Origin of the sequence: Leptothermofonsia sp. ETS-13 (assembly GCF_049200465.1) — a bacterium.
Taxonomy (GTDB): domain Bacteria; phylum Cyanobacteriota; class Cyanobacteriia; order Leptolyngbyales; family Leptolyngbyaceae; genus Leptothermofonsia.
This window is the reverse complement of sequence record NZ_CP120836.1, coordinates 2,820,437-2,878,107: the sequence shown is the minus strand read 5'-3', so window position 1 is coordinate 2,878,107 and position 57,671 is coordinate 2,820,437. Positions and strand designations below refer to the sequence as shown.

The following is a 57,671-nucleotide window of genomic DNA, read 5'->3' as shown; positions in this document are numbered from 1 at the left end:
ACTTATTGGGCTCGTTACGGTACGAAGCAGGGAGCAGGGAAAGATAAAATGCAATCTCGCTTAGCTTTGAAAAAGGGATGGTAAACTTAAAACTAGTTAGGCAGTGATGAGAAGCGACTCGACTTGAGTTATTGAGTAGTTATTAATTTCCCTTTTTGCAAAAGTAATCAACTTTCAAAAATCCTGTGATTCTGGGAACAACATTTAGTCAGCTTCAATGTCATTATATTGGGCTGGACTACCGAAAAGTTTTTGAGAAAATCTGTTCACTGGGTTTCAAATATATTCGGTTATGTAGCTACTGGAATGAAATTGAGCCAGTGGCAAATCAGTTTGATTTTTCAGTGCTGGATTGGTTGCTGAATGAAAGCCACAAACATGGAATTGATGTTGTAGTGACAGTGGGAATGAAGACTCCACGCTGGCCTGAGTTTCATTTTCCTGATTGGCTGAGTAGTCGCAATGATACCTCTGGTAGTTCTCAGCCGATTGATCGACACCCGGAAATTGGCGATCGCACACTCCACTTTGTTGAAGCAGTCCTCAACCACACCCGTGATGCTCCTGCAATCAAATACTGGCAGGTAGAAAACGAACCCTTTACCCGTCTGGAAATTACAGGCGGACGCTTTCTCAGCTATCAATTTGTCCAGCAAGAAGTGGAACGGGTGCGGGCGATCGCTCTCCCGCACCAAAAAATTCTACTGACCAATGCAATCACGCTCCCTGCGGCTCAATTTCCCGAAGACGATCGCGCCTTCCGTGAAAGTCTGGCTCTGGCAGATGCGGTTGGCATCAACGTTTATGCAAAAGTCCCGATTGACAATTCCCCGTTCTACATCGAACCTTTGCCACCCTTCTGGAACAGGCTAAAGGTATGGCAACAATCTTTAGTTGCAGCAGGCAAGGAAACCTGGATCGCCGAAGCTCAGGCAGAACCCTGGGAGCCAGACGAACTGGTAGCGATGAAGAAAGTGGAGTATCCCAGTTCAACCCCAACTAGAGTAAAAAATTTAATTGCCAGGTTGAATGATATCGGCTACGGCACTATTCTGCTGTGGGGATGTGAGTACTGGTACTGGCACTGGAAGAATGGACGGGATGAATGGTGGCGGATGGTGGAAGGGTTGGTGAGGGATGAGGACGAACGGGTGATGGAGTGATGGAGTAAAGAAACCTTACCCTATCACCCCATCACTTCTCACTTCTCACTTCTCTCTAATAACTAACAACTAACAGCTAACCACTAAAACGACCTCCCAACCGCCGCCAGAACATAGCAACCCGTTCTTGCCATTCCTGCCAGTAGTGAGAAATGGTTTCTGGGTCAAGCCAGAAGACTTCGGCGGGCATGTCAGGAATAGCGATCGCCAGCATCGCATGTTCCAAATTTACATGGTGGTCACGGTAGCAGTGGTTAACGGCTCCCCAGTAGGCAACTAATTGCAACGGATAATCGTTGAGGTGGTCAATGGATTGTTTGGGGCGATCGCTGGTCTTCCATTCGCAAAGGCAGGGAGTCCCCTGATAACTGGCAACACAGTCTACTTTTCCGGCATAGCCAAGGTCATAGTGAAATACGGTGCCTTCCACTAAGCGCACATCTTCCACCGCTTGCAGAACGGGTTTAATACTTTCCCAGTAAGGGCGGACGTTGTCTGGACAAACCACCCCTTCTCCCTGTAGATAGCGCTCAACTTGCTTGTGGGTACCAGTTCCCCGGCGACTGGCAGCGGTTGTAATTCGGGTGGCTTCTTCCATCCCGACCCGTTGCTGCCAGCGTGCCAAGGCTTCCCGCTGCTCTGGAGAGCGAGTGGCATTAAGAATGGTGCTAACACTGGGTAGACGATAGCCGCGATCGTCTACATAATACTGTCGCCCGTTTTGCCGAACTGATTTGGCACGGTAGACAGGGAGTCGAGGCAGAGCAGATGACATAAATAGTTGACCAAGTAACGAGTTGACCAGGTAACGGAACCTTCCCTCACGAGTCAGAAGCGGAAGGGAGTGGATGAGTGGGAGGGTAGATGAGGGGATGAGCATAAGAGTGGATGAGTGGGAGCGTGGACGAGCCACCCATCCACCCATTCATCTGTAGAGTGTTTGCCGAATAATGCTTGCAAGCCCCTCGGTGTCTTTCAGGTCAGCCGCTTGCAGCAGTCCTGAAGCGACAATTTCCTGAGCACGGTGGTCCAGATCTTCACCTTGAAGCGCCATTGCCAGGGTGTCGGCGGCCCGTCCACTGCCCGCGATCGCCACAATGGTTCGATTGGCTCGGACACTCTCAAGAGCATCCTTCCAGGTAATTTCGCCTCCGTTGACCAGCACGGTCATGGAGGGTGCCCCCTGACATAGTACACTAGCAATTTTAGACAGCCAGATACATTCATCGCCCCAGCATGAACCTGGAACCAGCATGAAATGAGTGTGATTGGGTTCCAGGGGAGCAGCGTCGGGGAAGGGGGGGAGTTCACCGGGTAAAGTGGCTAACCCTGCGGGCAAAACCCCAATCAAGGGGAAGGTTGACTTTATTTGCCTGTGGGCATTACCCATCATTCGCATCACTCCCGTGTCTGTGCCTCCATCCAGCACAACCGCACCCAGGGACTCAGCCAGGGGAGCCAGTACATGAACGAATAGGGTATGGAGTCGGGCAATATGATAGTGCCGTAGACCATTGGCACCCCCCACTAAAACAATGACTGGGCAGGGGCCTTTCAAACCTAACTCGCAAAGAAGTAAATCAAGGTGTTCAGTGGTTTCGTGAAGGCGGGCGATCGCAGTGGTGCCTTCGGGAAAGCAAATTGTGCGAGAGGCTTGCATGAGCATGGAAAAAAACGATGAATGAGAACCCCTACTGGCAGACCTGTTGCCTTACACCCTTGTCTGCTCAGGATACCCATTTTGCAGAAGAATTCAGCAGCCCTGCATAGTATAGCTCTACGCGGGTGCGTTAGGACATTGGAATTAGAGAGGGAGTGGGGCTTCGCCCCCAGCCAGGGGTTCCACCCCTGCACCCTGTCCTAACCATAATGACTACCGCTATATTTCTTCATTCAACTGTGCAATCGGGAAGACAAAGAGAAAACCCACTGTAGAATGTCTAGTGCAGAGAATGTCTAGTGCAGGCCGGGTTTTAGGAGCAATTGGCATGGTAGAAGCGGCGATCGGCATCATTGGCGGCAGCGGGCTTTACAAGATGGAAGCGTTGAAGGAAGTGGAAGAAGTACAGATTGACACACCGTTCGGTCAGCCTTCTGATGCGTTGATTGTGGGAACTTTAGACGGAACACGGGTTGCCTTTCTGGCACGTCATGGACGCAATCACCACCTGCTGCCAACCGAACTACCCTTTCGTGCCAACATCTACGCGATGAAGAGCTTGGGAGTCAAGTATTTAATTTCTGCCTCCGCCGTTGGCTCCCTTAAAGCAGAAGCCAAGCCCCTGGACATGGTGATTCCCGACCAATTCATCGATCGCACCAAAAACCGAATCTCTACTTTCTTTGGGGACGGTATCGTCGCCCACATCGCTTTTGGTGATCCAGTCTGTCCCAAACTGGCGAATATTCTGGCAGAAGCGGTGGCCAGTCTGAACCTGACGGATGTGACCCTCCATCGAGGAGGCACCTACGTTTGTATGGAAGGTCCAGCCTTTTCCACCAAGGCCGAATCCAATCTCTACCGCAGTTGGGGGGCAACAGTGATTGGCATGACCAACCTGCCCGAAGCCAAGCTGGCACGGGAAGCCGAAATTGCCTACGCGACCCTGGCACTGGTGACTGATTACGACTGCTGGCACCCCGACCATGACAGTGTCACCGTGGATATGGTGATTGCCAACCTGCAACGCAATGCTGTGAATGCTCAAAAAGTGATTCAAGAAACCGTTCATCGCCTGGCCGAAAATCCTCCTGAATCCGACGCCCACTTTGCCCTGAAGTACGCTATTTTAACCCCCCTTGACAAAATTCCCCCGACCACAAAGGAGAAGCTAGGGTTGCTGTTGCAGAAGTATCTTTAGAGAGCAACCATCACTAATATTTTCTATGAACGCCTGTAGCCCATTGCCCGCAGCCTCGATGAATACTGCCAGTTGTATAGCTCTACGCGGATGCGTTAGGACATTTGAATTAGAGAGGGAGTGGGGCTTCGCCCCCAGCCAGGGGTTCCACCCCTGCACCCCGTCCTAACCATAATGACTACTGCTATATAAGCTCAGAGAACGACTCAAACAGGGAGATGAATACCAGAGCAAGCCGCAAATTGCCGCCAGGATGATCCGGCAATTGCAGACGATGGGATTTCAATTTGAATTGGTGGTGGCAGACAGTTTACCTACAACTCACCTTTTCATCCCTCTAGAGTGGCCAAAGAGGGGTATACGCAGTGCATAGGAGTGATTTATTCAGTAACTCCTTCTAGTTCCTGGTCGGTTAGCTCGTACAGTTGTTGGAGGGTTTTCAAAGTTTCGTCATCAGGATTCCAGAAACCACGGCCATGGGCTTCCAGCATTCTGCCAACTACATTGCGGAAGGCTTCGGGGTTGGCTTGACGCAGTTTTTTTGCCATTTCTGGATCGAGGGCGTAGGTGGCGGCGGCCTGATCGTAGACCCAGGACTCTTGAAATCCGGTTGTGCCACTCCAGCCAATTAGGGCCGTCATCCGCTGGGAAATTTCGTAAGCCCCACCGGAACCTTGAGATGCCATGGCTTCTGCCCATTTGGGATTGAGTAATTTGGTGCGGTATTCCATCCGCAACAGTTCTTCGAGTTTGCGGGGGGTGGTGTCTTTTGAGAAGCTTTCGACAAAGTTGGCGGTAATTTTTTTGCCCTGACGTTGTTCGGCAGCTCGCTTCAGGCCACCTGTGTTGGCGTAGTATTCCTGGATATCGGTCAGTCCGTATTCGATGGAATCAATTTCCTGGACGATGCGATCGCAACTTCCCAGCAAGGTGTTTAACACCTCTGGCCGCGCCTGTCCCTTATCCTGTCTGCCATAACTGAAAACGTTTCGCTCCTGCCAGGTCTGTCCCAATTCATCACCCGATTCCCAGTTGGAAGCCACTACCTGATCATTCACCAGGGAACCAAAGTCACCGGCTGGATTTGAGAATAAACGGGCAGAACTGTTTTCAACCCCGTGAGTTTTCAATGCCAGAGCATGTTTGCGAATAAAGTTTTGCTCCTCTGGTTCATCGATTTCAGCCGCGCGGCGAAATAGATCATCCAACAGTTCGATAATGTTCACAAAGCTATCCCGAAAGATGCCAGAGAGGCTAGCCAGCACATCAATGCGGGGATGATCCAGATCTGCCAGAGGCTTCAGTTCATAACGCACGATGCGTCCAGTCCCTTCTTTGATGGGTTCGGCACCAACCAGTTCCAGCAAAATGCCGATGGACTCCCCTTTGGTTTTAATGGCGTCCAATCCCCACAGCATTACGGCTACGGTTTCGGGATAGGCCCCTCCGTGGTCTGCCTGGTGTTGGGCCAGGATCTTTCTGGCAATTTCTCGCCCTCGTTCGTAGGCCGCTGGAGAAGGCATGCGGTAGGGGTCGAGGGCATGGATGTTGCGTCCGGTTGGTAAGACACCAGGGCCATCGCGCAGCAAATCCCCACCGGGGGCAGGAGGAACGTATTCCCCGTTGAGCCCGCGCAGCAGGTTGGTCAGTTCATCGGTGTTCTGAAGCAGCAAATCTCGAATGGTAAGGGCTTGCTGAAGTGTTTCCAGTGGGATTTGGTAGGACGTATCAGGTCCATAGGTTTGCTGCAAGTGCTCAAGTGTCTCTGCTTGCGGTTGGTGGTTAGTTTGGGCGATCGCCGTCACCACTTCCTGGGGTAAATCCTCTCCAAAATAGGCTTGCAGGTAACGTTCCAGTTCTTCTGGGGACGGTGGATTACCCAGCGTATGCAATCCAGAGGAAAAGAGGCGATTTTCCAGAACTTGCAGATATTCGTATAGCTTCACCAGATAGCGGTTGAATGCCTCTGTACTAAACAGGCGGGCATTTTCGGGAATGAGGGCAATTCCCAATTTACGGGCATCTTCAAAGGGACAGTCTGCCTCTAATCCAGTGTCTACCAGTTTTTTGCAGATTGCTTCCTTAAGAGCACTATTCTTCTCCGGGTCTTCCCGATACTCGGAGATCAGGTCTCTAAGGGCAACCATTTCCTTGTAAAGCCCAGCCCGACCGTAGGGTGGCACATTATGGGAAATCAATACACCGTAGCCCCTCCGTTTTGCCAGAATGGACTCTGACGGGTTGTTGGCCGCATAGATGTAGAGATTGGGCAGATCTCCCAGCAGAATATCGGACCAGGAATAGCCGGTATTACCCAGGGGAGAGCCAGGGAGCCATTCCACCGTCCCATGCATCCCAAAGTGGATGACAGCATGGGCACAAAATTCCTTCTGGAGCCATTGATAAAATGCGGCGTACTGAGGGTGAGGGGTGAGGTCGCGTTCAAACATGAGCCGCATGGGATCACCGGAGATTCCCAGGGGCGGTTGCACTCCAATCCAGACATTGCCCAATTTAACTCCCCCCAGCAGAAACTCATCCCCCAGAGTTTTAATGCCCGTATCCGTCAGGGATTTCCAGTTTTTCTCAATCCAGGAGGTGCGCAGGTAGCCGAGCCAGGTTTCCAGGGTGCGAGCCGGGACTGTGGTAGTTTTGAGTTCTGAATTGTCTCCAAACACCTGATCCCTAACTCCTAGCCCCCAGTCCCTGGCTCCTAACTCCTGACTTCTGACTCCTGACTTCCGGCTCCTCTCCCCAGCTTTCCAATTTTCCATCAATTCATCCGCTTCTTTCACCCACTGAATCAGGGTCTCGCCATCTTCGGGCAGGTCGCCGACGGTATAGCCCTGGGCTTTGAGGGCGTGGAGGAGGTTGAGGAGCGATCGCGGTACATTCAGCAATGCTGCCGTTCCCACTGCCCCGTAGCCGGGAGGAAAGCCGTAGAGAATAATCGCGATGCGACGTTCGGCGGGGGGGGTGCGGTGTAACTCGATCCAGTGTTTCAGGCGATTGGTCAGGCGCTTGACGCGATCGGGCACCAGATAAATGTCCTCTCCCACCAATCCACCCAGGGGAATGGGGTCGATCGCCCCATCCAGTTCTGGCAGGGCATACAGTACAACGCTCTGCAAGCCACCAACCCCCTGCCGTGTCCAGGAATAGATATCCTGAATTAACAGGGGAGCCGCTACGATATAGGGCACATTCTTGGCGCTCAAAATACGTCGGGCCACTTCCACCTGTCGTCCCGCTTCCATGGAACCGGCTGGCCCTCCTACCAGCGGAAAGCCGATGGTGGAAACAATGGCATCCACTGGAACCGCTTCACTTGACAGGGAAGGAGTTTCGATGATTCCCTGTTGCCGCCGCTCTTGTTCATAGCGCGTTGTCATCCAATCTCGCACGGCAACGTGTCCCTCAACCCCGTTGATAAAAACAGGCAATGGAATCAAACCTGCTGCTTCAAATGCCCGAATGAGTTTGGGAATATAGGGCTGTTTGGTGATGACGTGCTTGCGGTAAAGGAGAAGACCGACAATCGGTGAGGGGTGAGGGGTGAGGGGTGAAGGGTGAAATGCAGGGTTTGATTCAGAATTCGGATTTCGCGATGCAAAACTTTTCTGGTACCAGTCCAGGTACTTTTTGGGGGACTCAAAGTAGCCAGGGTAGTCCGGGTGCAGAAGCCCCATATTGGGGGTTTCAATGGGGGGCGGAATCTCACCAACTTTTAGCCCCAGGTATTTCTCTGCCAGAGTCCAGAAGAGGGCCGCTACATTGTCGCTCCCACCTGCGTTCCAATAACCGTAAATAATCAGCCAGTTACGCAAATCCTGAACTTTTTGAACCGGGACGAACTTGAGCAGTTTGGGCCCAGTTTTGAGGAAGCTGAGATAGCCAGCCAGCCTGTCTTCTTCCCGTCCACTACCAAACTTACTGAGAATAAATTGAACGGGCTTGGGCATGCCTTTGGGTTTGTCACCTATGGAAAATTTGCCTAACTGGGTCAGGCTCATTAGCTCCAAGGCAGACTCGAACACCAGCCGGATGGGAATCGTTTTCACGCGCTCTCGCAGCCACAAAACCTGGTCATAGTCAAATATCAGACTGCCGAAGAAAGCGTCTGCGTTCTGGAGAGCAGTTTCGACCGCCAAGGGGTTGGTGGTGATGTCGCGATCGCTAAATACCCGAATATCCAACTCAGGACAGCGCGCCTGTGCCAGTTGGGCAGCCTGTCGGTATAGACCCGCATTGAAAGACTCAAACCCGGCAATCAGTACAATACGCTTCATGGGAAACCAATTGATGAGGACTTAGTCACCAGCCGTTCTGATCCTTATCTTAAAAGAGCAAACCCATTCCATTCCGCCTTTCCCCTTTTATCCTGCCCCCTAACCCCCTAGCCCCTGTATATGCAGTTTTCTAAGAATTTGGGGGAATGCTGTAGATTATGAGAATTTTAATCCTGACAAACTTGTATCCCCCTCAAGTGGTCGGCGGATATGAGCGTTCCATCGCAGATTTTGCCCGGCTCCTTCAGCATCGTGGGCATCAAGTCCTGGTACTGACAACTGATACCCCGGAATATGCAGGAAACCACATCAGCCGGTATCCTGACCCACCTGTAGAACGTGGTCTGTCACTGTGCGGTCGCTGGGATGGACAAACCGGTCCCTCCTGGTTGCCGATGGAGCAGATTACTCTCCTAAACCAGCAAAACCTTCAGGTGTTGAACCAGCATCTACAGTCCTTTCAACCCGATGTTTGCCTTGCAGGAAATATGACCTTCCTGCTGATTGACCTCCTGGAGCAGGTACTGGCTGCGGGGATTCCAGTCGCCCATTACATCATGAACAAACTGGCAGACTATCCGTCTGATCTGGCTCCCAAAACTCCCCTCTATCGCTATATCACTTGCAGTGATTGGGTTAAGCAACAGTTGCTGCAAGCAGGCTATCCAGCAGGAACTGCCGTGACGATTTACCCCGGTGCGGTGGTTGAGGAGTTTTACCAACCCGAACTGCCCGCCCATGATTTTCTTCGCATTGCCTACGCCAGTCTGGTGATGCACTACAAAGGAGCCGACGTGTTGATAGAGGCACTCTGCCTGCTCCATGCTGCCGGGATAGAATTTACCGCCACGATCGCGGGAGGTACCCTCGCCCCCAAATACGTAGAGGTGTTGCAAGATCTGGTGGCGTCGGAGGGCATGCAAGACCAGGTTCAGTTTCCAGGGGTGTTATCCCGGCAGGGTTTGATTGAACTCTATAAAACTCACAATGTCCTGGTATTTCCTTCTCGATTTGAGGAACCTTTTGGCATCAGCCAGATTGAGGCCATGGCAGCGGGATTGACCCTGATTACCAGTGGTACAGGAGGAGCAAAGGAAATTGTAGAACACGCGCAGGATGGGCTTTTATTTGAATCAGAAAATCCGCTTGATTTGGCCGATATGCTCTCATCTCTGGTCGCTTACCCAGCAGAATGGGACACCATTACTCGCAAAGGACAGCAAAAAAGCAATGACTCAATTCAGCCAGGCCAAAGCAGTGGAAAAATTAGAAACCATTTTCCAGGATTTAATCTCTCTTAAAGGCAGCTATAGCTATAGCCACCAGGCTTAGGATGGGGTGCAGGGGTTCCACCTCTGCCTGCCTAGGGGCGCAGCCCCCACTCCCCCCCCCCTTGACCAATTAATGATGACTACCTACTTATTTGTAAAGGATTTTTGAAAACCAGGTTTGTACATACAAGCAGTAATATTTTCCAAAAATTATCTAAGGATTGCCGATGACTGAGCCCTATAAAGAACATCAGATTGGACGATTTCAGATTTTGCTGCCAGCAAATCATATGCTGGATCAGTATCAGAAAACCTGGTGGAGGTATGACACCGCGTTGGGTTATATTGCTCAGATTGTATTTCAGAAATATCCAGACGCTTGCGCGATCGATATTGGTGCCAATGTGGGAGATAGTGCTGCTTTGATCCGTAGCTATGCGGATGCTCCAATCCTATGTATTGAAGGTAATCCTGAATTCATTGAATATTTGGAACATAATGCTTCAACCATTGGTGGAATTGAAATTGATCAATGTTTTGTTGGCAACGATAACACTATTGTTGATTTTGAGCGCATTAATAGCAATGGCGGAACTGCAACCATTGTGGATGCTGTTAGCTCAGAGGCGATGTGGTTTATTGAGATGAAAAGTCTGAGAACGATTCTAGAAAATCATCTTGATTTCAGGCAAACAAAACTTCTGAAAATCGACACGGATGGTTTTGATTTCGCAATCATCCAAAAATCCACCAGTGTTATTTCTGCACTTCGTCCTGTTCTTTATTTCGAATATGATACTAACTTTAAGCCAGAAGGCGAAGTTGAAGCATTGGAAGCAATTAAAGCTCTGTTTGAAATTGGTTATACATATTTCCTTGTATACGAAAATTTCGGAAATTATTTGTTTAGTATTACTGCCCAGGACTTAGATAAGTTTATTGACCTCAATATCTGTCTGGCATCTAATCGCAAAAAAAGTGGTACATCGGTTATTTTTTATTTTGATATTTGTGCGCTGACAGAAGAGGATTTTGATTTATTTAAGCAAATTCGCCAGACAGAATTGAGCCTGGTACGGTCATAAGGGGAAGGGTGGCGATCGCCACTGACTCAGCCGCTTCTGCTTTGTATCTAAGGAACAAGAGTTCAATATCATCGGCTTTTGTCAGTTGAGTTGAGTCTACGAAACCCAGTGCCTGCAAAGAGGTTGGGGTTCATGCTGCAACCCAACTGACACCGGTGATTGAATCCACAGCTCTAAAGAAAAGGCATTGTTGAAAAGCAGTATGAATCGAAACTTCGTTTCGATTCATACTGCATCCATTTCATACCTAAATTCAGCAATGCCAAAGAAAATGGCATTGTGGTGGTTGACTACTGTCCCCAAAATTTTGCAGAGCATTCAACTTTGTTCGTCGTGGTCTTCATATCGATTTGCCTCTGAACTGTGAATGGGCGATCGTTCTGTTGCCGCCCAATCATGCTCAGGCTGAAAGCACCTTTTGAACCGCTTCTGTGTAAAGCTTTTTCGGTTTTAGCCCAACAATTCGCTCTACTACGGTTGCTTGCTTAAACAACACCACAGTTGGAGCACTGCGCACCCCTAATTCCATTGCAAATTCAGGATCTTCTATCATGTCAATCGTTACTAGATGAAGCTTGCCAATATGATCAGTCACCAATTGTTCTAGTACCGGTGCTAGCGTTTCACAAGAAGGGCAGTGAGGCGCAATAAATTTAACCAGAATTGGGGTTTTAGATTCTTGCTGTAACTGTTGCAGAGCCTTCCGTCCCTGGTATCCAGCACAATAGATCCGATTAGTTGAATCTGACATTTTTCTGTCTCCTATATGATTGATTGATTAATGGTGGATTATGCTACGTTAAAGCTCAGGAATGATTGTTGTTCAGCTAACCAGCGTTCAGCTTCGAGGGCTGCCATACAGCCTGTTCCAGCGGCAGTAATCGCCTGACGATAGTGATGATCTTGTACATCACCCGCCGCCCATACTCCTGGAATATTGGTTGCCGTGCTTTTCCCACCGGTTTGAATGTAGCCTGCTTGATCCAGCAATAATTGTCCTTGAAAGAGTTGGGTATTGGGGGTGTGTCCGATCGCATAAAACAATCCGCTTACTGGCAGTTCAGACACGGTTCCGGTAAGCACCTCCTGAACTAGAATCCTGCGCAGCACTTCATCACCATGAGCACTAAGAGGAATGCAATTCCAGTGGATGTCGATCTGAGGGTGGTTGAAAAGTCGGTCTTGCATCGTTTTGGAAGCCCGGAGGCGATCGCGCCGCACCAACAAATGTACCTTGCGGGCATACTTGGTCAAATACAATGCCTCTTCCGCTGCCGAATCGCCACCTCCAACCACAGCCACCTCTGCGCTCTGAAATAATGGATTGGCTCCATCACAAATTGCACAGGCGGAAATGCCATTGTTCCAAAAGGTTTCCTCACCCGGAAGGTGCAGTCGTTTCGCGGTTGCGCCCGTACTAATGATCACAGCATGGGTACGAACAACTTGTTCGGCTGCAATCACCAAAAATGGACGTTGCTGAAAATCCGCTGCAACCACATCATCGGTAATTAGTTGAGCACCCCAGCGCAAAGCTTGTTGCCGCATCCGCTGCATCAGCTTAGGGCCCTGAATGCCCTCAGGAAAACCAGGAAAATTTTCCACTTCAGTCGTCGTCATTAACTGACCACCCGGAACCCCACTGGCTGCAAACCCCTCAAATACAACTGGTTTCAATTGGGCGCGTCCGGCATAGATTGCCGCTGTGTAACCTGCTGGCCCCGAACCAATAATGACGAGATTTTCAATCATTTCACCCTAGCCTTCCATAAACCACTGAGTGCCTGTAAACAGGTAGTACACTCCAGTCATCATCAGGGCGATACTCCCAAAACGAATAATGGTCTCGGAATGTTTCAACAACTGGTTGCTCTGCTTTGCCAGCCCAGTAAATAAACTTGCCAGCAAAATCAAGATGGTATAGCCCAAGGCGTAGCTCACCATCGTTAGGGGGCCTAAAATCTGAGAGCCGGTCGCCGCCGCTGCCGCCAGCACTGCAAACAATACCGGACTGGCACAGGGAGAACTCACCAGGGCAAAGGTTAATCCCACTCCATAGGGACCCGCCTGCGGTAAGTTCACATTCATCTCTGGCAAAGGCAGTTTCACGACACCCATCAACCATAGCCCCATCACTGCCATGATCAGCCCCACCACCACATTGATGTAGCCTCGGTACTCCACCATGACCGCTCCAGCAAAAGAGGAAACTAACCCAAATAAACTCAAGATGGTCACAGCACCCAGAACAAATAAGCCTGCTTTTACAAAGGCATCCCATCGGGACTTAATTTTCAATGTGCCGATGTAGCTGAGGTTAACGGGTAGCAACGCCAGAATACAGGGGGACACACTAGCCAGCACTCCACCGATAAATGCCAGGGGCAGTAGCACAAGCGGATTCGCAGTATCTTGCTGATCAAACCATTGCTGATAGCGGTTTTCAACGATGGAAATGGCTCGCTCAATTGGATGACTGATGACAGGTCCTAAAGTGAGTACCAGAATGAGGGCGAGTATCCCCAATCCGCCATAAATCCACCATTTTTTGGATGACTTCGACCATTTGAATCGTCTAGAAGCTCTATGCTCATTCGATGACTGAGGAATCAGTGCCATGAAATTCTCTTTGAGTTATGTAGGAGTGAGGTGGCTCCGAACGATATGGAGCGATCGCTCACCTCAAGTTGCATCCATTTATTGAGTCAGGGCAGTATCTAGAACCGTCGTATAGTCTGCCAAATTCGCATTGTTCCGGTGTTGGGCCAGAATTTTGCCCGTTGCGGAGTCAATAATCGTCAACGATCCCGTTTGAGCTTTATTTGCTGCCAGAAATTGACTGAGTCCTAACTCTTTTACTTTTGCTTCAGCTTCAGCAGTGGTGGCTTTGTCGCTTACATCCAGCACGACAAAATGAACTTTGCCTGCATAGTCTTTTTCCAGTTGTGACAAGGTTGGTGCAATATTCTTACAGGCTGGACACCAACTGGCAAAGATATTAACAACAACAGGTTTTCCTTGTAACTGCTGTGCCAGGGGCCCACCAACTGATTGGGCCTTAGAAGCACAGGGATTCGCTTTCGAGGCACAAGGATCTGCTTTAGAAGCGCAAGGCTTTGCTTTTGAGGCACAGGGATCTGCCTTAGAAGCACAAGGATTCGCTTGACTCTCAGTGCTGGTACCAGCCGGTGCCGTCGTTTTAGCAGCACAGGGATTAGAGCAACCTGCCACTGCACCAAAACTCAGTAAGGAAACTACTGCGAATACAGACCAAAATTGAATCTTCATGTCGGAACATCCTCTAAAAAGTAGTAAGGTTGATGCGATCGACGTTCCTTAAATGCAACCCCTGAAAAACTCTGAAAATGTCAATCGCAGAAAATTGCAAAATTACTTACGAACCTGTCGGTGACTAATTGCGGGAGATGGCAGCATTAAGCACCGATGTGTAAGCTCCCTTGTTTGGATTATTGCGATGTTGCGCCAGGATATTGCCTGTTGCAGGATCGATAATAGCGACCAGACCTGTTTGCGATTTATTAGCGGCAAAAAACTGACCCAACCCCAACTGTTTCGCCTTGGCTTCTGCCTGGTTGGCTTTCGCTTTGTCGCTGACATCCAAAACCACAAAGTGAGCCTTTCCGCTATATTCCTTTTTCAGTTGAGAAAGCGTCGGGGCAATATTTTTGCAAGCCGGACACCAACTGGCATAAATATCAACGACTACAGGTTTTCCTTGCAGTTGTCGTGCCAACGGTCCACCCACATTTTTGCCTTTGGATGCACAAGGGTTCTTAGAGGCGCAGGGGTTCTTGGAGGCGCAGGGGTTCTTTTGAGCGATCGCCTGACCGGGAGCCGCTGAGGTTTGCACTGATGTGGCAGCCACCAGGGATACGGCAACGACCAGACTACTGAGACACAAGCTGAGCCACAAGGTTGACTGTTTATGCATATTTAACCTAAAAATCTGAGACTGTAGAGACTGTAGATGGTGTAAAAACAGCAATGAGGGCTTCAATCCCAAACCAAACTTGATCAGAGGACATTTTTTCAGTTCTCTGCATTGCTGTCATTTGGATTAAATACCGGGAAAATGAGTGTTAGATGAAGCTTAGATGGAGCCTGAATAAAACCTGAGAATCGACTGAGTTGCTGCGTTTATCCACCTTCCGTTGCTTTAAAGCCCCATGCTCGATCGCCAGAATTTGCACAGCTCTTTGAATTCTTAGTTTTGAACTCTCAAGAATGAGGATTTTATAATCTGAAATTTCACCATAAAGACACGAAGAGCAAAAAGGATGGCTCTATGTTCTCTGAACCTCTGTGGTAACGTTCTAAGTGTTTTGGTTTACTTAATCCACCATCCTGGTAGACCTAACAAGGTAATGATGAGCGGCGCTAGCCGCCATCATTAACAATTCAAAAATCATTACGATTTGAGCACTATCCACCATCCTTAGTCAGTGCATCCGTTAATCAGGGCGATCGCCTCACAGAGAAACGTGTTATTGCCGGGATTGCCTCGTCAGGAAAGTTGCTGCATCCAAAGCAAGGCTGTTTCCCAGTTGTGCAACGCTAGTTCACCCAGGACGATCGCCCCCACCAGGATAAATAAATACCCATGCTGCGTTCCAACAAATGTTGTGACGGCCGGGTTGCCACGATTGAACCCAGTTGTACCCCAATTAATACGCCAGGGGCTGTCTTTGACCAACAAAATCAACAGCCGTGTAAACAAGGTAGCTCCCTCAACACCGGATGCCATCGCAATCGTGGCAATGGCGATCGTGATAGGAAACATAAACCAGTAGTCAAACTCATCAGGCAATCCTCCGGCAGGGAACCGGGAGTTATGGGCTGTATCAAGTTGCTTGCATCACTGATGGTTACTTAAAAAATTGGTTACTCAAAAAATGCTGGATAGACAAACGCAAATGCGGTTGTACTGGGAATGGGGGTTCCATCCAGTTCCTCAACCACCACCGTTTCCATCCGGGCATCCCACCGGGCACGAATCTGGCGTCCATTGAAATCGACGATTTGGGTTCCTACTCGCTTAAGATCGCTGTGGATAAATTGGTGATACTGGGAATCCCATCTTTGGGCGGCCCACCCTCTAACAACTCAGTTAAATTGATTCTGGCAATTTTTTCTGGGCCCCGATTAAATGGGTATTTATCTTCCAGTTCTTTATCCGGGCTGGCTAGTATCAAAACCTAGGTTTCAGTGTTCGCTCGCTTTTGTGCCTGCATTGCCAACGAACCAAATACCAGCATGAAGAAAGAACCACCAATGAGCGCAGCCTTCACGAAAAGAATCATGAATTGCCTCCTCAGTCTCTGTTAGGTGCTTACACCGTGGTTCTATTGGAACCGCATGAGGCTGGCATGAAGATCTGCTAAAAATTTCCATGAAAATCTGTAGCCCCAGTTTTTCAGCAGAATTTCATCTACCCATTAGGATGGGATCATCTGCTAGCAAAGGGCATTATCTACGCTAGAGATTGATTCCTAAACAGATTGACCCACAATGACTGGACAAGACTGGTTTGTAACCGATAATGGACAGTGCAATTCTTTTAAGGGGATGAGCCAGCCTGGGGATTCAACCCAACCCTACCGCCTCTATCGCTTTCTGACTGACCTGGAAGATGTGTTAAACCACATTACTGATTATTCCTTGCGGCTCCAGGCAATTTGTCCACTGGTACGCAAACTGTTGATCAGTTCCTCCTGGTTACAAATGATGCCGCTTGAGCCAAATGCTGAAACAGGCTGGGAAGTCACAATGCTCTATGATGAGCCGTTTTTTCCTCTGACGGTTCAACTCGTTGCCTGGGCACCGGGGATGACTTCACCCATTCATAACCATGCCAGTTGGGGACTGGTGGCCTTGCTTAGTGGACAGGAAAAAAACACCTTCTGGCGGCGTTCTCCAACCTCAGAATTTCCCGATAGGATTGACGCAGTGGGCTATCGCCTGCTTGCTCCCGGCGATATTCTGTGCTTGATGCCCGATGCAATTCACCAGGTAGAGGCGATCGGCGATCAACCGACCATTAGCTTCAATGTATATGGTGAAACTAATTACAACCAGCGGTTTGAGTTTGATCCCATTCACAACACGGCAAAAAACTTTTAGTTTCGCCAGTTTGATAGCAGTCCAACAATGACATGAGCCGTCCTATTCAAACCGCTATCCACTATCTCACAGGCAGGCGAATTTCCACTTCCTCGCTTCAGTTTCGTCTGACTCTGGAACTGGTTGTGCTCTCGATCTTGGGACTGGGCGGTGTGGCGGTGTGGGCTGGTTGGCAAATGGAACAAAATTTAGTGGCTGCCCACAAGCAAACCCTGGAATACATTGCCATGCGGTTTCCTGAACAGCTTGAACTGTATAGCGAGATGGGGGGACTCGAAACCAGCTTAGAACGTGCTATCAACCGTGTCTCAACTCCAGGATTAGCCATCTGGGTGAAAAGCCCTGATGGCAAGTTACTGGCACAGTCTCCTAATTTACATATAGCTGCCCCTGCAATCCGTAGTGTGACTGTCTTTACCGAGGCACCAGAAAAACCACAAATTGTTCGTTTTGGCGATCGCGACATCGTGTTGTGTGGCAGTCCTTTAGTTCTCAAAGGCAAGCCAGTCGGAAAACTATACCTGTCTCAAGACATCACAGCCGATCAGCAAAAATTAAATGCTGGCCTATGGCGGCTACTGTTGGTCAGTCTTTTGATCATCATAATACTCGTGGTTGCCATCTCTAAGCGGATTCGTAAGGCTATGCGCCCCCTGGAACACATGAGCCAGGTTGCCAGTGCTGTTTCTGCTGATGATTTGAGTGCTGCGAAACTGCAACTAAATCAGGCTCCTGATGAAATTCTGGGATTGGCACAAGCGTTTAATGAAATGTTGTTTCGCCTGTCAGCGGCCTGGGAGCAACAACGTCAGTTCGTTGGTAATGTTTCCCATGAATTACGCACTCCGCTGACCATTATTGTTGGCTATCTGCAAAGCTTACTGCGCCGAGGGTCGAACTTGAGCACCTATCAACAGCAGGCTCTGGAAACGGCAACGATAGAAACCGAACGCACCATCCGCATGTTGCAAGATTTACTTGATTTGGCACGAGCGGATAGTGGACATCTACACTTTCGGCTCAATCCAGTGATGCTGAATACCCTTGTTGCAGAAGTGGCTGCAATGAGTCAGAAGGTCAGCAATCGGCAAATTAATGTACTGATAACGAATGAAGACGTTGTAACCTGTGCCGACCAGGATCGTTTGCAGCAGGTGTTGATTAACCTGGTGGATAATGCCATCAAGTATTCGGCATCTGGACAGCCCGTTGATTTGATTTTAGAAAAGACAGACCAATGTGCCATGATTCATGTTCGCGATCGCGGCATTGGCATTCCCTTACCCCATCAGAACCGGATTTTTGAACGATTCTATCGGGTAGACGAATCTATGACCCGCTCTAGAGATGGAACGGGCCTGGGGCTGGCGATTGCCAAAAGTCTGATTGAAGGGATGGCCGGGCGAATCACCCTCCGCTCTAAGCCAGGAGAAGGCAGTGTTTTTACCGTCACGCTCCCCCTTTGGCAGTCTCTTTCCTGATTGAATCCCATGACTGATCACATCCTCCTGGTCGAAGATGATCCCAAACTGGCCGAGTTCATTGCAGCAGAACTCAGTCTAGAGGGGTATCGTGTCACGATTGCCCCCACTGGGATGGATGGCCTGTCTATGGCTCGTGAGACTCAACCTGACCTGGTGATTTTAGATTGGATGCTTCCTGGGATTTCTGGACTAGATCTGTGTTTACGACTGCGGAAAACTGGTATTCAAGTCCCCATCATTATGTTGACTGCGAAAGATGAAGTCCCTGACCGCGTTGCTGGACTGAATGCTGGAGCTGACGACTACGTGACTAAACCCTTCAGCATGGAGGAACTTCTGGCAAGGGTCAAAGCTCGTTTGCGGCGCACCCATCCGGAGGAGCCAGATGTGCTGGGATTTGAAGACTTGACCCTGAATCGGCTCACCCGTGAAGTTTATCGGAGTACCCAATTAATTGAACTAACAGCCAAAGAATTCGACCTGTTAGAGTTTCTGCTCTGCCACCCCCGCCAGGTTCTCACCCGCGACCAAATTCTCGAAAAGGTCTGGGGATATGACTTTATGGGCGAATCAAATATTATCGAAGTTTATATTCGTGCCTTGCGGATCAAGCTAGAGGCAAATAACCCCAAACGTTTGATCCACACTGTTCGAGGAGTCGGTTATGTGTTGCGAGAATATGGCTAAATATCTACAACTTGATGGATATTTGCGGTTCTCCCGGCTTGCCGATGGGAAGAGTAGCCTAAGCTACTCTTTCATTTCAAACAAAATCCCTGGGATATTGATTTCGTTCTGGTAATAAGCTTCGCTTATCACCAAGCTCCCAGGAGAGCCATATTTGCTAAGGAATGAGAATTAAATAACTCCGCAAACCTCACCCCGCCTTTGGCACCCCTCTCCGAGTCGGAGAGGGGAAGGGGGAGAGGTCAGTTCACTCAAAGAATGCGGTGTTATTAAATCCATGATCCTAAGTAGGTAGGTGGAATCAAATGTAGGATGGGTTAGCGATAGCGTAACCCATGCGGGTGCTGGGTTTCGTGCCTCAACCCAACCTACACAAGTCTTATATTTAATGAGCCCCACCTACTGAGTCTGCACTAAAGTTTTTTCCGCGATGCACTGACAAATTGACCGTGGATATTAACTATATAGGGCACACAGTAAGTTAACACCGCAGAAATCCAGCGATCGCGGCTCATCTGTCCCTGTAGTAAAGCATGTCCATGATTGATGAGCAGAAGTACCGTACCAACAAATAAAGCAACTTTCAGCGCAGTCGGTACAAAATTAGGATTAAACAGACTGCTCCAGAAGTCGATAAGAGGTTTCGTCATGGGTATTATTGCAGCTCAGATTCTATAAGGAGCGGGTTCACAACTATTGTCGTTCGGCTAGTGGCTGCGCTGTCGAACCCATCCACAGAGATTCTCGATTAGTCGCCGTAAAAGTTGCAACTTCTCCACTGGGAATTGAACGGCTGTTGCAGGCAAAACGAGGGGTAGATTAGGCAACAGCATTCCAGAGATCAATGTGCTAGATGATAGAAGAGAAAAACCGAATTACTCCAGTCCTTTAGTTTTCTGTCTGATAGATTTCTGTTTGAACATAGAACTCAACCTCAAAGGCTTTCATTGGCTTTCACAGCGGTTGTCAGAACAGGTGGAACAAACAACACTTCACATTCTTGATTAAGCACTTCACATTCTCGATTAAGTCTCATCGTTGCCAGGGACCAAGTTGACTGTTCTGCAACTGCTGTTCAATCCGAGTTTGGGGAGCTTGCTCCTTTAAGCGCGGGTGCTGGGATGTTTCTGCAGAGATTTGCCGCAATTCAAGCGTTTCTGTAGAAGTCGATGCTTGAGGAGACCGTCTTAGCCAGGGACCAAGCTGACTGTTTTGTAACTGCTGTTCAATTCGAGTTTGTGGAATCAATTCTCGGGAAGTTTCAGCAAGAGCGGGTATTGATGAAGCGATAACCAGCAAAACGGGGGACAGAGCAATTATGAAGCGTTTCATAATATCCCTCCAGGGAGTGAAAGTTTTCGTACTTTCACTCTGATTCCTGAACCTGAGTCCTACATGAGGACAAAATAACCAACCTATAAATCTCATTTTGTCTGTAGCCATGATGACTCTTTCACCACTGGTTGCCAATCAGTGTAAAAGCCGCCCAGTAAAATGGAAACGATAGGTCTTCTTCTCCGACCTGCAACTCTCCCGGAAGCGGGATTGTTCCTGCGGTGGTTATCAATTTTCCCTGCTCTAGCCGAATTTGCTTGCGGAGCATCGCGAGTTGAGTTTGCCGAACCGCTTCTGCCTTGATCGGTGCTGTTTTTAACTTCTGGTAAAACTCGGTCATAAAAGCGAGGGTCCCTTCATCATCTACGGCCCACAGGCTTGCCAAGGCAGATCTGACCCCAGCCTGGTAAGCCAGTCCGGCAAAGCCTAATTCGGCTTCGGCATCGCCCAAAGCTGTGCGGCAGGCGCTTAACACCAGAAGCTCGACAGGAGGCTGATTTAAGCCCAATTGGGGCACCTGATCAAGGCCGAGTTTTGCATCCCAGAGTTGAATGTAGGACTGATCAGGTTTGCCGGGCTTAAATTCAGCATGGGTTGCCAGGTGAACAATGCCGTAGGGCTGTAACTGTCGCTGAGATTTTAGATTGCCCAGGGTAAAGCTTTCATTCAAAAAGGATTTGCCAGACCACTGGTCTTTGAAGATAGCTGAGAGTTCAATCGGGACAGCTGGAAGAGGTTTCTGGTCCTTAAATTGAGAGGCTCCCATTGCCAGTACCTGGAAGCTTTTGATATCCCGGTAGCGGGTATCGGTGAGGCTGAGGCTGGGCATTAAGCCGAGGCTGTACCGTTCAATCAAAAAGCCTTTGCCATCATGGAGGGCGGCGAGGGGGAGCGATCGCAACCCACCGTCCAAAATAAACACCAGGTTTTGAATTTTTTTAGCCTGCAATGCAGGTTCCAGGGGGCTGACCAACCACTGATAAAGCTGTTGGGCCGGGGCAAGAAAGCTGGTGGTCTCACGGGTGGTGGGGTCCGTGATGGCCGTGGTCAACTGGCGAGCCATTGCCAGCACCTGAGTCCGGGTGGCTCCCGAAACTCGTCGATAAATGGGAGCGCTACCCGGAACGACGATAATCAACTCTAACTCATCATCACCTGATTCTTGAGTCCCTGATTTTTGAGCAACTGGGTTTTGCCTAACGAGGGGATCTGGCCGAAATTGAGCGAGCGATGGAGAGATGGGTAGAGATTTCGCTTGAGGAGCAGTTTCAGGCGCTCTGACAGAGCCAGGTACAAAGCTGGCGTAGACGATCGCTGGTTTTACCCCCGTTGCGGCTTCAATCTGGTCAAACACCTCGCACGCTTCTAATTGTTTCGTCTGAGCAACCCCAGAGCGTTTGCCCAGGTATTCCTCAAATTCCTGAGCATACTGGTCATCCAGTGAATTGACGCCGACATCAGTGGAATTGCAGGGCAGGCTGGTTAATGCCAGAACATCATTTGCTCCAGAGGTTCTGACGGGTTGCTGCAACAGGTTGCCAAAACTGGGATCAAAGGGAGAGGGGGTGGGAGGGTTAGTGGGAGGATTACCGGGACCCTGGGGCACCGAGGTTCTGCTGATATCGATATTTACCGGGACAACGGCTGAAACGGAAACTCCATCTGACGCCACTAGCGAAAAAGCCGAGGACAGCAATCCGGTTGTGAGGGGGGGCGGAATGAAAACCAGTACATCCCCTGGAGAAAGGGTGACTCCCGGAACTGCCTGGACGCCATTGATGATTAACGTGCCCGTGTTAATGGCAGAAACCAGCAAACGGGTCTGGTCTAAATTGGCATCGGCGATCGCAGGAGCCAGATCGGCATAGGTAAACGCAAACGGTTGTCCCTGAACTGCACCAGACAGCGTTTGATTGATGGTCAGGGTGGGGGGTTGGTTGATAGATGTAATGGCGATCGCATTCGGAGCCGCTCCCACCACCACCGTTCCCCCATCTGGCAAAACTGGAAAGCTGTTTGATGTAATTACTGAAGCGCCCCCAGCATCAATGGCTCCCGCTGTTCCATTACCAGAAGGGCTACCCACAACAAACGGAATGTTGGTCGGTCCGCCATTATGTTGAATCGTCACACTGCCCGATTGGGTAGGGCTGGCAGTCGTAATAGTGTTACCCGCCGTTGTTCCCTGAACCACTCCATTGGCAATGAGACTGACATTCCCACCAACACTGGTTTGGGCGGTACTGGCAGTTGTGGTGATGTCGCTGAATACGATATTGCCACCATTGGCCGTCAGGCTGACATTCCCACCAGTTGCGCTGGAACCTGCTGCGGTGATGGTGTTGGCAACGGTTGTAATGGAACCTGCAGTGATGCTACCACCCGCGCTAATGGCCACACTGCCTGCCGTGGCGGTTTGGGTGCCGGGTGGGGTAGCGGATGCTGCCGTAAAAATATTCCCCACCGCAACGTTGTTTCTGCCCGTCAGCGTAACGTTTCCACCAGTACTCGTACCCGCTGCAATGCTACTGGTATTCAGGTTTCCGAGGGTAAGGCTGGCTCCTGAAATGGTGAGGTTTCTACCCGATGCCTGAATTGTTTGGGTCGGGTCCATGGAAAATGAACCAGCCCCATCGTTATCGGCATCGGTTGTAAAGGTAATCGACCCACCCGGAACAAAGGCCAGCGAAACCCCTGAAGCAACGGTGATATTGTTAGTCGCCTGCAAAATCACGTTTCCCGCCTGGCTTTGAAGAGCCGCTTGCGAAATCGTGAATGTGGCCGGAGCATCCCCTGTCAGAACGACGGGCAATGCTCCATCCTGGGCTCCACCGGCTCCACCGACAATGTTGATATCAACTGGATCAAGCAGCAATGTACCAGGAGTTCCAGCGGGCGCACTGAGGTCAACGTTTCCACGAAAGAGCAGGTTCTGTTTGCCAGAAACTTCGGAGAAACCGCCGTTGGAGGGATAGGGGGAGGTGGCTCCCCGGGCGGTGATGGTGCCGTAAAATTCGGTGGTTTTGTCTGCCCAGACGATGACTCTGCCGCCATTGCCAGAGCGAAGGGCATCGGCATGAAGGGTAGAATCCGGGCTAATGTAGGTGCGGGTTGCATTAGGGATAGTCCCGTTTCCCTGAAAGTCACCACCAATCCGGATGGTGCCACCCCCTTGGTCGCCGAATGCCTGTACCGTGGCGCCCACCAGCCCGACGCGATCGCCCACCACCGTCACCTGCCCTCCCCGTCGCCCGGAAACCTCTAGCTGGCCCACCACAATTGTTGTGCCAGGGCTGGCCTCTACCCGTGTCCCGGAACTGGTGAGCACTAATTCCCCATTCCCATTGACAGTAATTCCCGTAGCGTTATGCTGGTTGCCACCTGTCAGCAGTTCGGGCAGGGAAGGGGGGGAGAGTACAGGAGAATGGGCAGAGCCGCTTTCATCCCTCCATCCACCGTTCTCTGCCCTTAAGGGACTGACTTCTAAACTCAACAGAGAACCCGTCTGACTCAAACGCACCAGACTGGTTCCCGGTACTGAGGCGAGGGTAATTTTCCCTTCTGGGGCGAAAAGTTGGCCGGTAGTGATTACAGTTCCACCAATCAGGCTCAAACTCTGCCCCTGGCGAACGGTGAGGTGGGCGGCATTAGCGATCGCCCCCGGATTTGTTGCAGTAAATGCCAGCCCATTCGGGGTTCCATTCAACCCGGCATAATGGTTCTCGCCCGTTGCGCTAAACCATCCCCCACACCCCACACCCCCTATCCCACACCCCAATCCCACTCCATTCGCCGTAGTTGCAAAAAAGGAAGCAGGTACATTCAAACTGGCCGTGGGACCAAATACAATCCCCGCCGGGTTAATCAGAAACAAATTAGAATTTCCGCCCGTCACCTGAATCCTGCCATTAATCAAGGAGGCTTCCCCCCCTGTGATGCGAGTCAGAATGTTCAGGATTTGGGGATTGGAAAGAAAGTTGGCAATCTGCCCCTGGCTCAGGCCAAACCGACTGAAACTGTGAAACAGGTTGGAGCCATTGCCCGAAAGCTGGCCCCCCGTAATATCGTAGCGATCGCCCCGGGGAGTAACCTGGGTTCCAACCCCATCCCTGGCGGGCACAATCGCCTGAGCCAGGAGGGGATTACCTTGATTGGACAAATCACCGCTGAGACTGACTGGATCGAATAAACTGTTCGGAGTTGCCTCATTATCAAAAGGAAGCAAAATCGCAGCAGGCTCAGGTGGAGGGGTGGGATAAGGCATAGCGATTCAAATCTGAGATGCACCAAACTAGTAGTCTGCCAAGCAGATTTTGAAGAAGGGTTGCAACCCTTCAAAACCGCCTGAATTGGTTTTTCCGGGTTTCGATAACCAGGCAAAGTTCCTTTGGTGACCCACTAGTAGTCCGTCAGGATAGATTTGAGGGATAACTCAAATCTACAAAACCCAATTCTCAGGTGTTTTGAGGGTTTTCAACCCATCAAAACAGTCTTGACAGACCACTAGTTAAGAGAGTGGGAAGGAAGACTCTCTTGCCTGGGGATCGGCGCAGGTGATGGGAGACTCATTTGCAAGACATAATGGCTGGTACAGTCACCTTCACCATAAACTGGCGGAATGGCGGCCCCTCAGCCCTTTGCCTATCCGTGAAAACTCTTTTTGCAAAAAAGCCCTAACAGTATACTCAATCTGTCATCGTTTGAGGAACTTGTAAGAGTTAGAGGCTACTGTGTATAACAACTCGCTTGACCTCTCCCAAAACCTCTCTCCGTGTCGGAGCGAGACTTGAATCAGAGCTCCCCTTCTCCCTTGGAGGGAAGGAGTTGGGGATTAGGTCTGAGAGGCTTCCAGCGGAAACAAATCACTGATGTATACACAGTAGAGAGGGGGAAAGGGCTGGGGGAGGCGAAAGGGAGAAGATGAACAGCAGCCTGTTCAATAAAATTTCTAGAAGCAGCATGCGCTCCTAAAATCAGAAACGGTAACTCAATAGATAAGTAGCTGGGTGCAATTAAATTAAGGATAGTTTTGGGGGTGGAGGGGGTGAAACCCCCTGCCTGGGGGCGAAGCCCCCACTCCCCCACTTTACAAATTAATGATGACTACCTACTTAGATCGGTGCGATGTTTTTCCATAAAGATGAGCAGTTAGAAACTTTGGGCGATCGCATTCTGGAACAAACCTGGGCAGAATTCCCTGGGTTGGCCCGCAACCAGATCTCTCTCACCTGGCTGGTTTATGACCCCCCCGCCCCCATCAACACGGGGGGAGCCATCAGCCCAACCGAATTCTGGCAGTATTCTCCTAGAGGCTATAGCTACCGGGGGGGTGGAGCGCATCTATCCCGCCAGCGTGGTTAAGCTGTTTTACCTGGTTGCCATCCACGAATGGCTGGAGCGGGGCATGGTTCAGACAACGACTGAATTAGAACGAGCCATCCGAGACATGATTGTTGATTCCAGCAACGATGCCACCAGTCTGGTGGTAGACGTACTGACTGGTACCACCAGCGGCCCTGAACTGCCCCCCGGCCCCTTTGACACCTGGCAGCAGCAGCGTAATCTGGTAAACCGTTACTTTCAATCCCTTGGCTGGGAAGAACTGGAAACCATTAATGTCAACCAGAAAACCTGGTGTGATGGTCCCTACGGGCGTGAGCGGATCTTTTATGGCGAGTTCATGGAAAATCGCAACATGTTGACCACGATCGCCACTGCTCGTCTGCTACATAGCATCATTGGTGGAGTCGCCGTTTCAGCCACCCGATCTCAGATGATGATGGCCTTACTACGGCGATCGCTCCACCCACAGGATCTGAAGGCTGACCCAGAGAATCAAGTTTCAGGCTTCCTGGGCGCAGGGTTACCACCTGAGAGCCGCCTCTGGTCTAAAGCGGGACTCATGAGCCGGGTTCGTCATGACGCCGCTTACATTGAACTAACCAGCGCCCGCCCCTACCTGTTAGTCGTTTTTACAGAAGGCAAAGAACACAGCCAGAATGAAGCGATCCTGCCATTGATTTCCCAAAAGATTGCTGAAGCAGTGCTTTCTTTGGAACTGTAAGAAAAAACAAGTCTACAAACTATAAACACTTATTCTTTCTTTATTTCCCTCTTGTAAAATTCTGACAGATCAGCTCTTATGATTCAGTTCATCCCATCAGCATTGGCTGCATCTATCTGTGATATGGCGAATTGCTGATATAGAGCTTGATTCTGCCTCTAAGGCAGTAGACAAACATTTGGCAGCGAGACCAGGGGTTTTCAAGTGGCTGCCAATTTCTTATAAGGACGCTACATTAGCGTCTCCAAAGAAGGCAGCTGTTTTGGAACCGAACCCTGAATGGGTTGGAAATTGCCACTGATGGCTTAATTTCCAACCAGTTCCATTTATTGGAACCGAAAGCGAATACATTAGCGTGTGGAGAAGTGATCGTGAAACATCCCCTCTTGCTTGAACGGGCACTTTTATCGTTTAGCCTCACTGTCTCAGCTCTTATTGGTGGACAGGTTTCGGCGGGTGCTCAAGTTTCTGATGCCACCCTCTCATCAGAGTTTTCTCAAAAGAGATCACCTACAACTAGTCAAACAACCGAAGTCTTAGCCAATCCGGACAATTCCACCCCATCTTTAGAGGAAAGTTCTAGCCAGGCTCCTGTTGATGGGCTAGAAACGGTTGCTCAAGAACCCCAACCAGAAGCAGCCCGGATGGGATCCCCTGTTCCAAAACCCGGAACAGTCTCTACCTCGACATCTGGCTTTTTCGCTCAATCTCCAGATGCTCCCCCTCCAGCAGAAACTCCTGCTCCATCTGCCCCAGTAGAAACTTCAACTGTCTTAGAAACCCGCTATCGCTTTAGCTACGCAGGGTTTGGTGTCAACCTGGGAACTGGCAGTGGCGATACCGCTCTGGGAGAGGTTAGCTTTGCTGCTTTCAGTAAATTTGCCTTCAGCCCATACTTTTCCTTCCGCCCGGCAGCGCTGGTATCGAATGATGTCTCGTTCCTGTTTCCGTTTACCTATGATTTTCCGAATCAAGGTCCAGGGACAATCTCGCCATATGTGGGCGTGGGTCCAATATTCTCTACGGGCAAAAGTGACAACGTTGATCTTTTATTAACGGCCGGTTTAGACTATCCCCTCAATCCCCAGATAGCAGTGACGGCATCTGTTAATATTGCTCCGCTCAATAAGTTTGATATTGGCTTTATCCTTGGACTTGCCTACACCTTTGCTACTGAAACAATTACAACGACCGCTCCTTCTCTCGGACAAATCATTCCCCAGAAACCTCCCAGGCCCAACCCCAGCTATTTAGGTGGCGGCGTCAATTTTGGAGCTGGTGGCAGAAGTGGTCTGGGTAGAGTCAGTGGGGCTGTGTATAGCAAGATTGCTCTGGGTTCCACGTTTTCGTTTCGACCTGCGGTTTTAATCTCCAGGGATGTGTCGTTTTTGCTGCCAGTTACCTATGACTTTGATGTCATCAGCTTATCGGACTACATCAGACTGGCTCCCTATGCGGGAGCAGGAGCGATCTTCTCAACTGGGAAGGACAACACTTCAGGTTTGCTGCTGACGGGTGGGGTTGATATCCCCCTCTCTAACCAGTTTGCAGCAACGGTTGGTGTCAATATTGCTCCGATCGATCGGTTTAGTATTGGCTTCCTCGTGGGAGTGGCTTATACCTTTGGGCCGTTCGATAGATAGGCTACAGGCAAAGAATAGCCAATTTAGAATGGGCGATGGAGAAATTTGAATCTCATCGTCTATTTGCGATCGCCCCTACTTTGGGCTGACTTTACCGACCACATTCAGCTTGCCGTCGTCTTCTACTCTCCAGACATCGTAGCTGCCAACCACATCGCCGTTTTCATCAATATCGACGTTGCCACTGGCCCCCTGGTAGTTGATATCTTTGCCTTCCCGAATCAACTTTAAGGCTTCGCAAACATCGGTGACTTCAACGCCGGGTGGATTGGCGACATCCCGGATTTTGCTCCTGATTCCTTCGCCAGTATTCGATTTGGCCGCTTCTGCTGCTAATGCCAGCAGGGCAGCGGCATCCCAGGAGTGGGGAACGTAAGCGCTCACGGGTCTCCCTTTCTTTTCCTGCCAGAGTTTGGTCAAGGCTTCCAGTGCTTTTCCATCTGCCCCAGGAACTGTTCCCATTGCCCCTGCCAGAATAAATTTGCCATCCGCTGTTCTACCAACCTGCTCAGGAAATTCAGGAGAATACACTCCGTCTGTTAGCAAAATCTGCACTCCTTTACTGAGCCCCTGTTCAAAGGCAGATTTGAGTAGCAAACTTCCAGTTTCGGCATAAAGAACCGCTGCAACAGCTTGCGGCTTTCCGGCAAAGGCTGCCTGAACCTCTGTTTCAAAGGTTGTTGCTTTAGGATCATAGCGGGTGGGTTTGGATTCATTCGTGATCGTGCCACCCAACTTTTTGAATGCCTGAACAAACTCTCTTTCAAAGCCAACCCCGTAGTCGTTGTTAATCACGATGGTCGCAGCCGTTTTGGCACCTTTCTCGTTGGCTAGCCGGGCCAGAGCCTGCGCCTGATAGGTATCGGGAGGGGCAGTACGGGCCCAGTAACCCTGAAATTCCCCTTTTTTAGCCCGTTCGGTAAAGACGGGACTGGTGCTGCCCGGCGAGATTAGCATGACCTTATTCCGGACAGCAACAGGGATGGCGGCAGTAGAAACGCTACTGGCAAAGGAACCTACAACTCCTGCCACGCGATCAACTTCGGCCAGGCGGGTCATGGCTTCCAAGCCAGCCTCCGGATTTGTTTGATCGTCGGCGTTGGGCACCATTGTGACAGGGGCACCGTTCACCCCACCGCAACTATTCACTGTTTCAACCAATAGGGGGACTGCATCCAGCATCGGTTGACCAATAGACGCCAGATCGCCTGTGGCAGGCAGGAGGGAACTAATTTTCAGCCCGGTGGCATCAGTGGCGGCTGGTGAACCCGCTGGCGAACCACCCTGTTGAGGAGGGGCAGTTTCCTGACAGGCTGCGGCAAAAAGCCCGGTGGCCATGGTCAGGGTTGCCAGAAATAGGGCTTTACAGGGGGAGAGGCCGGTTGCTGAGGCGGGTGATTTCATGTGAGCACTAAACTCCTCGACTTTCCACAACGATCGCATGAGTATTAAGAATTAAACAATATCACTCCGGTGGGCGCGACTGCGATCGCCGAACCTATCCAAAAGGTTAAGGCTGCCAGGATACTCTAATTTTCCAAATTGTAAGTAGGTAGCCACAATTAATTTCAAAAAGGGGGAGTGGGGGCTGCGCCCCCAGGCAGGGGGTTTCACCCCCTCCATCCCCGAAATTATCCTTAATTTAATTGCGTCTAGCTACTTACACACTCCTTGAAATTAGATTCTATGAAAACAGCTAAGATAAAGTCAGCATGGCTAAGCTGAGCCTTTTCAAAATCAGTTCCGAGCGCCTGGGAATCTCTCAAGTTTGCTCTTTTAAGATTTGCACAACTTAGGCTTGCATGAGACAAATCATAAATCGCTACGTGACCTGGTTTTCCTCAGTTGCCTTCCCCTTACGCCAGGTTAGATAGGCTGTCACAAAGAAGAACGCTCCCCCCAATGCCTGCACCAGTGTTGTATAGATGCCATTCTGCAAGCTAACCCGGTCTTTCTCCAGAGATGTTAAATCCTTTTCTAAGGCCAGTCTGTCCCTGGGGGCGATCGCCAGTTTTGGTTCGTTAATCTGCTGTTCTAACCGGGCAATCTGCTGACTCAATGCATTAACGTTATTCTGTTGCGCCCACCACAGTGGTGGCAACACGAGCAGAACAACAATGCCAAACTGCAACAGTAAAGGCTTTGGTACATAGGAGAGATAACGCTTCATTGAATGCATAAAGCAGTTCTTAAACCGTTCTTAAACTGTCCTGAGGACTTTCCTGATGAAAATTCCAAAAACTCTCAATATTGTCCTGAGGATTTTCCTTAGGACATGATAAGATTAAGTCAAAGGCTGGAGGGTTCAGGGAGAAGTAGCCCCCACTGGTGGGTAAAGCTCCTGCTGGCGAACAAATGCCAGAGTGACTAACAGCCCATCACCTCAAAAAATTGGGGTTGCTGATTCTGGCTATGAGTTATAGCTGTCGCCACGGTGCTTAGGACATTGGTTTTAAGGGGGTGTGGGGGCTTCGCACCCAGCCAGGGGTTTCTACCCCTGTACCCCGCTCTAAGCCTAGTGGCTATCGCTATAGAAGTTGTATGGATTGAAATTTCGTTCCAATTCATACGGCTATTCAGCACCACAATTCAGCACCACAATTCAGCACCACTAAAAATTGAGGTGATGCCAGTGCTAACACTAACATCACCAAAAGAAACAACACTGAAACAAGAGATCCTAGCCAGCATTGCTCGCTGGCTTTTTTATTTTACAGGTTTAGACACCTTCCACGCTACCTCCCCGCCTACTCGATAGCCCGCTCTGGTAAACACAAAGCCCGCTTCAGAGAAGCTATCCCCATATTCTCGAATCTCTGAAGGCAGTAAATCTAAGAGTTCAGCCAGTTCTGAAGTACTAAGCAGCCAGCCGTTACGATATGCTTTTTCCAGGATTTCGTAATAGGCAAGGCGGTTTTCGGTGGGTACAGGTTGTAGCCTGGCAGCGAACTCTCTGGCGATCACTGCAATCAGTTTAACCATATCTGGTTGTACACTGGACAGTCCAGAGGACATTCCTGAAGGTTCTTCCTCCACTTTCTGAATGCCCTTCATTTCTAGAAATTCGGCTGTACTCCTTCCGGTTTGGATAAACTCATGTAGCTCATCTAATAACTTTAGCTGCTCAGCATTGATATAGGCCCTGTTCCCAACTTTTTCGGGTTTGAGGCCAAGTGCCTCAAGCCTTGTATAGACAGCACTTCTAGCCAGGTTATACCTTTCTGGAAGCTGGCTAACCTGAATTCGATCAATCTCGCTGTCGCTCATCCTGCCATCCTCTGGACTATCCTCAGGAAATTCTAAAATATTTCTCCGGAGAATAAAGGAAGTATAGCTGTCGCCCGGTTGTTGAGGACATTGGTTTTAAGGGGGTGTGGGAGCTTCACCCCCAGCCAGGGGTTCCACCCCTGCACCCCGTTCTAAGCCGGTGGCTATCGCTATAAAACGACAACACAAGCCTTCGGAGTTTACTGCACATAACAAAAAGCTGTCCCCTAGACAGTCTAGAGGACAGTCCGTTTTCGGTACAGAGCTATACAGCTTCGGTAGCGGGCTCTTCTTCCGTATCCAGTTCCTCTTCCGTCAATAATTCATCAACGGCATCTGATGCAACGATTGCAGTGTCATCCTCAGTATCTTGCTCTTCAGCCACGGCAGTGCCAGCTACTACATCGGATTCAATCGTTGCAGCATCCTCCTCTTCTGGCATTGCTTCCATTGGCTCTTCAGTCGGTTCGGAGACCTCCTCCTCCTCTTGCTCAGTGGCTGCCTCTTCCACAACCCCGATAGCATCAGTTTCGGAAACTTGATCATCTTCAGGCTCGACCTGGGTGGTAGGGGCATCGTCTTCAGTGGCTGCCTCTTCCACAACCCCGATAGCATCAGTTTCGGAAACTTGATCATCTTCAGGCTCGACCTGGGTGGTAGGGGCATCGTCTTCAGCTGCCTCTTCCACAACCCCGATAGCATCAGTTTCGGAAACTCGATCATCTTCAGGCTCGACCTGAATGGCAGGGGCATTGTCTTCAGCATCGGGTTCATCCGCAGGCTGAACAACAGGCTCAACTTTCTGTGGTGATGAGGGTTTTACAGACATGGGGGCTTTGCTTGCCTGGGAAACTTTGCTGACAGTAGCATCAGCCCTAACTTCAGCAGGCAGGTCATCCACAGAAGGAACGGCTTTTGTCACAACCAATGTGCGGATGATTCCCCTGTCCAGGTGCTGTTTGTTGGCCGATTGGGAAAGTTCAACTATCTTTCTGCCCAGCCGTTCCCCAAGTATCTGAGCCGTTTCTAAACTCTTGATAGACTGGCTGGAGAGTTTTGTTGCAAGATGGCTCAGTTCCTTATTTCCCGCACGAGAAGAACTGATCCCACTCTCAGCAATCACCTTTTTGGCATTTTTCTGAATGGCTTTTTCGATCTGCTTACTGTTCATTGGGTGTGTCTGCTTGCAAACTCAGAACAGGCTACCCTATCTCAATTTGATCCCCATGCCATCCTCAATACATTGCCATCCTCAAGATCGCTGTGGCCAGGTTGCTTCGGACATTGGTTTTAAGGGTGTGTGGGGGCTTTGCCCTCAGCCAGGGGTTCCACCCCTGCACCCCGTCCTCAGCTTGGTGGCGATCGCTATACATAAGAACATAAATAGGTCTCTGCCAATTCCATCACTGTATTCGCTAATGCCTGCTGCTGGGTCGCATCCGTAATGCCCAGAGCGGCTTCCGGCACCACACTCAACTCGAATGGAGGTGGGAGTCGTGGCAGACAGACTCTCGTGCACCAACGCCTGGGCTAACCGGCCTCCCACCCAGTCCTCAAAATCCGGTGCAATTCCCGCCCTCGCCCCCTCCGGGTCATAGGACTGGGCAAAGAGCCCAGCCATCACCGGACGCACTTCTCCTGGGGTACGTAGGGTTGCAGAGCCTGCTGAGTGACGGCCAGATCACCGGCCAGACCAATTTGATGTCGTTCTACAATTCCTATCACTTTGCGAGGATTTTCTCGTTCAACAACTGGCAGGAGGTACAGCCCTCTGGTTCCCATGCGTTCTAAAACTTCGGTCACTGGTTCATCGGGGTAGGCATAGAGCACTTCTGAAGTGCAGATGTCTTTCAGGGGTTGATGGAGAATTTGATTGATGTTGTCACTTTGGGAGTTGGTAGATGAATTAGTAGATGAATTAGCTGCGGCTACGATACGCCGCTTGATGTCTGCCAGGGTAATAATTCCGGTCAGTTCTTGGGCCGGGTTGAGCACTAACGCTGTATGACACTTATGTTGAACCATAAGGTGCCCCGCTTCTAACAGAGAGGTTGAATCCAACAGGCTCAGATAGTAGGGATTGACAATGATTGCCGTTGGGGTCCGCTGAAGCATTTCCAACTCATCCTGTTGCTCCAGGTTCACGCCCATTTGTTGCAGATTAAGACTTTGAACCGACTGGCTCGACTTGAACTGGTCAACCAACCATACGCTCATGCCCACCGATGCCATGGCTGGCAGAATAATCAAATAGTTTTGGGTCAGTTCAAACAAAAGGATGATCGCTGTTAGGGGAGCTCTGACACTACCTGCTAAAACGGCAGCCATGCCAACGATAGCGTAGGCTGGTGGCGGCGCAATATTACCCCATTCAGTTGGAAGTAGCAGGCCGAGGATATGGCCATAGATTGCTCCCATACAGGCGCCGACAAACATTGCAGGGGCAAAAATTCCTCCGACCAAACCGCTGCCTAAACTAATTGCCGTCAGGCCAAGTTTGGCAAACAGCAGCAAACCCAACAGCGGCAAGGAGACTACCTCTCCACGCAAAATTGTTTCCAGGGTGTCATAGCCAACTCCCAGGATTTGAGGCAGTTTCAATGCAACTAGTCCCACACAGGCTCCCCCCAGAACTGGCTTGAATCCCTGTGGTAGATGCTTTAGCCAGAAGAAACCAGGAATATCACCCTGAAACCCGGCCTGGGCAAGCTGAATCCCCTGGATAAACAACATCGAGACATAGCTTGCCAGAAACCCCAAGCCTAAGTAGAGTAGCCATTCCCAGTGGCTTAATACCTGATAGGTGGGCAATTCAAAGGCCGGATGAACTCCCAGGGCGATTCGAGTAATTACAGCAGAGACGACAGCTGATAGCAAAATTAAGCTAACGGCCGGGGTGGTAAAGGTGGGTCCTAGAATGACCTCTAGAGCAAAGAAAATGCTGGTAATTGGTGCGTTGAATCCAGCCGCTAAGCCTGCGGCAGCTCCGGCCCCTAACAGCAAGCGATAGCGCTCTTTAGAAACTTGAAAGGCTTGCCCCAAGAGGATACCAATGTTTGCACCAATTTCTACACTAGGACCCTCCGGACCAAGGGAAGCTCCTGTGCCGAGCGATACGATCGCCGCCAGTATTTTAATAGCCGGACGTAAAGGGGAAATTTTCTGCGATCGCGTATTGCTTAATAATGCAGCAAAGCCCTGCCCCAAAACCTCTGGATAGCGCCAGCGCATGAATCCCACAATCGCCCCACCTAGCATGGGGATACAGGCTAATGTCCATGCCCCCCATTTAGAAATGAATCCCAGAATCTGAACGAAGCTAAGGGACTGACACAGGTCAATCAAGATATGAAAAAGCACCATTGCCAAACTGGAGCCGCCACCAATAAGCAAAGCGGATACCAGTACCAGGGTCTCTGGAGAGGGCTGTATATGGTTGAGCAGACTGGTGAGGCGATCGGAAAGGGTAACTGGCTTTGAGGGTGGCGGCAGAAGGATTTTGGATTCAGGAATTGCGGAGGTCATGGAACTTAGCTGCTGTGGCTATTGCCATTGGGCACTGTTTCGCTGGTCACTTCCAGCGTGGTCATTGAGGCTGAATTGGCTGACTCGTCCAGGCTCACCCTCACAACGCGACGCCGTTCCTGTTCTATTTTAGGTAAGGTTAGTGTCAAAATGCCATCTCGAAAATCGGCCTGGATGTGATCGTTTTCAATGGCGATCGGCATTGGAATTAAGCGACGGAATTTACCGTAAGCAAACTCAGACCGAAGCCACTGGCAAGACTCCGACTGCGCTGGGTAGGGATATTCGCCCTCGATTAGAACTGCATCCTGTGTGGCCTGAATGTTGAGATGGTTACGCTCCACTCCAGGAAGCTGAACACGCAATATCAGATTTTCGGGAGTATCCATTAACTCAATGGCCGGGTCCCAGGCTGTTTCACTTTCAGCAGATGAACTTCTAAACTCTTCTCTAATCCCTTCAAAAATTTGATCAATCTGGCGTTGTAGTGATTCCATGCGCTCAAATGGTTGCCACCCTAGACCAAAAGGTCGCCAACGGATTGTTCCCATACAGTTAGCCTCCTTTTTCCTGAGTAGATTGAACACGAAAAGATTGAACACGAAAACCAACACTACCTGGGTTACGCTTCGCTAACCCACACTATGAAATCCAAGATTTTCGAAAATTTTGTCAGTCAAGCGGTTGAGCAACAGCATAAGACATCTAACCTAAACAAGCACAGGCTAGACCTGATTATTTCTACTCTATTCTAGAGAAATAGCAGACAGTTTCAGGGTTTTGCGATCGCCCAAAGTCGTAGTTCCCGAACGGAAAGAATGACGGTTGTCCCAACTCACATGGCTAAGGGAAACCTGGGGAAATTCCTACTCTAAGGTGCGGTTGTCCTCATTGACGAAGTGAGTAATTTTGGAGCAAGCCTTTAAGTAGAGATGGTTTTTTTGTTGCTTTGTTGCTAATACCAATGGTTTATGAAGCTGTACATTATCAACCCCCGGCTGTCGCCGTCCCCCTTACCAAGGGAGACTACAGAGGGTTCTGATTCTACGCATCCTCATATTGAATTGGTATAAATTGAATTGGTATAGGTTGATCCGATGTCAATATGTAGCAGTTCTATAGTTTTACGCGGGTGCGTTAGAACATTGGAATTAGAGAGGGAGTGGGGGTTTCGCCCCCCTATTTGCAAATAGTTTGTGAACACTAGATAGTTTGTGAACACTATATATATCCGCCGAAGCTGTCTCTGAAAGTACCTGTATGAGACGCGATAGAAACTGAAGGAGGAAACCATGCCAAAGCAAATACTTAACTCTTTCAAGTGGCTTCCTTTAGCGGCCATCGGAATACTCTTTCCGACTGCCTCTCTTTGGCTATTTTTATGGTGTCTCAAACTGAATCTCAGTTTTTGGACCGTTTATACGGTGCTCTACAGTAGCACAATTGTATCTTCCTTGTTCTTGACGCTACGTAAAACTGAATCTCAACGTCAATCCTCCTTTCAAGAATTCATCCCACCACAGCTTCAATTTTTTGAGCAAAAGCATGCTTAACAATTCATCTGGTATAGCAGTCCTGCATCACTTATGAATGAAGAGATTTGTGAAAGTGCATGGCTTTGCGATCGCTTCTCCAATCTTTTTTGTCAGCGGACTGATGGAGGTGATTGGTATGGTCAGCGGATGGTTTCTACCAGCCTTTCTCCTGATCTTATTAATTGGTTTAACTCTACTCATTAATCAGGTGCTATCTCAGGCATTTACGTCTGAAGATGAGTCCCATAGCTTTTATTAAACCAACTAAGCGGTACTACTGCCCTCTTTGTGGAAGCCAATTACTGCGGCACATTCAGCAGAACTATATCTACTGGTTTTGTAGATACTGTCGGCAAGCATTTCCACCAGAACTCGTGGAGCGCTTGCCGATTTTAGTGCCAGACTTATGGCAGGGGGTAAGGGTTCTTCCGGCTTGCCGGTGAAAGAGTAGCTTACACCTTACCTAAGACTGACAAGGAGAAAAATAAGATCGTTAGAGTAACCACTGGTTAGTTCCTGCTCAATGTCAAGGGGTGAAAGAGTAGGTAATGGGCACAACGAATCGCAGTTTGGGTATCTTTTCACTGGTAATTCTGCTCGTTTCCACCCACTACGGTTTGGGATTTTTACTGGGAACGGCAGAACAGGCCATGGTGCAGGGCCTGGGCGGCAGCCTCTATGCCTTCTCAATTGGGCTGGGGATGCTTGCCCTTCTGGGATTAGTGAAATTTTACTGGAGCGAAGTTGAGCAAATCTGGACGCTGCTAGGAAAGCGCTATGGTAAGCCTGTCAAGGTGGGAGTAGGTCTGATGTCCTGGACTTCACTGGTTGGCATTGAGGCTGTCCAGATTATTGCAGCTGCGTCGATTCTCAGTACTGCTGGGCTATCTGGCCCCACCAGCATGGTGATATTGGCTGTCCTGTTCTGTATACTGTCGCTTTTACCGGTCGAAAAAGTAAGCTGGATTTTTCAAGGGTTGCTGCTGTTCAACGTTCTGGTATTGATTTATGCGTTAACCGTTCTGCACGGGTTACCTCTATACGGGCGATCACCCCTGGCGTTCTTTTCTGCCCTGCATCAGATCCCAGCAGCAAACGCAATCGGAATTTCCCTGGCGACGATTTTGCTAGTGCCGGTTGATATGAAATGCCAGCAATTTGTTGTTCAGGCTAAAGATGTCCGCACCGCCTATTGGGGTTGTATTGTAGCAGCGTTAGTATTAATAGCATTAGCCTTTCTTCCGGCAACAGTCGTCATTGTAGCTCAAACTGCCAGGATTTTGCCCCCCGACCTGACAGGGAAGCAGGTAATTCCCTACATTCTGATCTGGGTTGGTGGTAGTACAGATCAGCCTTGGGGAAGGGTGCTCATTGCGGCTTTAGCGGTTCCGGCCTTAGGACTGGGTAGCAACGTACTGCGCATTCAAACCAAAACGATTTTGGATCTGGAGATGATTTCCAATACTGAACAAAATCGGATTGGAGTTGCCATCACCAATGCTCTTCTGGCGTTGGCGATTGCACTCAAAGACGGTGAAATGATTGGATTGATTCTGCGTTTCTATGCCGTCTATCTATCTACAGTCTGGATTCCATTCATTGCCTATTTGCTTGCCTATGTTGACATCTACACATTCTCTCAAACCAGCGTGCGAGCAGCACTACTAATAAGTAGCCTATCAACCCTATTTACTCTGGCGTTAACATTTGTGAAGCCCGAAGCTACTACATCTCATAGTCCAGAGCTAGACATCTTGCTTGTAGGATTTGGATCTGGCAGTATTGGTTTGTTCAGCGTGCAAACAGCAGAGGCATTCCTTTCAATGCTCAACAATCAGGACGAAATGCAAATTTAAATTATATTGGTGGAGGTATATTGGAATGTTCTAACTGAGTGGAATGTTCTGACTGAGTGCTATGACGATGAACACTAAATCTTTGTTTTCAGTTCTTCAGTATTGGCTTGAGCCCAAAAAAGTGGTTCGTAATCTGGAAGTTTTCCAGGACTTCATCATTGTTTCACTTTGTGTGGGCTTATTCTGCGTGATGCTGATTCGCCTAGGGGAAATGTACCTCTCTCTGCTTAAGCCTTTGAATTTTCAGATTATCACGTCTGATATTTTATTCATTCTGATTCTGGTTGAGTTGTTTCGACTGTTGATTATCTACCTCAAAGAACGGCGGATCTCGGTCGGAGCTGCGGTGGAAGTCTCCCTTGTTTCAACCCTGCGCGAAGTCATTTTACAAGGAGTTCTCGATATCCCAATCAATCATCTTCTGGGTGTTTGTGCTTTTTTGGGTGTCTTAGGCGGGCTTTTATTTCTGAGGGTCTGGATGTTTCAGCGATTCGATGCCATCAGGCAAGCAAGAACAGAGGAATTCCCGATACTCTCTATTGAGCAATATCCTTTTTAACCAAATTCCTATCAACTGAATAATAATGATTTATCTCCCCGTCACTCTGTTGCTGTTCTTACTGTTGTTGCTCCTCTTTCCCTTTATCTGGTTTGCGATCGCCCTGGATGTAGTAGAAGTTGCTGTTGCTAAATTGGGCTTTTCACCCAGCATTGCCATGTTGTTATTCGCAGCAGTTATTTTTGGGAGCACCATCAATATTCCCTTGTATGAGCGAGTTTCCCACGTGCCAATGATTCCAGATTTTGCCGATCTGTGGGTGGCAAGATTTTGGGGAATTCCGTTACGAAAAATGGAACAGAAAACCATTGTGGCGCTCAACATCGGTGGTGGGCTGATCCCCAGCCTTTTGGCAATTTATCAATTCACTCGTTCCGATCCCATCGCCATCTTAGTCGTGACAGCGATTGTCACATTTGTCAGCTATTTTTCTGCCCAAATTGTTCCAGGGATCGGCATCCAGATGAATGCATTGGTTGCGCCAATAACTGCTGCATTAACTGCTGTACTAATGGTTGGCAGTGGGGCAGCCCCTGTAGCCTTTGCTGGGGGTGTTTTAGGAACCCTGATCGGGGCCGATCTATTACACTTGCGAGAAATTGAACGGATGACCGCCGGGGTTCTTAGCATTGGTGGAGCGGGGGTGTTCGATGGAATTGCACTCTGTGGATTATTGGCGTTATTGTTGACTTGAAAGTAGCTACTATAAACTGCGTGCATCCCCATGAATGAGAAAAGGAAATCGGGGGAATCAAGAGTTCTATTTTCAAGTCAGAACCAACAGATTCTAATCAAGGAGGTTTCTCGTGATGTTCAATACGGTTCGTCGCAGTCAAATCGTTGGCCTGATGGCAATGGACAGCAGTACTGCAACTCGATTTGGCACGGTAGAAGAAGTTTGGGTAGATGATCAGGGTCGAGTTGCTTACTTTGCGGGAAGCCAGGGTTACATACCGCTAGAACAGATTGCTGTGGTGGGATCAGATGCTGTCTTGACCTATTCTCGCATGGTCATTGATCAACCAACTCCTCTGCGTCGCCTGCATCGGGTAGCTATCCGATCGCCCTTCAGTGAAACACTGGGTTGGGTCGAAGATTTTCTCTTTGATTGGGAAACCGGAGATATTGCTGCCTATATCCTGGGTGGAGACATTGCTGCTCCGTTTGGTGGTAGGGCTGTGCTTTTTCCAGAGGATGTGGAAGCCATTGATGCTGAGGTGATTGTGATTAAAGAGGGAGCTCGGGATCGCCTCAAGAGCGAATCGGAAGGACTAAAAGGCTTTTTGAGTGAGAAGTCTCAACAGGTGAAGAACTTAGTGAGGCAGATGGGCGATCGTCTTCAGTCTTTAATCTCCCCCAACGAGAAGCCGGAGGTTGTGCGCGTCAAGATCAAAGACCTGAGCAATGAACTCGCTGCCTCTGGTCAACATGACAAGAATGCTTTGCAAGAAGCCACCCAGTTTCTGCAAGATAAGTGGGAACAATTCCAACAAAGTTTGAACCGCACTGGACAACGGATGAAATCATCAGTAGACGCTGCATGGAACTGGCTTACTCGTAAGTAATTGGTTGAATTTGAAAGTCTATTAGTTGAAATGATGTGTGATGGGGCGCGATACATGCTTCGCACAAACTATACGACGGCATTGCTGAAAAGCAGTATGAATCGAAACAAAGTTTCGAGCATACAGCATCTATTTCATACCCAAATTCAGCAACGCCATACGACCGCCCACCTCTAACCTTTATTCCTGTGCAACCATAGAATACAAACCATCTCCAGCCAACCTATGGTTAAATCAGCTCCATTGACTGAGCCACTGCCGATTCCTCCCGCGATCAATGAAAGCGCGTCACCTTTCATCATTTCAACTGGCAGTCCTATCAGCAAATTCTCCATGTCCTGCCACAGAGTCGCTCTGCTCGCCTGACCTAAGATCGCGGAATCTTGGAAATTACCATACCCTTAAAAGACCATGAGTTTGCCGCCCGATTAATTGAGCGATTGATTTACTTTCTGGTCGTTGAGATGGGCCTGAGAATCAAAACAATGGGGTCTACAACCCTGGAGCGAGAAGACCTTGATCGCAATCCTGAACCAGACAACGCCTACTACATTCAAAATCAGTCCATAGTGACAGGGTGAAGGGTGAATCTGGAGCATGTCCACCCCCCAATCTGGTCATTGAAATCGACATTACGCATACGACATCGATAAGTTACGATTGTATACCAGTATGGGGGTTCCCGAATTTTGGCACCACAACGGGCAGGTCTAGCGTATTTATCTTTGGCGTATTTATCAATTGCAGAATGGGCAGTACCAGGAGGTTGATACCAGTCCAACGTTTCCCTTTTTGCCCAAGGAGAAGTTTTATAGCGGTAGTCATTATGGTTAGGACGGGGTGCAGGGGTTCCACCCCTGACTGGGGGCGAAGCCCCCACTCCATCTCTAATTCCAATACCTTAACGCACCCACGTAGAGCTATATGAGTTTCTGATGCTGGCAGAACAAGATTGAGGTGGGCGCAGAACGATCCTTGAGGTTGTGGGTGCAGCAACAGTTTCATGAAACTATCGGATTTGGCTGAATTGCCAGGGCTGAGCCAGTTTCACTTCAGTCGTTTGTTCAAACAGTCAATCGGGTTTTCTCCCTACCAATATGTACTTCAGCAACGGGTGGAGCGAGGCAGGCAATTACTCAAGTAATCACAAGTAATCAAAATTATCTATCATAGAAATCGCTTTTCTGTGTGGTTTTAACAGCCATAGCCACTTGAGTAAATGGTTTCAACAACCTATAGGCATGACACCTGAAGCGTATCGAACCAGCCAGATAGAGCCTTTCCAAAACAAAGGGCGATCGCATTTTCTTGACTGCCCAACCATCCAAGCATTTCCTGAAATCTCATCAACAATGAGTAATATGAGTAATATAAGAATTAAGTAACGCATTTGTTACTTTCCCATATCATCAAGCTCTATTTGTCGTTGTTCAGACGGAAATGCCTATGACTACGACCTTACAGAGACGAACAACTTCTGATCTGTGGGGACGTTTCTGCGATTGGGTAACCAGCCCCGACAATCGACTTTACATCGGCTGGTTCGGTGTCTTGATGATCCCCACACTATTAACGGCAACGACTTGCTTCATCATTGCCTTTATTGCCGCACCACCAGTGGATATGGATGGGATTCGAGAGCCGATTTCAGGCTCACTACTGTACGGTAACAACATTATTACAGGTGCCGTCATTCCAACATCCAACGCCGTAGGCTTACACTTTTACCCCATCTGGGAAGCGGCATCCATGGATGAATGGCTCTATAATGGCGGCCCTTATCAGCTAATCGTACTCCACTTCCTGATTGGCATCTTCTGCTGGATGGGGCGGCAGTGGGAGTTGAGCTATCGCCTGGGAATGCGTCCCTGGATTTGTGTTGCCTACAGTGCTCCTGTGGCAGCAGCAACCTCGGTTCTGCTCATTTATCCAATTGGCCAGGGTTCCTTCTCCGATGGCATGCCTTTGGGCATCAGTGGCACGTTCAACTTTATGTTTGTGTTCCAGGCGGAACATAATATTTTGATGCATCCTTTCCACATGTTGGGTGTAATCGGTGTGTTTGGGGGTGCCCTATTCTGTGCCATGCACGGATCACTGGTAACCTCCAGCTTGATTCGGGAGACGACCGAGTTTGAATCTACTAATACTGGCTATCGCTTCGGGCAGGAGCAGGAAACCTACAATATTGTGGCGGCTCACGGCTATTTTGGGCGGTTACTTTGGCAGTACGTCAGCTTCAACAACTCTCGTTCCCTGCACTTTTTCCTGGGTGCGTTTCCCGTAATTGGCATTTGGTTTACATCCCTAGGTATTAGCACCATGGCGTTTAATCTGAATGGGTTTAATTTCAATCATTCTATTCTAGATTCTCAAGGTCATGTGATTAATACCTGGGCAGACATTCTCAACCGAGCCAATTTGGGACTGGAGGTGATGCACGAGCGGAATGCCCATAACTTCCCACTGGATCTGGCAATGGGCGAAGCAAATCCTGTTGCGCTGGCTGCACCTGATCTCGTTGGATAACGTAGTTGGTCTGTTACTTAAACAGTCCAAGCATTGTTGAAGCATTCTCTGCGGAGAATGCTTTTTATTGCAAAATTTCCGGCGTTGCTGGATACAAGTATGAATCATGCAGGAACCGGGACATCCCAGGATCTTAGATAATGAAGTAGCAATCGAACTGAATGTCCTAGCATTTTCACTGACTTTGAGGAGCACAGTGTCTTACGATGCAGTCGAGCCAGATAATGCCTTAATCGAGTGTTTTCGGCAAATTTTGCCCCACTTGCTCAACCCAAGCGATCACCGTTGTATGATGCACTCCCTTCACCCATTCGATCGCTCGAAATCCTGAACCATTGACATACATTTTGAGGCATTCTCGCTTGAACTCATCTGGGTATCCTTTCAGAGGGTCATAGAGGTCAATGAATTGGCGACCACAATCAACACAGATGTGATTTTGCTTACCTCGTTTCTTTCCGTTCTTACGGATATGACTGGAACCGTATTCAGTACATTGCCTGAAAATTCCCCCTAATTCATACCTCTATTCTGCAACGCCAAATTTCCTATTGGTTCACAAAAGAAACTTTGTCTGGTTATTTAAACCTGGAAAGACCAATTTAGGGGGGGAAGCCCTCCCCCCTCTTGTTCACAAACTATTTGTGAACGCTTCAAATGCTGTCAATGCTGTCAATGGTATTCGTGGACGGGGGGATTCTCTCAACAGAGTGGTAGTTGGAGTCGCTTTAACTATGAGTGTCAGATTAATATTCGGAATAGACAGGCAATCAGCTCAAACTATCGTATCATTCGGTAAGTCACCAGGCTTAGGACGAGGTGGGTGGGTGGAACCCTGGGTTGGGGGCATCACCTACCTCGTCTTAAGCAACCTGGCGACAACTATAAGTGCGACAGAGTAAGGCTTTGAAAAGCCAGAAGCCAAGAGCCAGATTTATTCCGACTCCTGGCTTCTTCCATTAAGGCATCTGCCGTGAAAATTGCTTAAACGGTATAAATTGTTAATGATACCAATTCTATTTTTATCTGCTACAGATAGAGAAAGGAAGTCAGCAGGAAAGGAATCATCATGGTCGGGGTGTTCAAAATCAAGATCCCTCAAAGTGAAGCAGAACTACAAAGAACTGCTGCGAAAGCAGAAAATAGTAAGCAGTAAAGAACGGGTGCAACTGCCTTATCTGCTCAAAAGTCAACAGGTTGAGAGTATAACCCAGACAGCAAGCATCTTAGGACGCAACCGAATCACGCTTGAACGGTGGTTGGGCAAATACCGAGAGGGTGGCATGGGACAGGTGCTTACGACTGAGTGGAAATGAGGCCGAAAACGGCATATTCCGGTTGAAGCGGAACAGAAACTGCAAACCCGACTTGAGCAACAAGATGGGTTTAACTGCTATGGCGAGATTCAACAGTGGCTCAAACAAACCTCTGGAGTAGAGGTGAGCTACCCGGTGGTGCATCTACACGTGCGTTATCGGCCCAAAGCCAAGTTATAGCTCTACGCGGGTGCGTTAGGACATTGGAATTATAGAGGGAGTGGGGGCTTCGCCCCCAGCCAGGGGTGGAACCCCTGCACCCTGTCCTAATCATAATGACTACCGCTATATTGGTGATTTTCCAGCACGTGTTGGCCTGAGTCTATGGGAGGAATTGCAGTTGTGTTGTTGTGATTTCTGATTCAGCCATTGTCGGGGAAGGGGGATGAGTTTCGAGTTCTGAGTTTTGAGTTCAAGGCGAAAGTATAGCTGTCGCCAGGTTGCTTAGGACATTGGGTTTAAAGGAGGGGTGGGGGCTGCGCCTCCAGCCAGGGATTCCACCCCTGAACCCCGTTCCTAAGCTTAGTGACTATAGCTATAAATAGCCACAATGAACTGCATACAACGCCACGAATGGAAAAAGGGAACCAAGGGAATTAAGGGTTCTATTTTCAAGTCAGGTATTTTTCTGCGAAACCATCATTGAATTGGGTTTCTCAGGTGTTTATCAGATGATTCAAAGTCTTTTCTTAACCACCCATCATGCTTTACCCATTCCGCAATCCTAAATTAACTCGATAAGTACTTACGGAGCGATTCTATGTCTTCCGAACACTATGACTTGATTATTATTGGCACGGGTGCGGGCGGTGGTACGCTGGCGTATCGCATGGCGCGGAGTGGAAAGAAAATCTTGATTTTAGAGCGGGGTCCGTTTTTGCCCAGGGAGAAAGATAACTGGAATACGAAGGTTGTGTTTAACAGCGATCGCTACCACAATTCTGAAGTGTGGTACGACCGGGATGGCAATGAGTTACATCCCGGTATGAGTTATTTTGTGGGAGGCAATACCAAAGTCTATGGGGCTGCACTGTTTCGCCTGCGGGAAAAGGACTTTGAAAAGTATCAACATCGAGATGGTATTTCCCCAGAATGGCCCCTGAAATATCGGGACTTTGAACCTTACTATGTCCAGGCAGAAAAGCTCTATCAGGTACATGGCAAAAGCGGCCAGGATCCGACGGAACCTTACCGCAGTGAGGAATTTCCCTATCCTGCTGTCAGCCATGAATCTCGCATTCAGGAAGTCAGCGATGCTTTGGTTATCAAAGGACTGCATCCCTATAACACCCCGGTTGGAATCCATTTGAACGAAGCACAGCGCTATTTGAGTACCTGTATTCGTTGCAATACCTGCGATGGTTACCCCTGCCTGGTTCAGGCCAAATCGGATGCGGAAGTTAGTGCGGTACGTCCGGTTATGGAACAGAACAATGTCACATTGGTGACTGAGGCAAAAGTGCTGAAACTACATACCAGCCCCTCTGGTCGGGAAGTAACGGGTGTTGAAGTTGAGATACAGGGCGATCGCAAAGTTTTTCTGGCGACATCGTTGCGGTTGCCTGTGGTGCAATTAATTCCACCGTCCTGCTGTTACGTTCTGCCAATGACTCCCATCCGAATGGATTGGGCAATCGTTCGGGTCAATTAGGGCGCAATTTCATGAAACATGTGCTTGGTTCCATCATTGGAGTCACAAAAAAGTCTAACCCAACTGCCTTTCAAAAAACTCTTTCAATCAATGATTTCTATTGGGGAAAAGAGAGCTACGACTACCCTATGGGACAAATTCAAACCCTGGGCAAAGTGAGCAAAGAAGCACTGGAAGGAAATGCCGAAGCTTACGCTCCGCTCACCCCTGAGCAGGTTGCTTCCTACTCCATCGATTGGTGGCTTACGGTTGAAGATTTACCAAATTCCAGTAACCAAATTCGGGTCGAGGGCGATCGCATCATTCTCGATTACACCGAGAACAACACAGAAGTTTACGATCGGTTAGAGCAGCGGTGGATTGAAATTCTTCAATCACTTGAATGCGGTTGTGAGATTTTGCCCAACACCTCTTCCTACTTTGTCAAAGGAGGCAAAACCTATTTCACAGGCAAACTGCCACTGGATGGGGTTGGGCATCAGGTGGGCACTGCCCGTTTTGGTAAAGATCCCACTACTTTAGTATTAGACCTGAATTGTCGTTCCCATGACCTGGATAACCTGTACATTGTCGATGGTAGTTTCTTCTGCTCCAGTGGTGCGGTCAATCCAACGCTGACAATCATTGCCAACGCTCTGCGAGTGGGAGATCATCTGATTGAACGGATGAAATAGTGGGTTGTTATAAAAATGAACCTGAATCTCCTGGCGATCGCCCTCGAAACCTCTGCCCAGGCTCCGCTCTCAATCGTCCTTCTGGCAGAAAATCTGCTGCGCCATCTTGCTATGCTTTTGAAAGTTGTTTTAGAAAGCATTGCCATCCTGATTATTGTGTATGCGGTTGTGATAGTGCTGCGGAAACTGTTTCGGCATCGAAAAACAGATCGAGATCAGGATGTACAGCTTGCCATTCGGTTGGACCTGGGATTGTCCCTGGCGTTATCGCTGGAATTTTTGCTAGCCGCTGACATTGTGGGTACTGCCATATCGCCCAGTTGGGATGCGATCGGTCGATTAGCCGCTATCACTGGCATCCGAACCTTTCTGAACTTCTTCCTGCAAAAAGAAGTAAATGAACTTGAACAAAAATCAACTTACAATCACCACGGAGGAAAGACCCAGCAATGAATCCTCAAACCGCTACTGGAATTGACCTGCAACAACTGGCTGAAAGCCGCGTCCAATTACATTACGCCATTCAGTTTATAGCAGTAACCGGAGCTGCTTTAGTAGAACCCCAACCTGATTACCGTCACACCAGCCTGAACTGGAATCCTCAATTAAAGGTATTTTCTGGCCCCTTGATTCCAGCTACTCAACCGTTTCGAGTTGCGCTGGAGCCCGTTAACCTCGTCTCAATGATTTTGAATGAGCAGGGAGATGCGATCGCCACCTTTTCCCTTTCCCACCAAACGCTGCAACAGGGGCTTGACTGGCTTAAAGCTGAAATTGCTAAACGGGGTGCCAATGCCGATCAGGTGGTATTCCTGTCCTATCCTCCGGGAGATTTTCCAGAGCATGCGATCGCCCATGGTGCCCCCTTCAGCAACAGTCAGGATTTACCCTTCAAGGACCTGGCTGATTTTTACGCGGTCACCCACACCTTGCTTGAAAAACTCAGCATCCAAATTGATGGAGCATCTCCAGTTCACATCTGGCCCCACCATTTTGACATCGCTACCCTAATTACCCTACCCAATGATCTATCCCAGACGATTGGCGTCGGCATGTCTCCCGGCGACACCAGCTACAACGAACCCTACTGGTACGTCTCTCCCTACCCTTACCCCGATACCGATCACCTGCCGGGTATAGAGGGCAGTGGTTTCTGGCACACCTCCCACTGGGTTGGTGCCGTCCTCACTACTTCGCAACTGGTAAACTCTGGCATTGAAGCCAATCACCTACAGATACAAGTTTTTCTCGACTCTGCGATCAAGACATCTAGAAGCCTGCTGGCGATATGAGTGGAGGGGTGGAGGGGGGCATCCCTACGAAATTTTATCTACAGGTTTAGAACATCATCTGACGTAGAAACTCAGGCTCAAACTCAAGACGTACTCATAATGAGTACATTTTAGGCTATACTCAAAAAAGTAAAGTCTAGAAACCCAAAAGGACCTGGCTCTATGGTCAAGATCGCTGGTATCGCTGGAAGTTTGAGATCTGGCTCCTACAGTCAACAAACCCTAAAGGTCGTGGCAGAGCGTGTTAAGGCACTAGGAGCAGAGGTCGAAGTTTTAGATTTACGACAACTGAATCTCCCTTTTTGTGATGGCAGTGACGAGTATCCTGATTATCCGGACGTTGACAAACTTCGTAAAGCGGTACTGGAAGCAGATGGAATTATCCTCGTAACGCCCGAATATCATGGCAGCCTCAGTGGTGTCTTGAAAAATGCCCTCGACCTGATGGGCTTTGAACACTTTTCTGGTAAGGTAACTGGGCTGATCAGTATATTGGGTGGGCAATCTAACAGCAATGCGCTGAATGACATGCGAACCATCATGCGGTGGATTCACGCCTGGACAATTCCCGAACAGGTCGCAATTGGACAAGCCTGGAAAGCTTTCGACGAAGCAGGCAATTTGCAGGACGAAAATCTTTCCAAACGTCTGGATGCGTTTGCTCAGAGTCTGGTCGAAAATACTCAGAAGCTGCGAGGAGTCAATCAAAGAGAAATGTCCGTTGCTTAAGTGGTTAAGCTGGTCGCTTGAGGCAATTTTTGAAAACCAAATAGGAGGGTAGGATGGGCGCCTGTTGCTTTGCCCACCCTACTCACACAGTCAGCGATCTCTTGTTTGAGGGTTGGCTGAGGCAACCTACGCAGTCGAGGAAAGTTGGGTGGAACGGCTGAATATTTTTTGAGCAGGCCCCTTTCAAACAATTCACAAGCGGCCTGGCTGTAACCATGGTATCAGGATGACAAAGTTGCCAGCCAGCAAGAAGGCGATCGCCCCTGGAACAAAAGGTAACCATCCCCCTTCCATGGTCAGGATAGCGAGACAGCCACCATAGAGAATGGCGATCGCCATCCCACTTGCCAGTAACCAGCGAGGCAATGTCCGCAGCCAGCAGGCAAGTAGCCCTCCAATCCACGCCCAGAAAAGAATCCACCCCTGTTCAGCAGATTGGGATAATGTCCAGATCAGGGGACGTTGATCCAGGACGGCACTGAGAATTTGACTCACCATATGGGCCTGAACTTCAACCCCTGCCATGGTTTGAACAGTACGTTGGTGGGCGCTGTAGGGTGTAATCCAGTGGGTATCGTTAAAGCTTGGGTCGGTCGTACCAATCAGAACAATGCGATCGCGGATGGTAGCCAGATCCACTTGATCATGAAGCACCTGTTGTAGGCTGACCGTTTGAGCAATCTGACGAGTTGCCCGATAGTTTAATATGACCTGATGCCCACTGTGATTAATCTGGTGATAGCCTCCTGTGTTTGCTGTTATAGTCCTGAATACCACATCACCAATCTGAATGTAATCATCTGGGGTGTACTGAAGAGTGAATTGCTCCTGTTTCAGATACCGGACTCCAATCTGCATGTTGAAGGAGAACTTATTCTGGCAGGGAGAGGCGTCACCCACTGCTAATAGATGGCGACGTACTACCCGATCTGAATCTAACAACACATTATTAAAGCCCTGGGCGTGGGGTTGAACTTCCGGCGGAGGATAAACGCCGGGATTGCCAAAGTAACAGATGGCAACCAGGCGATCGCTGCGTTGCATCCGCTGTGCCAGTTGAGGCAGGTTGGGATTGACTGGATAGTTGCGATAGATATCTAGACCGATCGCCCGTGGCTTTGCTGCTTCTAGCTTTGCCAGCAATTGATTCAGCATCCGGTCAGACAGGGAAGCCACCCCCCGTTCTGCCGCTGGTTGGGATTGCACATCCTGCTCAGTAATAGTTACCAGCAGCAATCGCTGGTCGGGACCTTCCTCTGGACGCAGCCGCAGGAGTTGATCAAAGGCAGCCAGTTCCCATCGTTCCAGCATCCCCAGCGATCGCAGACCAATCAGGCCAGCCGCTATCAGCAACCCTGCAGCGAGCACACTCCAGATGGGTAGTATGGGCGCAGCCGATTCAGCCATGCCCAATTCCTGTCGAATCCACCGCTGATCAAACACAGTTTGATAAATCCGGTTAAAGACTACAAGGTAACCCGCTTGCTTCACGACCAGCCCGGACAGACGCAATTCCAGATATTCAGGCGTGTTCCGTGCCCGCAGTTTCCCCTGGCGTAAAATCTGCCGATATAGTTTCAGCAGACGGCGGCTTTGAGAGTGGCGTAGCAGGCGATCGCGAATGGTTCGCAGGTGCTCTGGCTCATCCTGGGTTTCCCAGTTATCAATCAGGCGCGATCGCACCAACTGCTCAATCGATTCTGGTTCTTTGCCTGCGGGAATATATGCCAGGGCTGAAGTTACCATCCAGCATAATTTTTGTGTCAGAAACGGTTGTCCGCCAGTCCAATCTAAGATCTGCTTCAAAACCATGAGTGGATTGTCGGCTTTTGATTCTAGTCCTTTTACCAGAGCATAACTTTCGTCCAGTTGGAATCCTCTTAATTCAATGGCGCGACCAATGTTAAAGGGAGTGGCATGTTTATCCCGCATTAAATCAGAGGGGGTGGCAACTCCCAGCAAAGCAAAGGTGAGACGCTGATAGGCTGGATGGGCTGCCCGTTTTTCATAGCAGTTGCGAATCAGGGCAAAGAAATCATCGGTGAGGAAACTCAACCCCAATACGCTATCAATTTCGTCGATAAAGATGACCAGTGGAGTGTGAATTTGAGCTAAGAGTACCGTTTCAATAAAATGGCTGAGCCGCTGCACAGGAGAGAGATCATCATGGGCTTGCAACCAGGTCCGGCGATTGACCTGGAGTTCAAACCCACTGATCAATTCCTGAATGATACCGCCATACCATTGAGTTGCGGTGATTTGCTGGCTACCAATTCCCGTCAGTTCGATTTCAGCGCAGGCAATCCCCTGCGATCGCAGCCGGTTCATCGTCTGAATTCGTAAAGACGATTTACCCATCTGGCGGGCATTGAGAACATAGCAATACTCTCCAACCAGCAGAGCTTGATAGAGTTCTGCGTCTGCCTGCCGTACCACATAGCTGGGAGCATCGACTGGTAAACTACCCCCTGGCTGATACTTGTAGGCAGCAAAGGGGAATGGGTAGGACGCAGACGATCCATCATCACTCATATCAACCTGCTCCCAGCCGAGTGCGAAAGTATTGGCGATAGAGATGACAACGGGGTGCCACTCCTGCTCCAGAGACAATGACTAACCCCATGCTTTGTAATTGGTAAACTTGCATGGGTTCCAATGGCACAGGTTGTGGGGAGTTGACGATTTGCTTTAATGCATTTGCCAGTTCAGGGTGTTGTTGCAGGGTCATCCAGTGCTCCCGCAGATGGTTACTGTAGATGCCAGCATCCGTAGGCGCATCCTGAAGCAACTGGGACAGGGAAACCTCTGTATGACCTCTGAGATGGGAGAAGGCTTGCTCCAGCAGATAGGGATGTCCACCAACCATTTGCATGAGCAGAGACAATTCATTGGTAATGGTTTGTGCCCCGGTTACCCAGTTCAGCCCATAGTGTTGTGCGAACTGTTGAGCTTGCTCCGGAGTGAATTCAGGCAGGTCGATTGGCAAGCCTACGTTGAAAGGGGACTGGTTGATGTTGAGGCGAATGTAAACATCGGTGGCATGGCTGATTATCAGGCGTAGCTTTTTCCAGGACTGCCGACTTCTTGCCTTTTCATACCAGGAACGCAACAAGCCAAAAAAGTCTTCATAGACCTCCGGGTAGGGAAAGAGCAGATCAACATTGTCCAGACACAGCACCAGAGGGCTGTCGTCCTGTCCCAACAGGTATTCTTCCACGTAGGTTGTACAACTGACTTTGCTGCCCATGCCTGCCTCATCCCAATAGTTTTCGAGCTGGTTTGGTAGCCCCAACTCACGACTAAGATTTAAGCACAACCAGCGCAGAAACCTGTCCAGGTGGGTCAGGTGGGTGCGGCGATCAGCCAGTTCCAGGCTCAGATTCACGATGCGAAATCCGACCCTACTGATTCGGTTCAGAACCCAGTTGATCAGAGTTGTTTTCCCCATTAGTCTGGGTGCTTTGATCCGGATTAACGCCCCTGATTGTAGCAAGGCATCGTAACAAACGGCTTCGATCGCAGGGCGCTCAATATAGAAATCTGCCGCAGACGACCTATCACGCGGGTTGATTATTTCCGCAGATGCTTGCTCAGGAGTGGAGCGATCGGGTGTTGTCGTGCTTTTATCAATGGGGTTGAGTTCTCCTTCCCAACGGCGTTTAAGAGCTTCTTTGAAATTACTTTTCTTGACTTTTTCACCCAGAGCATCAGACAACAGTTTCCACAATTTAGGTGCAACGTCCTGGCTTAGATAACTGGTGGCATATTGATTTCTGGCTGCAATCTGATCGTACTCCAACCGATTCCAGGCTCCTTCCAGCACAATGATTTCCACATCTGTCAGGTTTCGCTTTTCCTGCTCAAACAGGGCTTGATTAGCAACTCTTACAGCATCTTTGAAATCAAAGTTCATCATCAATTTCGCCAATGTCAGTTGTGAAGGCTGCCTTTGATTATACAAACGCTCCTTTTGAAAAAATTGCCTGGAATCAAAAAACTGAATTGACCTGAATTTAACTGAAATTGAGCTATGGGATGGAGGGATCTTTCAGCTTTGCGTGGGCATCAGCCTGGTCACTCAACTCGAATAACATCAAAAGTTTCCTGATTTCCAATACGGTAGAACAAAAAGTCCGAATCGAGAGTGAGGATTTGCCGATTGCCTGTCTTCTCAGCCATCAGAATAAGTGTTGCATCTGCGAAGTCCATTGGTTGGTCGTGATATTTTTCCATCAACTCCAACAAACGAACGTAATCCTTCTCCTGAATTTCGTAAACCATAAGCAGTTTTTCCAAAAGCAGTTGCCCCAACTGTTTTTACATCGTCCATCTGCCCCGGTAAGGCGCCAGATACATGGCTATCATCAGGCAAGACCAGGTTGGGAGGAGAGGCGGGGCAAGTTGCATTACTACGCTTCGGTAGGCTTTGTGTTGAAGTTGGGTGCGATCGACCAGACAGAGCAAAACACCTGCATCGCAAAGAATCATAGCTTCTACAGATAGTGGGTAAGGGGGTGTGGGGGACTTTGTCTCCCACGAGGGGCAACGCTCCCTCGCCCCCCATGTGTAGCCCAACTTTCAAGAATTGGCATTACACCTTCCCGATTTCTTCTCGATGATTCCTTATTGTTCAATTGAGTACTCAACCCATCGAAGGGCAAAAGAACATTTTTCCCACTACGGAGGGTCAGTTTATGATCCAGTTACGATGGTTTCAACGAAAGCCGAATGCTGTTCTGGTTATTGCATTATCGATCGCAGGTTCTTTCAGTGATCCTTTGTCACTTCTGGCAGCTCCCCAAAACTCTGCTGGAGTTTCCACTGAGCCGAAGTTGATCCAGTTTGCGTTGAGCAATTTAAAGGACCCGCCGAATCGCGGTACCCCTCGCGGCACGGTGGGAACGGGAAGCCGGGGGGACTGCCTCAGCACCACAAAACCGTTGACGCTGCTGGCAGGGGGGCAGGGGCTGGAACAAACTGTGAGTGGGCATCCCACCTTCTGGGTCTACGTTCCCTACGCTCCTGATGAAACCACTTCGGGAGAATTTTCACTCCAGGAGGGCGAAGAGGAGGTGTACCGCGCTCCATTTCAACTGCCCCCTTCTCCGGGTATTGTCAGCATTGTGCTGCCCAACAGCGTAGCCCCTTTGCAGCCTGGTAAGGAGTACCGCTGGTACGTGGACATCAACTGCCCCAGTCGAAAGCCATCTCGCAATTCAACTTCAGTATCGGTCACGGGAATTGTCAAACGAGTTGCCATGTCGGCAACCCTGGCAGAGGATTTGGGTAACGCCAAAACCCCGTTGCAGCGAGCTGCCAGCTATGCCCGTCATGGCCTGTGGTTTGATACGCTGACTGAACTGGCTCATCTGCGCCTGAAGCAGCCCCACAACCATGAAGCCAGACAAGCCTGGATTGAATTATTCAGCGATCGCAACGATTGGTTGAGGTTGATCGCTCATGAAGCAATTACTGGTAGTGTCATAACCAGTTCCCCACCAAAATGAAAGGGGACCAGAAGTAAGGGCGGGATAATTCGGAACGGGTGCCATTTTCCTGATCGTATAAAAAGCTGAGTTGCGCTCGCCGTAAGGCTTCGGCTTTGGTCTGAGTGGGATCGTTTAGCTGCTGATAGAAACGCACCATCAGTTCTGCGGTGGAGACATCATTAACCTGAAATAGGGTCGCCAGAGTGCTACGTGCCCCAGCGCGAATGGCAGCCCCCGCTAGCCCCAGGGCTGCCCGCTGATCTCCTGTTGCTGTCTCACAGGCACTCAAAATCAACAGTTCAATCGGGCGCAAGTTGGACAGATCATCCCGCCGAAACAGGGTATCCAAATCTTTCACCTGAATCCGACCCAGCCAGTCCAGAATGAAGGTCTGCTCTGGATTGGAACTGAACTGGCCGTGGGTGGCGATGTGGACAATGTTAAATCTCTGGGCATTGATCTCGGCTTGAATATTGGCTTTAACAAATTGTTGATTCTCCAGCTTGTGGCTGCGGCTCACCTGTTGCTCGATCCCTGCCAGTTCAAGCGCCACATGCTCCAGCACAGCTAATTTTTCCTGTTGAAAGCTGGGTGCATTGGTTGCTCCTGCAATTAGTGCATTTAATGCCTGCCACTGAGGCCGAGGTTTTGGATCGAGCAGTTGCAAACCGGGAGTGACAGCGATTGCATAACGTTCGATCAAATACCGTTCTCCATCAAACAGTACCGAGGGTGGAATATTGCGCAGGGAACCATCCAGGACAAACACCAGCGTTTTGATAACAGGCTGGTTACCCGTTGCATTTAGATCCGCTGCAAACGGTTTGAGTAACCAATCATACAACTGACGGGCTTCTCGCTTGATTTGACTGGGGCTGGTGCTGCGCCGTCGCAGCGATCGCTGCAATTGGGTAACTGCCCGATCCACCTGAGCTTCAGAAATGCCAGGCTGACGGGCATGACGCAGATGATTCTGACCCGGCAATTTCACAATCACTTCCAGACGATCCGGGAGCAAGATCGGATACACGATCGCCGCAGTGGGGTCCAGGTCATCAATATTGACCATTTGTGGACGGGCGCAGGCATCCCGGAAGAAATTGTCCAGTTCCGCCAGTTGCAGCGCTTCGATGGTCGTGCGGGCAGCGATGAGATTGGCAACCGTGGGCTGGTCTGCCCGCAATAACAGGTCAACATACTCCCGGTAGACCGGTTCTACCTGTTCCCGAAACGAAAACTGGATTTCGGGTGAGAGTGCTACCAGGTCGCTCCGCAAGGTAGTCAGAGTTTGCAGTGCTTCGCGGTAGTAGGCGATCGCAGCGGGACTGGCAATGGATTTTATATTGTCAGCACCCTTCTGTGCCTGGTGCAACCGCCCCAGTTGCCATTGCCACTGGTAGGACAGATCCGCCGCCCCAATGGCCTGAGCCAGTTGAAGTGCTCGTTGGGTTGTCATTTCTGCCCGACTCCAATCTGCTCTGCGCTCATAGAAAGCACCCAGCATCCCCAGAGCATTGGAAATGGCACGTGGATCTTGCAATTGTTCTGCCTGACGCACCGCTCTATGGAGCACAGCAGCCATCTGCTCTGCAATCGCTGGTTGCTGGCTGAAGGGTAGTAGCCGGTGGGCAAAGTGTACCTGCCCGTCGATCGCGGCTCGGCTGGCAGGTAGCCGTTCCATTTCAGCGCCGATCTCGGCGATTGCGGCGGTTGGTAAAGGATTAGACGGATTGGTTTCCAGTTGCAAACCGAGGGCATTCAATCGTGCCTGAATCCGGGTCAGAGGTGTGGGGGCGATCGCAATGGCTTGCTGATAGTAAGCCAGGGCAGCCTGGATATGTCGTTCGGCTCCAGCGGGATCTTCCCAATCAACAAACCGACCAGCCAGCGTTTTTTCTGTGTTACCAAGGCTGATCAAAATTTTGCTTTCATCCTCTGCGGAGGAGCGCGATCTGGCAACGGCTAGGGCAGCCTGCAATTGCTGTTTTGCCTGCTCCAGTTCTCCTACCTGCCGACTCAGATTACCCAGGGTATGCAACCCGGCAAGTTTCAAATCAGGATCGGACAACGGCAACAATTGTTGTTCCAGCCGCTCCAGAACCTGCTGTGCCCGTCGATAAAAACCAAGCATTTGCAATGCCTGAATCTGGTTAATCTGGCTCCCAAGGCTGCCAACCGTATCTCCTGCACGGGCATACAGGGACTGAACTGTCTGCCAGGTTTCCAGGGCGGCCTCCAGATCGCCCGTTGCCCGTTGCCAGTGCCCCTTTGCATTCAACACCTGTGCCCATACTAGTTCAGCCCCTGGCTGACTCTTCAGCAGTTGCAGACTGGTTTCGATCGCTGCTTTGGCTGCCTGCCATTGTCCCAATTTTTGCTGCGCCAGCGACAGAAATGCCAGGGTTTGCGCCTGCCTTAAGCCATCTCCCACCGCAGCATAGGCACTGGCAGCCTGCTGCAATACCGATATCGCTTCGGCAAACTGTCCCGCATTGTAGTGTTGTTTCCCCCGTTGTACCAGCATGGCCGGAGGTGATTCTGCCCCCACTGGCGGAACAGCCTGGATGCCCAGAATAACTAGACTGGTAAGGGCTGCGATCGCCAGAAACCGAACCAATTGCTGCATTCCAACCTGATTCACCCTCAGCTAGTAGTTATCCTGAAATTGATTGTTCAGTGATCCTGAGTTTATCTCAACTACACCGTTGAATCATTCCAGATACTGAAAGATAGCAACTGATTTGCAATCGATCATTCCGCCTCGTTGTTAAGCTCCGGCTTAAAAACCTCATCCAGGGAGGCTCTGGCTTCCCGGATGCAATCAGAAGTGAGAGCTTCTTTCCGAGATTACCAGGCTGGAGCCCGGTTATGAGCAATCAGCAAACCATCAAGGAATCCAATGGATGCATGGAAAACAGGTATAAACAACTGATCCAGAGATTATTTGCCGTGAACCGCCAATTTTTTGCCTTCACTCTGATCATCACATTTTTTCTGAATGGGTTTTCAGCTTCACGGATTGTGAATGCTACGATTTCTGAGCGGGAACCCAATGATGAACGGGGTCAAAAATTGGGGAAGATTCGCCTGAATCAAATGATTGAAGTTATTGGGAATTTCAGAACAACCAGCGATCGATTGGATCAGTACAGTGTGAATGTCCTGGATCATGGTTCACTGACTGTTCGGCTTCAATCGGCTTCCCACCTGGTTGCTAAAGTCTATCGAGACAACGACGGTAGCAGTACTTTCAGCCCCGCAGATTTTTTTGTTGGCACTATTCAATCGAGGCAGTCTATCAAGGCGCATCAATCGGGTGAATATCTGGTTCAGGTGTTTAAATCACCTAATGTAAACGGATTTCCAGGCTATAGCCTTCTATTTGTCAATCAACGGTAACCTGAAAGGGTCTAGCAATGGGTCTTCCAATCCAGTGAAAATGTGCTTTGCTCATCTGTGTATACCCTATCCAGTTTTTTTCGGTGCAGGTAACAGGTTCCGATCGAATGGATGGCAGCCCAGCAAATTTAGAAAATCGCTCCAGGATAAAGAGGGGGTCACCGTTACTGGGGTTGCGGTGAGCCAGATGGAGCCATCCCCTGCCCGGAGCCAACCCTGGGCCTCAACAATTCGCTCTGGTTGACGTACCAGTAATTCAGGG

53 protein-coding genes and 2 pseudogenes (1 of these 55 cut by a window edge) are annotated in these 57,671 nt (G+C 49.5%); 27 read left to right on the top strand and 28 right to left on the bottom strand.

Annotation, left to right across the window (positions count from 1 at the left end; translation table 11 throughout):
• The first annotated feature begins 185 nt into the window (after positions 1-185).
• On the top strand, positions 186-1,163 hold the full coding sequence (locus P4D80_RS13085) for a beta-galactosidase (RefSeq protein WP_421654431.1): 978 nt from the start codon (positions 186-188) through the stop codon (positions 1,161-1,163).
• A 76-nt stretch (positions 1,164-1,239) separates the two neighbouring features.
• On the opposite strand, the gene P4D80_RS13080 is transcribed toward P4D80_RS13085, so the two are convergent.
• Both P4D80_RS13080 and P4D80_RS13075 read right to left on the bottom strand, forming a co-directional pair.
• Entirely contained in the window at positions 1,240-1,938 is a 699-nt protein-coding gene (locus tag P4D80_RS13080; RefSeq protein WP_421654430.1) for an exonuclease, read from the bottom strand.
• A gap of 150 nt (positions 1,939-2,088) precedes the next feature.
• Complete coding sequence (locus P4D80_RS13075; RefSeq protein ID WP_421654429.1) at positions 2,089-2,829, bottom strand: hypothetical protein; 741 nt, start codon at positions 2,827-2,829, stop codon at positions 2,089-2,091.
• Positions 2,830-3,115: 286 nt separating this feature from the next.
• Here P4D80_RS13075 and P4D80_RS13070 point away from each other — a divergent pair, with 286 nt between their 5' ends.
• Together P4D80_RS13070 and P4D80_RS13065 are read left to right on the top strand one after the other, a co-directional pair.
• The gene (locus P4D80_RS13070; RefSeq protein ID WP_421654428.1) at positions 3,116-4,024 is read left to right on the top strand and encodes an S-methyl-5'-thioadenosine phosphorylase; all 909 of its coding nucleotides are present in this window, start codon (positions 3,116-3,118) and stop codon (positions 4,022-4,024) included.
• A gap of 184 nt (positions 4,025-4,208) precedes the next feature.
• Positions 4,209-4,337: pseudogene (locus tag P4D80_RS13065) on the top strand (IS701 family transposase); the annotation flags it as partial.
• A gap of 67 nt (positions 4,338-4,404) precedes the next feature.
• On the opposite strand, the gene bchH reads toward P4D80_RS13065, so the two are convergent.
• A complete protein-coding gene (gene bchH / locus P4D80_RS13060) occupies positions 4,405-8,313 on the bottom strand; it encodes a magnesium chelatase subunit H (protein WP_421654427.1) in 3,909 nt (1,302 codons plus the stop codon).
• Positions 8,314-8,471: 158 nt separating this feature from the next.
• Here bchH and P4D80_RS13055 point away from each other — a divergent pair, with 158 nt between their 5' ends.
• Together P4D80_RS13055 and P4D80_RS13050 are read left to right on the top strand one after the other, a co-directional pair.
• Entirely contained in the window at positions 8,472-9,614 is a 1,143-nt protein-coding gene (locus P4D80_RS13055; RefSeq protein WP_421654426.1) for a glycosyltransferase family 4 protein, read from the top strand.
• Between the two features lie 197 nt (positions 9,615-9,811).
• The gene (locus tag P4D80_RS13050) at positions 9,812-10,669 is read left to right on the top strand and encodes an FkbM family methyltransferase (RefSeq protein WP_421654425.1); all 858 of its coding nucleotides are present in this window, start codon (positions 9,812-9,814) and stop codon (positions 10,667-10,669) included.
• A gap of 400 nt (positions 10,670-11,069) precedes the next feature.
• On the opposite strand, the gene P4D80_RS13045 is transcribed toward P4D80_RS13050, so the two are convergent.
• The 6 genes from P4D80_RS13045 to P4D80_RS13020 form a co-directional block, all read right to left on the bottom strand.
• Positions 11,070-11,420 (bottom strand): thioredoxin family protein, encoded by a 351-nt coding sequence (locus P4D80_RS13045; protein ID WP_421654424.1) that lies wholly within the window; start codon positions 11,418-11,420, stop codon positions 11,070-11,072.
• A gap of 38 nt (positions 11,421-11,458) precedes the next feature.
• Positions 11,459-12,421, bottom strand: coding sequence for a thioredoxin-disulfide reductase (trxB, locus tag P4D80_RS13040; protein ID WP_421654423.1), 963 nt, complete (start codon positions 12,419-12,421; stop codon positions 11,459-11,461).
• A gap of 6 nt (positions 12,422-12,427) precedes the next feature.
• Complete coding sequence (locus P4D80_RS13035; protein ID WP_421654422.1) at positions 12,428-13,288, bottom strand: cytochrome c biogenesis protein CcdA; 861 nt, start codon at positions 13,286-13,288, stop codon at positions 12,428-12,430.
• A gap of 78 nt (positions 13,289-13,366) precedes the next feature.
• Positions 13,367-13,957 carry a TlpA family protein disulfide reductase gene (locus tag P4D80_RS13030; protein WP_421654421.1) on the bottom strand — a complete coding sequence of 197 codons (591 nt, stop codon included), beginning with the start codon at positions 13,955-13,957 and terminating at the stop codon, positions 13,367-13,369.
• A 124-nt stretch (positions 13,958-14,081) separates the two neighbouring features.
• On the bottom strand, positions 14,082-14,621 hold the full coding sequence (locus P4D80_RS13025; RefSeq protein WP_421654420.1) for a TlpA family protein disulfide reductase: 540 nt from the start codon (positions 14,619-14,621) through the stop codon (positions 14,082-14,084).
• A 573-nt stretch (positions 14,622-15,194) separates the two neighbouring features.
• On the bottom strand, positions 15,195-15,497 hold the full coding sequence (locus P4D80_RS13020; RefSeq protein ID WP_421654419.1) for a hypothetical protein: 303 nt from the start codon (positions 15,495-15,497) through the stop codon (positions 15,195-15,197).
• Positions 15,498-16,198: 701 nt separating this feature from the next.
• Between P4D80_RS13020 and P4D80_RS13015 the strand changes: the two genes are divergently transcribed.
• Genes P4D80_RS13015 through P4D80_RS13005 form a run of 3 tightly spaced genes read left to right on the top strand, consistent with a single transcriptional unit; the run spans position 16,199 to position 18,981 of the window.
• On the top strand, positions 16,199-16,810 hold the full coding sequence (locus P4D80_RS13015) for a cupin (protein ID WP_421654418.1): 612 nt from the start codon (positions 16,199-16,201) through the stop codon (positions 16,808-16,810).
• A 32-nt stretch (positions 16,811-16,842) separates the two neighbouring features.
• On the top strand, positions 16,843-18,291 hold the full coding sequence (locus tag P4D80_RS13010) for a HAMP domain-containing sensor histidine kinase (RefSeq protein WP_421654417.1): 1,449 nt from the start codon (positions 16,843-16,845) through the stop codon (positions 18,289-18,291).
• Between the two features lie 9 nt (positions 18,292-18,300).
• Entirely contained in the window at positions 18,301-18,981 is a 681-nt protein-coding gene (locus tag P4D80_RS13005; RefSeq protein WP_421654416.1) for a response regulator transcription factor, read from the top strand.
• Positions 18,982-19,394: 413 nt separating this feature from the next.
• On the opposite strand, the gene nrtS is transcribed toward P4D80_RS13005, so the two are convergent.
• The 3 genes from nrtS to P4D80_RS12990 form a co-directional block, all read right to left on the bottom strand.
• A complete protein-coding gene (nrtS, locus tag P4D80_RS13000; RefSeq protein WP_421654415.1) occupies positions 19,395-19,631 on the bottom strand; it encodes a nitrate/nitrite transporter NrtS in 237 nt (78 codons plus the stop codon).
• A 382-nt stretch (positions 19,632-20,013) separates the two neighbouring features.
• Complete coding sequence (locus tag P4D80_RS12995) at positions 20,014-20,313, bottom strand: hypothetical protein (RefSeq protein ID WP_421654414.1); 300 nt, start codon at positions 20,311-20,313, stop codon at positions 20,014-20,016.
• 121 nt (positions 20,314-20,434) lie between these two features.
• On the bottom strand, positions 20,435-24,580 hold the full coding sequence (locus tag P4D80_RS12990) for a CHAT domain-containing protein (RefSeq protein ID WP_421654413.1): 4,146 nt from the start codon (positions 24,578-24,580) through the stop codon (positions 20,435-20,437).
• Between the two features lie 860 nt (positions 24,581-25,440).
• Between P4D80_RS12990 and P4D80_RS12985 the strand changes: the two genes are divergently transcribed.
• The 3 genes from P4D80_RS12985 (at position 25,441) to P4D80_RS12975 (ending at position 28,023) form a co-directional block, all read left to right on the top strand.
• Positions 25,441-25,677, top strand: a complete 237-nt coding sequence (locus tag P4D80_RS12985) for a hypothetical protein (RefSeq protein ID WP_421654412.1) — start codon at positions 25,441-25,443, stop codon at positions 25,675-25,677.
• Positions 25,646-26,380, top strand: a complete 735-nt coding sequence (locus P4D80_RS12980; protein WP_421654411.1) for a serine hydrolase — start codon at positions 25,646-25,648, stop codon at positions 26,378-26,380. The genes P4D80_RS12985 and P4D80_RS12980 overlap by 32 nt, the downstream gene beginning before the upstream one ends.
• Before the next feature lie 371 nt (positions 26,381-26,751).
• Positions 26,752-28,023 carry a hypothetical protein gene (locus P4D80_RS12975; RefSeq protein WP_421654410.1) on the top strand — a complete coding sequence of 424 codons (1,272 nt, stop codon included), beginning with the start codon at positions 26,752-26,754 and terminating at the stop codon, positions 28,021-28,023.
• A 75-nt stretch (positions 28,024-28,098) separates the two neighbouring features.
• Here the strand turns inward: P4D80_RS12975 and P4D80_RS12970 are convergent, their stop codons facing one another.
• The 8 genes from P4D80_RS12970 to P4D80_RS12935 all read right to left on the bottom strand — a co-directional run bounded on the left by P4D80_RS12970 (position 28,099) and on the right by P4D80_RS12935 (position 35,366).
• Entirely contained in the window at positions 28,099-29,427 is a 1,329-nt protein-coding gene (locus P4D80_RS12970; protein WP_421654409.1) for an ABC transporter substrate-binding protein, read from the bottom strand.
• 248 nt (positions 29,428-29,675) lie between these two features.
• The gene (locus P4D80_RS12965; RefSeq protein WP_421654408.1) at positions 29,676-29,834 is read right to left on the bottom strand and encodes a pentapeptide repeat-containing protein; all 159 of its coding nucleotides are present in this window, start codon (positions 29,832-29,834) and stop codon (positions 29,676-29,678) included.
• Between the two features lie 11 nt (positions 29,835-29,845).
• Entirely contained in the window at positions 29,846-30,202 is a 357-nt protein-coding gene (locus P4D80_RS12960; RefSeq protein ID WP_421654406.1) for a hypothetical protein, read from the bottom strand.
• A 527-nt stretch (positions 30,203-30,729) separates the two neighbouring features.
• The gene (locus tag P4D80_RS12955) at positions 30,730-31,290 is read right to left on the bottom strand and encodes a hypothetical protein (RefSeq protein ID WP_421654405.1); all 561 of its coding nucleotides are present in this window, start codon (positions 31,288-31,290) and stop codon (positions 30,730-30,732) included.
• A 265-nt stretch (positions 31,291-31,555) separates the two neighbouring features.
• Positions 31,556-32,461 (bottom strand): hypothetical protein, encoded by a 906-nt coding sequence (locus tag P4D80_RS12950; RefSeq protein WP_421654404.1) that lies wholly within the window; start codon positions 32,459-32,461, stop codon positions 31,556-31,558.
• A 144-nt stretch (positions 32,462-32,605) separates the two neighbouring features.
• Entirely contained in the window at positions 32,606-32,911 is a 306-nt protein-coding gene (locus tag P4D80_RS12945) for a hypothetical protein (RefSeq protein WP_421654403.1), read from the bottom strand.
• Entirely contained in the window at positions 32,911-34,815 is a 1,905-nt protein-coding gene (locus P4D80_RS12940; RefSeq protein WP_421654402.1) for a chloride channel protein, read from the bottom strand. Before P4D80_RS12940 ends, P4D80_RS12945 begins: the two co-directional genes overlap by 1 nt.
• A gap of 5 nt (positions 34,816-34,820) precedes the next feature.
• Positions 34,821-35,366 carry an Hsp20/alpha crystallin family protein gene (locus tag P4D80_RS12935; protein WP_421654401.1) on the bottom strand — a complete coding sequence of 182 codons (546 nt, stop codon included), beginning with the start codon at positions 35,364-35,366 and terminating at the stop codon, positions 34,821-34,823.
• Positions 35,367-36,405: 1,039 nt separating this feature from the next.
• Between P4D80_RS12935 and P4D80_RS12930 the strand changes: the two genes are divergently transcribed.
• The 9 genes from P4D80_RS12930 to psbA all read left to right on the top strand — a co-directional run bounded on the left by P4D80_RS12930 (position 36,406) and on the right by psbA (position 42,859).
• The gene (locus tag P4D80_RS12930; protein ID WP_421654400.1) at positions 36,406-36,609 is read left to right on the top strand and encodes a hypothetical protein; all 204 of its coding nucleotides are present in this window, start codon (positions 36,406-36,408) and stop codon (positions 36,607-36,609) included.
• 289 nt (positions 36,610-36,898) lie between these two features.
• Positions 36,899-38,206 carry a hypothetical protein gene (locus P4D80_RS12925; protein ID WP_421654399.1) on the top strand — a complete coding sequence of 436 codons (1,308 nt, stop codon included), beginning with the start codon at positions 36,899-36,901 and terminating at the stop codon, positions 38,204-38,206.
• 67 nt (positions 38,207-38,273) lie between these two features.
• Entirely contained in the window at positions 38,274-38,765 is a 492-nt protein-coding gene (locus P4D80_RS12920; protein WP_421654398.1) for a phosphate-starvation-inducible PsiE family protein, read from the top strand.
• Positions 38,766-38,790: 25 nt separating this feature from the next.
• A complete protein-coding gene (locus P4D80_RS12915; protein WP_421654397.1) occupies positions 38,791-39,459 on the top strand; it encodes a DUF1614 domain-containing protein in 669 nt (222 codons plus the stop codon).
• 115 nt (positions 39,460-39,574) lie between these two features.
• On the top strand, positions 39,575-40,330 hold the full coding sequence (locus P4D80_RS12910) for a PRC-barrel domain-containing protein (protein ID WP_421654396.1): 756 nt from the start codon (positions 39,575-39,577) through the stop codon (positions 40,328-40,330).
• 383 nt (positions 40,331-40,713) lie between these two features.
• Positions 40,714-40,911 carry a hypothetical protein gene (locus tag P4D80_RS12905; protein ID WP_421654394.1) on the top strand — a complete coding sequence of 66 codons (198 nt, stop codon included), beginning with the start codon at positions 40,714-40,716 and terminating at the stop codon, positions 40,909-40,911.
• A gap of 422 nt (positions 40,912-41,333) precedes the next feature.
• Complete coding sequence (locus tag P4D80_RS12900; protein ID WP_421654392.1) at positions 41,334-41,474, top strand: helix-turn-helix domain-containing protein; 141 nt, start codon at positions 41,334-41,336, stop codon at positions 41,472-41,474.
• A 22-nt stretch (positions 41,475-41,496) separates the two neighbouring features.
• The gene (locus tag P4D80_RS12895) at positions 41,497-41,715 is read left to right on the top strand and encodes an AraC family transcriptional regulator (RefSeq protein ID WP_421659532.1); all 219 of its coding nucleotides are present in this window, start codon (positions 41,497-41,499) and stop codon (positions 41,713-41,715) included.
• Between the two features lie 61 nt (positions 41,716-41,776).
• Complete coding sequence (gene psbA / locus P4D80_RS12890; protein WP_421654391.1) at positions 41,777-42,859, top strand: photosystem II q(b) protein; 1,083 nt, start codon at positions 41,777-41,779, stop codon at positions 42,857-42,859.
• Between the two features lie 104 nt (positions 42,860-42,963).
• On the opposite strand, the pseudogene P4D80_RS12885 reads toward psbA, so the two are convergent.
• Both P4D80_RS12885 and P4D80_RS12880 read right to left on the bottom strand, forming a co-directional pair.
• Positions 42,964-43,367 (bottom strand): annotated as a pseudogene (locus tag P4D80_RS12885) (transposase-like zinc-binding domain-containing protein).
• A 718-nt stretch (positions 43,368-44,085) separates the two neighbouring features.
• Complete coding sequence (locus tag P4D80_RS12880) at positions 44,086-44,319, bottom strand: hypothetical protein (RefSeq protein WP_421654390.1); 234 nt, start codon at positions 44,317-44,319, stop codon at positions 44,086-44,088.
• Between the two features lie 616 nt (positions 44,320-44,935).
• Here P4D80_RS12880 and P4D80_RS12875 point away from each other — a divergent pair.
• From P4D80_RS12875 to P4D80_RS12855, 5 genes are all read left to right on the top strand, one after another.
• Positions 44,936-45,826, top strand: coding sequence for a GMC family oxidoreductase N-terminal domain-containing protein (locus P4D80_RS12875; protein WP_421654389.1), 891 nt, complete (start codon positions 44,936-44,938; stop codon positions 45,824-45,826).
• Between the two features lie 11 nt (positions 45,827-45,837).
• Positions 45,838-46,500: a GMC family oxidoreductase gene (locus P4D80_RS12870; protein ID WP_421654388.1), complete on the top strand. Its 663-nt coding sequence runs from the start codon at positions 45,838-45,840 to the stop codon at positions 46,498-46,500.
• A 15-nt stretch (positions 46,501-46,515) separates the two neighbouring features.
• Positions 46,516-46,953 (top strand): DUF1622 domain-containing protein, encoded by a 438-nt coding sequence (locus P4D80_RS12865; protein ID WP_421654387.1) that lies wholly within the window; start codon positions 46,516-46,518, stop codon positions 46,951-46,953.
• On the top strand, positions 46,950-47,792 hold the full coding sequence (locus tag P4D80_RS12860) for a hypothetical protein (protein WP_421654386.1): 843 nt from the start codon (positions 46,950-46,952) through the stop codon (positions 47,790-47,792). The genes P4D80_RS12865 and P4D80_RS12860 overlap by 4 nt, the downstream gene beginning before the upstream one ends.
• A 162-nt stretch (positions 47,793-47,954) precedes the next feature.
• Complete coding sequence (locus tag P4D80_RS12855; protein WP_421654385.1) at positions 47,955-48,521, top strand: NADPH-dependent FMN reductase; 567 nt, start codon at positions 47,955-47,957, stop codon at positions 48,519-48,521.
• A gap of 192 nt (positions 48,522-48,713) precedes the next feature.
• Here P4D80_RS12855 and P4D80_RS12850 read toward each other — a convergent pair whose 3' ends face one another.
• From P4D80_RS12850 to P4D80_RS12835, 4 genes are all read right to left on the bottom strand, one after another.
• Positions 48,714-51,053 carry a CHASE2 domain-containing protein gene (locus tag P4D80_RS12850; RefSeq protein ID WP_421654384.1) on the bottom strand — a complete coding sequence of 780 codons (2,340 nt, stop codon included), beginning with the start codon at positions 51,051-51,053 and terminating at the stop codon, positions 48,714-48,716.
• A 1-nt stretch (position 51,054) separates the two neighbouring features.
• The gene (locus P4D80_RS12845) at positions 51,055-52,437 is read right to left on the bottom strand and encodes an AAA-like domain-containing protein (RefSeq protein ID WP_421654383.1); all 1,383 of its coding nucleotides are present in this window, start codon (positions 52,435-52,437) and stop codon (positions 51,055-51,057) included.
• Between the two features lie 158 nt (positions 52,438-52,595).
• Complete coding sequence (locus P4D80_RS12840) at positions 52,596-52,802, bottom strand: hypothetical protein (RefSeq protein WP_421654382.1); 207 nt, start codon at positions 52,800-52,802, stop codon at positions 52,596-52,598.
• A 36-nt stretch (positions 52,803-52,838) separates the two neighbouring features.
• A complete protein-coding gene (locus P4D80_RS12835; RefSeq protein ID WP_421654381.1) occupies positions 52,839-53,009 on the bottom strand; it encodes a hypothetical protein in 171 nt (56 codons plus the stop codon).
• Positions 53,010-53,215: 206 nt separating this feature from the next.
• Between P4D80_RS12835 and P4D80_RS12830 the strand changes: the two genes are divergently transcribed.
• Entirely contained in the window at positions 53,216-54,028 is an 813-nt protein-coding gene (locus P4D80_RS12830) for a DUF928 domain-containing protein (protein WP_421654380.1), read from the top strand.
• On the opposite strand, the gene P4D80_RS12825 is transcribed toward P4D80_RS12830, so the two are convergent.
• On the bottom strand, positions 54,003-56,636 hold the full coding sequence (locus tag P4D80_RS12825; RefSeq protein ID WP_421654379.1) for a CHAT domain-containing protein: 2,634 nt from the start codon (positions 56,634-56,636) through the stop codon (positions 54,003-54,005). The genes P4D80_RS12830 and P4D80_RS12825 overlap by 26 nt on opposite strands.
• Positions 56,637-56,878: 242 nt before the next feature.
• Between P4D80_RS12825 and P4D80_RS12820 the strand changes: the two genes are divergently transcribed.
• Positions 56,879-57,409, top strand: a complete 531-nt coding sequence (locus P4D80_RS12820) for a hypothetical protein (protein ID WP_421654378.1) — start codon at positions 56,879-56,881, stop codon at positions 57,407-57,409.
• A 66-nt stretch (positions 57,410-57,475) separates the two neighbouring features.
• Here P4D80_RS12820 and P4D80_RS12815 read toward each other — a convergent pair whose 3' ends face one another.
• Positions 57,476-57,671, bottom strand: the 3' end of a protein-coding gene (locus P4D80_RS12815; protein ID WP_421654377.1) for a filamentous hemagglutinin N-terminal domain-containing protein. It continues 2,897 nt past the right edge of the window; 196 of the gene's 3,093 nt are visible here — the last part of the coding sequence; its start codon lies beyond the right edge, outside the window — the gene reads right to left on this strand; its stop codon occupies positions 57,476-57,478.

What these genes read in the sequence shown, in the direction of transcription:
- P4D80_RS13035 (WP_421654422.1), bottom strand. Translation starts at nt 13,288, where the DNA reads ATGGCACTGATTCCTCAGTCATCGAATGAGCATAGAGCTTCTAGACGA.
- P4D80_RS13055 (WP_421654426.1), top strand. Translation starts at nt 8,472, where the DNA reads ATGAGAATTTTAATCCTGACAAACTTGTATCCCCCTCAAGTGGTCGGC.
- P4D80_RS12875 (WP_421654389.1), top strand. Translation starts at nt 44,936, where the DNA reads ATGTCTTCCGAACACTATGACTTGATTATTATTGGCACGGGTGCGGGC.
- P4D80_RS12840 (WP_421654382.1), bottom strand. Translation starts at nt 52,802, where the DNA reads ATGGTTTACGAAATTCAGGAGAAGGATTACGTTCGTTTGTTGGAGTTG.
- P4D80_RS12920 (WP_421654398.1), top strand. Translation starts at nt 38,274, where the DNA reads ATGAACACTAAATCTTTGTTTTCAGTTCTTCAGTATTGGCTTGAGCCC.
- P4D80_RS12820 (WP_421654378.1), top strand. Translation starts at nt 56,879, where the DNA reads ATGAGCAATCAGCAAACCATCAAGGAATCCAATGGATGCATGGAAAAC.
- P4D80_RS13080 (WP_421654430.1), bottom strand. Translation starts at nt 1,938, where the DNA reads ATGTCATCTGCTCTGCCTCGACTCCCTGTCTACCGTGCCAAATCAGTT.
- P4D80_RS12925 (WP_421654399.1), top strand. Translation starts at nt 36,899, where the DNA reads ATGGGCACAACGAATCGCAGTTTGGGTATCTTTTCACTGGTAATTCTG.
- P4D80_RS12855 (WP_421654385.1), top strand. Translation starts at nt 47,955, where the DNA reads ATGGTCAAGATCGCTGGTATCGCTGGAAGTTTGAGATCTGGCTCCTAC.
- P4D80_RS13075 (WP_421654429.1), bottom strand. Translation starts at nt 2,829, where the DNA reads ATGCTCATGCAAGCCTCTCGCACAATTTGCTTTCCCGAAGGCACCACT.
- P4D80_RS12935 (WP_421654401.1), bottom strand. Translation starts at nt 35,366, where the DNA reads ATGGGAACAATCCGTTGGCGACCTTTTGGTCTAGGGTGGCAACCATTT.
- P4D80_RS12930 (WP_421654400.1), top strand. Translation starts at nt 36,406, where the DNA reads ATGAAGAGATTTGTGAAAGTGCATGGCTTTGCGATCGCTTCTCCAATC.
- P4D80_RS12830 (WP_421654380.1), top strand. Translation starts at nt 53,216, where the DNA reads ATGATCCAGTTACGATGGTTTCAACGAAAGCCGAATGCTGTTCTGGTT.
- P4D80_RS12985 (WP_421654412.1), top strand. Translation starts at nt 25,441, where the DNA reads ATGTTTTTCCATAAAGATGAGCAGTTAGAAACTTTGGGCGATCGCATT.
- trxB (WP_421654423.1), bottom strand. Translation starts at nt 12,421, where the DNA reads ATGATTGAAAATCTCGTCATTATTGGTTCGGGGCCAGCAGGTTACACA.
- P4D80_RS13015 (WP_421654418.1), top strand. Translation starts at nt 16,199, where the DNA reads ATGACTGGACAAGACTGGTTTGTAACCGATAATGGACAGTGCAATTCT.
- P4D80_RS13010 (WP_421654417.1), top strand. Translation starts at nt 16,843, where the DNA reads ATGAGCCGTCCTATTCAAACCGCTATCCACTATCTCACAGGCAGGCGA.
- P4D80_RS13025 (WP_421654420.1), bottom strand. Translation starts at nt 14,621, where the DNA reads ATGCATAAACAGTCAACCTTGTGGCTCAGCTTGTGTCTCAGTAGTCTG.
- psbA (WP_421654391.1), top strand. Translation starts at nt 41,777, where the DNA reads ATGACTACGACCTTACAGAGACGAACAACTTCTGATCTGTGGGGACGT.
- P4D80_RS13050 (WP_421654425.1), top strand. Translation starts at nt 9,812, where the DNA reads ATGACTGAGCCCTATAAAGAACATCAGATTGGACGATTTCAGATTTTG.
- P4D80_RS13070 (WP_421654428.1), top strand. Translation starts at nt 3,116, where the DNA reads ATGTCTAGTGCAGGCCGGGTTTTAGGAGCAATTGGCATGGTAGAAGCG.
- P4D80_RS12995 (WP_421654414.1), bottom strand. Translation starts at nt 20,313, where the DNA reads ATGAAACGCTTCATAATTGCTCTGTCCCCCGTTTTGCTGGTTATCGCT.
- P4D80_RS12945 (WP_421654403.1), bottom strand. Translation starts at nt 32,911, where the DNA reads ATGGCTGGGCTCTTTGCCCAGTCCTATGACCCGGAGGGGGCGAGGGCG.
- P4D80_RS12910 (WP_421654396.1), top strand. Translation starts at nt 39,575, where the DNA reads ATGTTCAATACGGTTCGTCGCAGTCAAATCGTTGGCCTGATGGCAATG.
- P4D80_RS12880 (WP_421654390.1), bottom strand. Translation starts at nt 44,319, where the DNA reads ATGCACCACCGGGTAGCTCACCTCTACTCCAGAGGTTTGTTTGAGCCA.
- P4D80_RS12860 (WP_421654386.1), top strand. Translation starts at nt 46,950, where the DNA reads ATGAATCCTCAAACCGCTACTGGAATTGACCTGCAACAACTGGCTGAA.
- P4D80_RS12970 (WP_421654409.1), bottom strand. Translation starts at nt 29,427, where the DNA reads ATGAAATCACCCGCCTCAGCAACCGGCCTCTCCCCCTGTAAAGCCCTA.
- P4D80_RS13045 (WP_421654424.1), bottom strand. Translation starts at nt 11,420, where the DNA reads ATGTCAGATTCAACTAATCGGATCTATTGTGCTGGATACCAGGGACGG.
- P4D80_RS12950 (WP_421654404.1), bottom strand. Translation starts at nt 32,461, where the DNA reads ATGAACAGTAAGCAGATCGAAAAAGCCATTCAGAAAAATGCCAAAAAG.
- P4D80_RS13030 (WP_421654421.1), bottom strand. Translation starts at nt 13,957, where the DNA reads ATGAAGATTCAATTTTGGTCTGTATTCGCAGTAGTTTCCTTACTGAGT.
- P4D80_RS12825 (WP_421654379.1), bottom strand. Translation starts at nt 56,636, where the DNA reads ATGCAGCAATTGGTTCGGTTTCTGGCGATCGCAGCCCTTACCAGTCTA.
- P4D80_RS12850 (WP_421654384.1), bottom strand. Translation starts at nt 51,053, where the DNA reads ATGAGTGATGATGGATCGTCTGCGTCCTACCCATTCCCCTTTGCTGCC.
- P4D80_RS12955 (WP_421654405.1), bottom strand. Translation starts at nt 31,290, where the DNA reads ATGAGCGACAGCGAGATTGATCGAATTCAGGTTAGCCAGCTTCCAGAA.
- P4D80_RS12845 (WP_421654383.1), bottom strand. Translation starts at nt 52,437, where the DNA reads ATGATGAACTTTGATTTCAAAGATGCTGTAAGAGTTGCTAATCAAGCC.
- P4D80_RS12990 (WP_421654413.1), bottom strand. Translation starts at nt 24,580, where the DNA reads ATGCCTTATCCCACCCCTCCACCTGAGCCTGCTGCGATTTTGCTTCCT.
- P4D80_RS12900 (WP_421654392.1), top strand. Translation starts at nt 41,334, where the DNA reads ATGAAACTATCGGATTTGGCTGAATTGCCAGGGCTGAGCCAGTTTCAC.
- P4D80_RS12940 (WP_421654402.1), bottom strand. Translation starts at nt 34,815, where the DNA reads ATGACCTCCGCAATTCCTGAATCCAAAATCCTTCTGCCGCCACCCTCA.
- P4D80_RS12865 (WP_421654387.1), top strand. Translation starts at nt 46,516, where the DNA reads ATGAACCTGAATCTCCTGGCGATCGCCCTCGAAACCTCTGCCCAGGCT.
- nrtS (WP_421654415.1), bottom strand. Translation starts at nt 19,631, where the DNA reads ATGACGAAACCTCTTATCGACTTCTGGAGCAGTCTGTTTAATCCTAAT.
- bchH (WP_421654427.1), bottom strand. Translation starts at nt 8,313, where the DNA reads ATGAAGCGTATTGTACTGATTGCCGGGTTTGAGTCTTTCAATGCGGGT.
- P4D80_RS12870 (WP_421654388.1), top strand. Translation starts at nt 45,838, where the DNA reads ATGAAACATGTGCTTGGTTCCATCATTGGAGTCACAAAAAAGTCTAAC.
- P4D80_RS12960 (WP_421654406.1), bottom strand. Translation starts at nt 30,202, where the DNA reads ATGCATTCAATGAAGCGTTATCTCTCCTATGTACCAAAGCCTTTACTG.
- P4D80_RS12915 (WP_421654397.1), top strand. Translation starts at nt 38,791, where the DNA reads ATGATTTATCTCCCCGTCACTCTGTTGCTGTTCTTACTGTTGTTGCTC.
- P4D80_RS13005 (WP_421654416.1), top strand. Translation starts at nt 18,301, where the DNA reads ATGACTGATCACATCCTCCTGGTCGAAGATGATCCCAAACTGGCCGAG.
- P4D80_RS12835 (WP_421654381.1), bottom strand. Translation starts at nt 53,009, where the DNA reads ATGATTCTTTGCGATGCAGGTGTTTTGCTCTGTCTGGTCGATCGCACC.